General features: G+C 65.6%; 53 protein-coding genes (1 of these 53 cut by a window edge). 28 read left to right on the top strand and 25 right to left on the bottom strand.

All coding sequences use genetic code 11. The features are described 5' to 3' along the window. Nucleotides 1–578: the 3' portion of an MvdC/MvdD family ATP grasp protein gene (locus G467_RS17645; RefSeq protein ID WP_022970238.1), read on the top strand. The gene continues 559 nt to the left of window position 1, outside the view; only the last 578 of its 1,137 coding nucleotides appear in the window; its start codon lies beyond the left edge, outside the window; the stop codon is at nucleotides 576–578. Between the two features lie 19 nt (nucleotides 579–597). Here the strand turns inward: G467_RS17645 and G467_RS0113300 are convergent, their stop codons facing one another. Genes G467_RS0113300 through G467_RS0113275 form a run of 6 tightly spaced genes read right to left on the bottom strand, consistent with a single transcriptional unit; the run spans nucleotide 598 to nucleotide 7,865 of the window. Beyond that, entirely contained in the window at nucleotides 598–1,989 is a 1,392-nt protein-coding gene (locus tag G467_RS0113300) for a sensor histidine kinase (RefSeq protein WP_022970237.1), read from the bottom strand. Continuing rightward, nucleotides 1,986–3,386 (bottom strand): sigma-54-dependent transcriptional regulator, encoded by a 1,401-nt coding sequence (locus tag G467_RS0113295; protein WP_022970236.1) that lies wholly within the window; start codon nucleotides 3,384–3,386, stop codon nucleotides 1,986–1,988. Before G467_RS0113295 ends, G467_RS0113300 begins: the two co-directional genes overlap by 4 nt. A 31-nt stretch (nucleotides 3,387–3,417) precedes the next feature. Then, entirely contained in the window at nucleotides 3,418–4,620 is a 1,203-nt protein-coding gene (locus G467_RS0113290) for an ABC transporter permease (protein WP_026802688.1), read from the bottom strand. Continuing rightward, nucleotides 4,620–5,903, bottom strand: coding sequence for an ABC transporter permease (locus G467_RS0113285; RefSeq protein WP_022970234.1), 1,284 nt, complete (start codon nucleotides 5,901–5,903; stop codon nucleotides 4,620–4,622). Before G467_RS0113285 ends, G467_RS0113290 begins: the two co-directional genes overlap by 1 nt. A gap of 10 nt (nucleotides 5,904–5,913) precedes the next feature. Then, entirely contained in the window at nucleotides 5,914–6,576 is a 663-nt protein-coding gene (locus G467_RS0113280; protein WP_022970233.1) for an ABC transporter ATP-binding protein, read from the bottom strand. A 41-nt stretch (nucleotides 6,577–6,617) separates the two neighbouring features. Next, entirely contained in the window at nucleotides 6,618–7,865 is a 1,248-nt protein-coding gene (locus G467_RS0113275) for an efflux RND transporter periplasmic adaptor subunit (RefSeq protein WP_022970232.1), read from the bottom strand. A gap of 283 nt (nucleotides 7,866–8,148) precedes the next feature. Between G467_RS0113275 and G467_RS0113270 the strand changes: the two genes are divergently transcribed. Next, on the top strand, nucleotides 8,149–8,802 hold the full coding sequence (locus G467_RS0113270) for a DsbA family oxidoreductase (RefSeq protein WP_022970231.1): 654 nt from the start codon (nucleotides 8,149–8,151) through the stop codon (nucleotides 8,800–8,802). A 13-nt stretch (nucleotides 8,803–8,815) separates the two neighbouring features. Here G467_RS0113270 and G467_RS0113265 read toward each other — a convergent pair whose 3' ends face one another. Then, nucleotides 8,816–9,685: an alpha/beta fold hydrolase gene (locus G467_RS0113265; RefSeq protein WP_022970230.1), complete on the bottom strand. Its 870-nt coding sequence runs from the start codon at nucleotides 9,683–9,685 to the stop codon at nucleotides 8,816–8,818. Between the two features lie 253 nt (nucleotides 9,686–9,938). Between G467_RS0113265 and G467_RS0113260 the strand changes: the two genes are divergently transcribed. Both G467_RS0113260 and G467_RS0113255 read left to right on the top strand, forming a co-directional pair. Continuing rightward, nucleotides 9,939–10,247: a carboxypeptidase-like regulatory domain-containing protein gene (locus tag G467_RS0113260; RefSeq protein ID WP_022970229.1), complete on the top strand. Its 309-nt coding sequence runs from the start codon at nucleotides 9,939–9,941 to the stop codon at nucleotides 10,245–10,247. Between the two features lie 91 nt (nucleotides 10,248–10,338). After that, the gene (locus tag G467_RS0113255) at nucleotides 10,339–10,782 is read left to right on the top strand and encodes a hypothetical protein (protein ID WP_022970228.1); all 444 of its coding nucleotides are present in this window, start codon (nucleotides 10,339–10,341) and stop codon (nucleotides 10,780–10,782) included. Between the two features lie 22 nt (nucleotides 10,783–10,804). Here the strand turns inward: G467_RS0113255 and G467_RS0113250 are convergent, their stop codons facing one another. Next, nucleotides 10,805–11,881 (bottom strand): OmpA family protein, encoded by a 1,077-nt coding sequence (locus tag G467_RS0113250; protein WP_022970227.1) that lies wholly within the window; start codon nucleotides 11,879–11,881, stop codon nucleotides 10,805–10,807. A gap of 126 nt (nucleotides 11,882–12,007) precedes the next feature. Then, the gene (bla, locus tag G467_RS0113245) at nucleotides 12,008–12,901 is read right to left on the bottom strand and encodes a subclass B3 metallo-beta-lactamase (RefSeq protein WP_022970226.1); all 894 of its coding nucleotides are present in this window, start codon (nucleotides 12,899–12,901) and stop codon (nucleotides 12,008–12,010) included. A 128-nt stretch (nucleotides 12,902–13,029) separates the two neighbouring features. Here bla and G467_RS0113240 point away from each other — a divergent pair, with 128 nt between their 5' ends. Beyond that, nucleotides 13,030–14,073, top strand: coding sequence for a class I SAM-dependent methyltransferase (locus G467_RS0113240; protein ID WP_022970225.1), 1,044 nt, complete (start codon nucleotides 13,030–13,032; stop codon nucleotides 14,071–14,073). Beyond that, nucleotides 14,070–14,774, top strand: coding sequence for a pseudouridine synthase (locus tag G467_RS0113235; protein ID WP_022970224.1), 705 nt, complete (start codon nucleotides 14,070–14,072; stop codon nucleotides 14,772–14,774). Before G467_RS0113240 ends, G467_RS0113235 begins: the two co-directional genes overlap by 4 nt. A gap of 24 nt (nucleotides 14,775–14,798) precedes the next feature. Here the strand turns inward: G467_RS0113235 and G467_RS0113230 are convergent, their stop codons facing one another. The 3 genes from G467_RS0113230 to G467_RS0113220 are packed head-to-tail and all read right to left on the bottom strand — an operon-like array spanning nucleotide 14,799 to nucleotide 16,774. Then, nucleotides 14,799–15,281 (bottom strand): YajQ family cyclic di-GMP-binding protein, encoded by a 483-nt coding sequence (locus G467_RS0113230; RefSeq protein ID WP_022970223.1) that lies wholly within the window; start codon nucleotides 15,279–15,281, stop codon nucleotides 14,799–14,801. A gap of 58 nt (nucleotides 15,282–15,339) precedes the next feature. Next, a complete protein-coding gene (locus G467_RS0113225; protein ID WP_022970222.1) occupies nucleotides 15,340–16,182 on the bottom strand; it encodes a PhzF family phenazine biosynthesis protein in 843 nt (280 codons plus the stop codon). Then, nucleotides 16,175–16,774 carry a short chain dehydrogenase gene (locus G467_RS0113220; RefSeq protein ID WP_022970221.1) on the bottom strand — a complete coding sequence of 200 codons (600 nt, stop codon included), beginning with the start codon at nucleotides 16,772–16,774 and terminating at the stop codon, nucleotides 16,175–16,177. Before G467_RS0113220 ends, G467_RS0113225 begins: the two co-directional genes overlap by 8 nt. A 106-nt stretch (nucleotides 16,775–16,880) precedes the next feature. Here G467_RS0113220 and G467_RS0113215 point away from each other — a divergent pair, with 106 nt between their 5' ends. Next, nucleotides 16,881–17,801, top strand: a complete 921-nt coding sequence (locus G467_RS0113215; RefSeq protein WP_022970220.1) for a LysR family transcriptional regulator — start codon at nucleotides 16,881–16,883, stop codon at nucleotides 17,799–17,801. A 64-nt stretch (nucleotides 17,802–17,865) separates the two neighbouring features. Beyond that, a complete protein-coding gene (locus G467_RS0113210; protein WP_022970219.1) occupies nucleotides 17,866–18,324 on the top strand; it encodes a GNAT family N-acetyltransferase in 459 nt (152 codons plus the stop codon). 33 nt (nucleotides 18,325–18,357) lie between these two features. Here G467_RS0113210 and G467_RS0113205 read toward each other — a convergent pair whose 3' ends face one another. The 4 genes from G467_RS0113205 to G467_RS18195 form a co-directional block, all read right to left on the bottom strand. Next, complete coding sequence (locus G467_RS0113205; protein ID WP_022970218.1) at nucleotides 18,358–18,990, bottom strand: CDGSH iron-sulfur domain-containing protein; 633 nt, start codon at nucleotides 18,988–18,990, stop codon at nucleotides 18,358–18,360. Nucleotides 18,991–19,036: 46 nt separating this feature from the next. Then, on the bottom strand, nucleotides 19,037–19,363 hold the full coding sequence (locus G467_RS16865) for an EF-hand domain-containing protein (protein WP_022970217.1): 327 nt from the start codon (nucleotides 19,361–19,363) through the stop codon (nucleotides 19,037–19,039). Between the two features lie 137 nt (nucleotides 19,364–19,500). Continuing rightward, nucleotides 19,501–20,571: a DNA polymerase IV gene (gene dinB / locus G467_RS0113195; protein ID WP_483756897.1), complete on the bottom strand. Its 1,071-nt coding sequence runs from the start codon at nucleotides 20,569–20,571 to the stop codon at nucleotides 19,501–19,503. A gap of 14 nt (nucleotides 20,572–20,585) precedes the next feature. Then, on the bottom strand, nucleotides 20,586–21,065 hold the full coding sequence (locus G467_RS18195; RefSeq protein ID WP_022970215.1) for a DUF6265 family protein: 480 nt from the start codon (nucleotides 21,063–21,065) through the stop codon (nucleotides 20,586–20,588). A 117-nt stretch (nucleotides 21,066–21,182) separates the two neighbouring features. Between G467_RS18195 and G467_RS0113185 the strand changes: the two genes are divergently transcribed. Continuing rightward, a complete protein-coding gene (locus G467_RS0113185; RefSeq protein ID WP_022970214.1) occupies nucleotides 21,183–21,971 on the top strand; it encodes a VOC family protein in 789 nt (262 codons plus the stop codon). Further along, nucleotides 21,971–22,705: a sterol desaturase family protein gene (locus G467_RS0113180; protein WP_022970213.1), complete on the top strand. Its 735-nt coding sequence runs from the start codon at nucleotides 21,971–21,973 to the stop codon at nucleotides 22,703–22,705. The genes G467_RS0113185 and G467_RS0113180 overlap by 1 nt, the downstream gene beginning before the upstream one ends. A gap of 30 nt (nucleotides 22,706–22,735) precedes the next feature. On the opposite strand, the gene G467_RS0113175 is transcribed toward G467_RS0113180, so the two are convergent. Both G467_RS0113175 and G467_RS0113170 read right to left on the bottom strand, forming a co-directional pair. Beyond that, nucleotides 22,736–23,737, bottom strand: a complete 1,002-nt coding sequence (locus G467_RS0113175) for a GlxA family transcriptional regulator (RefSeq protein WP_022970212.1) — start codon at nucleotides 23,735–23,737, stop codon at nucleotides 22,736–22,738. Nucleotides 23,738–23,751: 14 nt separating this feature from the next. Further along, nucleotides 23,752–24,168, bottom strand: a complete 417-nt coding sequence (locus tag G467_RS0113170; protein ID WP_022970211.1) for a hypothetical protein — start codon at nucleotides 24,166–24,168, stop codon at nucleotides 23,752–23,754. A 192-nt stretch (nucleotides 24,169–24,360) separates the two neighbouring features. Between G467_RS0113170 and G467_RS0113165 the strand changes: the two genes are divergently transcribed. Further along, a complete protein-coding gene (locus G467_RS0113165; RefSeq protein WP_022970210.1) occupies nucleotides 24,361–25,146 on the top strand; it encodes an NRDE family protein in 786 nt (261 codons plus the stop codon). A 34-nt stretch (nucleotides 25,147–25,180) separates the two neighbouring features. After that, nucleotides 25,181–26,059, top strand: a complete 879-nt coding sequence (locus G467_RS0113160) for a DMT family transporter (RefSeq protein WP_022970209.1) — start codon at nucleotides 25,181–25,183, stop codon at nucleotides 26,057–26,059. A gap of 13 nt (nucleotides 26,060–26,072) precedes the next feature. Here G467_RS0113160 and G467_RS16855 read toward each other — a convergent pair whose 3' ends face one another. Continuing rightward, a complete protein-coding gene (locus G467_RS16855; protein ID WP_022970208.1) occupies nucleotides 26,073–27,560 on the bottom strand; it encodes an ArnT family glycosyltransferase in 1,488 nt (495 codons plus the stop codon). Nucleotides 27,561–27,712: 152 nt separating this feature from the next. Further along, entirely contained in the window at nucleotides 27,713–28,321 is a 609-nt protein-coding gene (locus G467_RS0113150; RefSeq protein ID WP_026802683.1) for an OmpW/AlkL family protein, read from the bottom strand. Between the two features lie 215 nt (nucleotides 28,322–28,536). Here G467_RS0113150 and G467_RS0113145 point away from each other — a divergent pair, with 215 nt between their 5' ends. Next, nucleotides 28,537–29,319 (top strand): DUF2884 family protein, encoded by a 783-nt coding sequence (locus tag G467_RS0113145; RefSeq protein WP_022970206.1) that lies wholly within the window; start codon nucleotides 28,537–28,539, stop codon nucleotides 29,317–29,319. Nucleotides 29,320–29,386: 67 nt separating this feature from the next. On the opposite strand, the gene G467_RS0113140 is transcribed toward G467_RS0113145, so the two are convergent. Further along, on the bottom strand, nucleotides 29,387–32,971 hold the full coding sequence (locus G467_RS0113140) for an ABC transporter permease/M1 family aminopeptidase (protein WP_022970205.1): 3,585 nt from the start codon (nucleotides 32,969–32,971) through the stop codon (nucleotides 29,387–29,389). A gap of 12 nt (nucleotides 32,972–32,983) precedes the next feature. After that, a complete protein-coding gene (locus tag G467_RS0113135; RefSeq protein ID WP_022970204.1) occupies nucleotides 32,984–33,877 on the bottom strand; it encodes an ABC transporter ATP-binding protein in 894 nt (297 codons plus the stop codon). On the opposite strand from G467_RS0113135, the gene aceF reads away from it, so the two are divergent. From aceF to G467_RS16840, 9 genes are all read left to right on the top strand, one after another. Beyond that, the gene (gene aceF / locus G467_RS16850) at nucleotides 33,830–35,374 is read left to right on the top strand and encodes a dihydrolipoyllysine-residue acetyltransferase (protein WP_245559081.1); all 1,545 of its coding nucleotides are present in this window, start codon (nucleotides 33,830–33,832) and stop codon (nucleotides 35,372–35,374) included. The two genes, G467_RS0113135 and aceF, sit on opposite strands and share 48 nt — an antisense overlap. 9 nt (nucleotides 35,375–35,383) lie before the next feature. Beyond that, nucleotides 35,384–37,165 (top strand): dihydrolipoyl dehydrogenase, encoded by a 1,782-nt coding sequence (gene lpdA / locus G467_RS0113125; RefSeq protein ID WP_022970202.1) that lies wholly within the window; start codon nucleotides 35,384–35,386, stop codon nucleotides 37,163–37,165. A 20-nt stretch (nucleotides 37,166–37,185) separates the two neighbouring features. Beyond that, complete coding sequence (locus G467_RS0113120) at nucleotides 37,186–38,139, top strand: sodium:calcium antiporter (RefSeq protein WP_022970201.1); 954 nt, start codon at nucleotides 37,186–37,188, stop codon at nucleotides 38,137–38,139. Between the two features lies 1 nt (nucleotide 38,140). Beyond that, nucleotides 38,141–39,346 carry a Na+/H+ antiporter NhaA gene (nhaA, locus tag G467_RS0113115; protein ID WP_022970200.1) on the top strand — a complete coding sequence of 402 codons (1,206 nt, stop codon included), beginning with the start codon at nucleotides 38,141–38,143 and terminating at the stop codon, nucleotides 39,344–39,346. After that, a complete protein-coding gene (locus G467_RS0113110) occupies nucleotides 39,343–40,188 on the top strand; it encodes an SDR family oxidoreductase (protein ID WP_022970199.1) in 846 nt (281 codons plus the stop codon). The genes nhaA and G467_RS0113110 overlap by 4 nt, the downstream gene beginning before the upstream one ends. A gap of 267 nt (nucleotides 40,189–40,455) precedes the next feature. Then, on the top strand, nucleotides 40,456–42,558 hold the full coding sequence (locus G467_RS16845) for a DUF1302 domain-containing protein (protein WP_033397914.1): 2,103 nt from the start codon (nucleotides 40,456–40,458) through the stop codon (nucleotides 42,556–42,558). Nucleotides 42,559–42,578: 20 nt separating this feature from the next. Then, nucleotides 42,579–43,943 carry a DUF1329 domain-containing protein gene (locus G467_RS0113100; protein ID WP_022970197.1) on the top strand — a complete coding sequence of 455 codons (1,365 nt, stop codon included), beginning with the start codon at nucleotides 42,579–42,581 and terminating at the stop codon, nucleotides 43,941–43,943. 81 nt (nucleotides 43,944–44,024) lie between these two features. Next, nucleotides 44,025–45,182: a WD40/YVTN/BNR-like repeat-containing protein gene (locus G467_RS0113095; protein ID WP_022970196.1), complete on the top strand. Its 1,158-nt coding sequence runs from the start codon at nucleotides 44,025–44,027 to the stop codon at nucleotides 45,180–45,182. 10 nt (nucleotides 45,183–45,192) lie between these two features. Continuing rightward, the gene (locus G467_RS16840; RefSeq protein WP_022970195.1) at nucleotides 45,193–47,745 is read left to right on the top strand and encodes an efflux RND transporter permease subunit; all 2,553 of its coding nucleotides are present in this window, start codon (nucleotides 45,193–45,195) and stop codon (nucleotides 47,743–47,745) included. 80 nt (nucleotides 47,746–47,825) lie between these two features. On the opposite strand, the gene G467_RS16835 is transcribed toward G467_RS16840, so the two are convergent. The 3 genes from G467_RS16835 to G467_RS0113075 are packed head-to-tail and all read right to left on the bottom strand — an operon-like array spanning nucleotide 47,826 to nucleotide 50,118. Beyond that, the gene (locus tag G467_RS16835) at nucleotides 47,826–48,737 is read right to left on the bottom strand and encodes a DMT family transporter (protein ID WP_022970194.1); all 912 of its coding nucleotides are present in this window, start codon (nucleotides 48,735–48,737) and stop codon (nucleotides 47,826–47,828) included. Beyond that, the gene (locus G467_RS0113080; RefSeq protein WP_022970193.1) at nucleotides 48,727–49,191 is read right to left on the bottom strand and encodes an Mpo1 family 2-hydroxy fatty acid dioxygenase; all 465 of its coding nucleotides are present in this window, start codon (nucleotides 49,189–49,191) and stop codon (nucleotides 48,727–48,729) included. Before G467_RS0113080 ends, G467_RS16835 begins: the two co-directional genes overlap by 11 nt. 30 nt (nucleotides 49,192–49,221) lie before the next feature. Beyond that, complete coding sequence (locus tag G467_RS0113075) at nucleotides 49,222–50,118, bottom strand: phosphoribosylaminoimidazolesuccinocarboxamide synthase (RefSeq protein ID WP_022970192.1); 897 nt, start codon at nucleotides 50,116–50,118, stop codon at nucleotides 49,222–49,224. Between the two features lie 76 nt (nucleotides 50,119–50,194). On the opposite strand from G467_RS0113075, the gene G467_RS0113070 reads away from it, so the two are divergent. From G467_RS0113070 to G467_RS0113045, 6 genes are all read left to right on the top strand, one after another. Next, the gene (locus G467_RS0113070; protein WP_022970191.1) at nucleotides 50,195–50,506 is read left to right on the top strand and encodes a c-type cytochrome; all 312 of its coding nucleotides are present in this window, start codon (nucleotides 50,195–50,197) and stop codon (nucleotides 50,504–50,506) included. Further along, on the top strand, nucleotides 50,503–50,859 hold the full coding sequence (locus G467_RS0113065; RefSeq protein ID WP_022970190.1) for a J domain-containing protein: 357 nt from the start codon (nucleotides 50,503–50,505) through the stop codon (nucleotides 50,857–50,859). The genes G467_RS0113070 and G467_RS0113065 overlap by 4 nt, the downstream gene beginning before the upstream one ends. A 3-nt stretch (nucleotides 50,860–50,862) precedes the next feature. Beyond that, on the top strand, nucleotides 50,863–51,537 hold the full coding sequence (gene rpe, locus G467_RS0113060) for a ribulose-phosphate 3-epimerase (protein ID WP_022970189.1): 675 nt from the start codon (nucleotides 50,863–50,865) through the stop codon (nucleotides 51,535–51,537). A gap of 40 nt (nucleotides 51,538–51,577) precedes the next feature. Beyond that, complete coding sequence (gene rraA / locus G467_RS0113055; protein WP_022970188.1) at nucleotides 51,578–52,057, top strand: ribonuclease E activity regulator RraA; 480 nt, start codon at nucleotides 51,578–51,580, stop codon at nucleotides 52,055–52,057. Between the two features lie 189 nt (nucleotides 52,058–52,246). Beyond that, nucleotides 52,247–53,737: an anthranilate synthase component I gene (gene trpE, locus G467_RS0113050; RefSeq protein WP_022970187.1), complete on the top strand. Its 1,491-nt coding sequence runs from the start codon at nucleotides 52,247–52,249 to the stop codon at nucleotides 53,735–53,737. Nucleotides 53,738–54,237: 500 nt separating this feature from the next. Next, a partial coding sequence (locus G467_RS0113045; RefSeq protein WP_022970186.1) for a beta strand repeat-containing protein occupies nucleotides 54,238–55,960 on the top strand: 1,723 nt, incomplete at its 3' end.

Genomic DNA, 55,960 nt, shown 5'->3' with positions numbered 1-55,960 from the left:
AAGTGCATGCGACCTTCACCTCGGTGCTGACCGAAGACCTGTTGCGCAACGATGCGTCGCTATCGAACGCGCCAGGTATCTACCAGGAATTCCTCGACAAGGCTTACGAGCTGCGCATCACCGTGATCGGCCGCTCGGTGTTCGCCGCGCGCCTGGATTCGCAGAAGGACGGCTTCTACCTGACCGACTGGCGTGCCAACCAGCTCGACAACGAGATCCAGTGCGACGTTTACGCCCTGCCGCCCGAGATCGAGGCCAAGTGCCTCGCGCTCATGACGCGGCTGGGCCTGGTGTTCGGCTGCATCGACATCGTGGTGACGCCGGCGGGCGAGTACGTCTTCCTGGAAGTCAACGAGATGGGCCAGTTCATCTGGCTCGAGGACATGAATCCGGGCTTGCCCCTGCTGGACTGCTTCGTGAAGTTCCTGATCAGTCGCGATCCGGGCTATCGCTACGATGCCGCGAGTCCGATTTGCGATTTCTCCGGGTTCAAGACCTGGATGGACGCCCAGGCCGATTTCGAACCCGATCCCGCACGGCACATCCTGATTCCCCGCTCATTCGAAATGCGCGAGTAATGCAGGTCGGGGCCGCAGCTCAGGCCGTGCTGCCCGGAAACCAGATATCGAAACGGGTTTCGCCCTGGCCGGTCGCGGCCAGGCGATACGAAAACCCATGCCGGTTGAGTACTTCGCGCACGAACAGCAGGCCGATGCCCTGGCCACCTTTTTTTGTGGTGAAGAACGGCGTGAAAATCTGCCCGGCGGGCAGTTCGCCGAGGCGGTCACCGGAATCGATCAGTGACAGCCGCACGCGCGTGTCTTCCCGTGCGAGCTCCAGATGCACGTGGCCGGTCGTTGCGCCCGTGTCGCGCATCGTCTCGTCCACGGCTTCGATCGCGTTCTTGATGATGTTGAGCAAGGCCTGCTCCATAAGATTGCGGTCCAGGGACAGCGCCGGGATCGCATCGCAGCGGATCCAGTCGAGGGCGATGCCGCGGCTGCGGCAGGGCTCGCGGTACAGACGCAGGATGTCCTCTGTCATCGCGCGTACGTCGACCGGGCGCGGGTCGGCGGCGGGCATCTTCACCACACGCGTGAAGCGTTCAATGAATTCGCCGAGGCTGGTATTGCGTCGTTTGACCGCCTCGATCGCGGTGCTGAAATCGGCGCCGTCCGCGGCCGTCAGCTGCGGCTGGTAGAACAGCAGCGAGTCGAGCACCGACCCTGTCGCCGCCACCGTGTTGTTGACCTCGTGGGCGAGCACGCGCACGAGTTTTTCGTAGGTGGCTTTCTCCGAGCTTTCCAGTTCCTCGGTGAATTCCTCGATCAGCAGGAAATGCCGGGCGAAGCCGCGGTCGAAGAAATGGCTGCGCAGGCCGCGATAGCGGCGACCGTTGGCGTCGACGAGCAGGCGGCTGTCGTTGAGGGCGAGGGCGTCGAGCTGCGCGAGCAGGTCGAGGCTGCGTTCGCGACCGGCAGCATCGAGTTCATCGGCGAAGCGCGCCTTGGCCTGCTGCCAGTCGGCCAGGGTCTTGCCCTCAGGTTCAACGAGACCGAGCAGGCGGCTTGCGCTGGCATTGATCAGGCTGATGCGACCGTCGAAATCGAAGGCGATCACGGCGCTCGGCGTCGCTTCGAGCAGGCGATCGAGGAAGCCGCGTTGTTCGCCGAGCTTGAGGCGCTCCTGGTACAAGGCATCGAGCATGCCGTTGAACAGGCTGACGATGCCGGCGAGTTCGTCGTTCGGCGCCTGTTGCAGGCGGGCAGCGTAATTCTGGTCCTGCAGCAGTTCGTGGAAGCGGCGCGCGTAATCGAGCGGTTGCAGGGCCCGGCGCAGCAGGGCGACGCCGACGAGCAGGCTGGCGACCAGGAAAACCTCCGCGACCACCACCACCAGCGGCTGCTCGCGATACAGCCACAGCGTCAGCCCGAAAAACGCCAGATGCAGCCCGACCAGATACGCCGTAAGGCGATCACGCAAGCTCACGCGGCGTCTCCGGGATCGCCGACGCCGGTCAATCCGTATTTCTCCAGGCGTCGATACAGCGCCGCGCGGCTCAGGCCCAGGGCTTTGGCGACGCGCGAGATATTGCCTTGATGCTGCTGCAGCATCTGTTCGATCAGGTGCCGCTCGACCTGTTCCAGCGTCATGCCATCGACGCGCAGGCCCGGACGCGTTGGATCGGAATCGCCACGCTCGGCCTGCAGGAAGTCGGCCTGGTCGAGCACGCGTTTGCCGACCAGCAGCATCGTGCGTTCCAGTACCTGCCGCAGCTGTCGGATATTGCCCGGCCACGGTTGCGCGCACAGCCATTCCATCGCGGCTGGAGACAGAGACACCGCGTCCAAGCCGTAGTCCGCACCGAGATCGGCAAGCAATTGCGTGGCGATCAGCGGGATATCACTGCGGCGATCGCGCAGGGCCGGCAGGCGCAGGGTGATCAGGTTCAGGCGGTAATACAGGTCTTCGCGGAATTCCCCGCCCGCGACCAGTTCGGCGAGCTCGCGGTTGGTCGCCGAGACGATGCGCACATCGGCCTGCTCGGCGGTGCTGGCGCCCACCGGGCGGTAGCTCTGATCCTGCAGCACGCGCAGCAGCTTGACCTGGTCGGCGCGGTTGAGCTCGCCGATTTCGTCCAGAAACAGGGTGCTGCCGAACGCGCTCGCGACATGGCCCTTGCGGTCCGTGCGTGCATCGGTGAACGCGCCTTTGACATGACCGAACATCTCGCTCTCGAACAGCGAGGACGTGATCGCGCCCATGTTGATCTTCACCGCCGGTTTGCCCGCGCGCGGGCTGTTGCGGTGGATGGCATCGGCGATGAGTTCCTTGCCGGTGCCGCTCTCGCCCAGGATCAGTACCGGCGCGCGCGTCTTGGCCACGCGCGCGACGGTCGACAGCACCTTGAGCAGGTCCGGGTGCTCGCCGACGATGCCGCTGAAGTCGAACTCGCTGTCGAGCGCATGCCGGTCCAGCCGCATCGGCGAGCGCGGCACCGCCAGCTCCAGCGTGGTGCGAATGAGTTCGACCAGCTGCGCGTTCTGCCAGGGCTTGGTGAAGAAATCCGCCGCACCGACCTTGACGCCGCGTACCGCCAGGGCGATGGAACCCCAGGCAGTCATCAGCAGCACGGGCAGGGCGGGGTAGTGTTCCTTGATCTCGGCGAGCAAGGCCAATCCCTCCTCGCCGCTGGTCTGCGCCGAGAAGTTCATGTCCTGCAGGACCAGGTCGACCGGCACCCTCGCCAGCGTCGCGAGCACCTGGCGCGGCTCGTCGCAGGTCAGTACCTCGAAGCCCGATTGCTTGAGCAACAGGGCCAGCGAGACCTGCACCGAGCTGTCGTCGTCGACGACCAGCACGCGCTGCTTGCGGGAATTTTCCATCGGGGTGTTGATGAGCGCCGCCTTGAACCGGTTATTCGTAGTGGAGGGCTTGCGTCGGACTCAGCCGGCTGGCCCGCCACGCAGGATAGAGAGCGCAGAGTACCGACACCAGCGCCATGATCGCCATCGACACCCCGGCGGCGACGAAGAACAGCGGCCAGCTGAGGTTTTCCCCAAGCACGCCGGTGATCGGCAACTGCACCAGCAGGACCAGACCGACCAGCATCGCCAGCGTGGTCAGCAACAACTGTTCGGCGATGATCTGCCGGTAGATGTCGCCGGCGGTCGCGCCGATCGCGCGGCGCAGGCCGATTTCGGGAATGCGCTGGGTGGTGTTCTGCCAGAGCACGCCGAACAGGCCGAACGCGACCATGAGCAGCAGGAACCCGGCGATCACCGAAAACACGATCAGCGGCACCACCGTGTCGTGCAGCCGCGAACGTCGCAGATCGCTCAGCGGCGAGATGCGGTAGGACCAGTCGTTGCGCACCAGCTTGAGCTGATTGCTCAGGGTCGACTCGAAGACGCGCTCGGTACCCGGTTTGACCTTCAACAGGATCGTGGTGACACCGCGCTTGCTCGTCTGCGTCGAGAAGCGGGCGATGAGGAAGTTCGTCGGCACCATGTATTCGCCATGGTTGCGCAGATCCTCGACGACGCCGGCCACGGTGTACTGCTGGCGGTCCTTGCTGCCTTGCTCGCCGTCGCTGAGGATCTGCCCGATCGCGCTCTTGCCGGGGAACAGGGCCTCGGCGAGACGACGGTTGATCACCACCGGCTCGCGCGCCGCGCCTTCATCGGCACTCGAGAACCAGCGACCTTCGGTCAGGGGCATGTCCATGACGGCGAAGAACTCGTCGCTGACCGTCATCAGGTCGCTGTCGGCCTCGCGGCCGCCCTCGGGCAGCGAGTAGGTGGTTCGCCAGGTGGAGTGTTCGTAGGGCGAGGAGTTGGCGAAGGCGACCTGCTGGACCTGCGGCAGCGCTTCGAGACTGCGCTTGAATTTGTCATAGGTCAGTGCGTCGTTCTTCATGCCCTCGTCGTTGGGTTGCTCCATCTGCACGGACCAGACATCGGTGTAGTCGAAACCGATCGGCAGGTGATAGAGCTGGTAGTAGCGGCACGCCGCGGCGGCGATCGCGAAAACGACGACGAAGGTCAGTCCGATTTCCAGGCTGAGCATGAGGTTTCTGGACTTGCGCTTCCAGATCGGTTTCAGGAATTGACGAAACATCAGGCGGCTCCCTTGAGGGCTTGCACGGGATGGAGGCGGGACATCTTCCAGGCGGGAATCACGCCCGAGAGCAGGCCGAATACGATGGTGATGATCAGGCCGTAGAAGAACACCGCGAGATTGATGTCCACCTTCAGGTAGGGAATCAGGCCCGAGTTCTCCAGCCACACGAGCACGCCCTTGGCGAGCATCAGACCGAGCAGGCCGCCGACCAGGCACAGCAGCACGTTTTCGATGACGAACTGGATCACCAGCGTGCCGCTCGACGCGCCGAAAGCCTTGCGCACGCCGATCTCGGTGCTGCGCTCCATGATGCGGCCGGTATTGAGGTTGACCAGGTTCAGGGCCGGCAAGAGCATGAACAACAGCATCAGCACGCCGATGCCGGTGAGCAGATAGGCCGCGCCGGAATCCGCCGAACGTTCGTTGCCGAGCAGGCCGCGCGCGAAGAAGTCGAGCTTGGTATCCGCCCACATGAAGGCCTGGCTCCAGTCGTCCGGTCCCTCGAGGCTGATCTGCGCGGCATGATTCCAGGCGGCGGGCTGGTCGAACTTGATCGTCTTGGCGATCTGCGCGACTTCCTCCTGGATGCGCGGAATGTCCGCCGGGCTCTTGGCCAGCAGCAAGGCGACGAACTCGCCCGACATCTGACTGCGGTATTCGGTGGACGGGTCCGTGGTGATCGGTGCCCAGATGTCGGCGTAGGCGTTGACGTGCATCGCGTCTTCGACGACACCGATGATTTCGAACTGCTGACCGCCGATGTTGAGCTTCTGGCCGACCGCGCGAACGCCGGGAAATAACTTGCCCGCCGTGGTCCGGTTCAGCACGGCGACGAAGCGGCCGAGCGTGTCGTCTTCCGCCGAGGGCAGGCGGCCGTCGAGCACAGTGAAGTCGAGGATCTTCCAATAGCCGGCATCGGTGCGACGCAGCTGCAGTTCCGTGACGCGATCGTCCTGATAGACCGACACGGTGCGCGGACCGGACGCGGCGGCGACCAGTTGCGGCGTCTTCATCGGGCGCAGGTATTGTTCGATGACCTTGTAGCCGAGCGGGCTCGTGCGGCTGCCCTGGCCGTCCTTGGTCAGCGAGACCAGGGTGGTGACCTGCACGAAGCGATCGCTTTTGCCTTCGACGCCGGTCGGGAAAAACGCGTTCTGCAGCAGGGCCGTGACCACCAGCAGCACCATCAGCGTGATCGTGATGCACAGCAGGTTGATCGCGGTGAACAGCTTGCGCCGGGTATAGACCTTGTACGCGGTCAGCAGATAATTCTTGAACATGGGTTCTTCCTCAGGCGACCAGCTGGCCGTCGAACACGCGGATGATCTGGCTGCCGCGCTTGGCCTCGCGCTCGTCGTGGGTGACCATGACCACGGTGGTGCCTTCCTGGTTGAGCTTGACCAGGTGGTCCATGACTTCTGCGCCCATCTGGCTGTCGAGATTGCCGGTCGGTTCGTCGGCGAGCAGGACCTGCGGCTTGCCGACCATCGCGCGCGCGATCGCCACGCGCTGCTGCTGACCGCCGGAAAGCTGGTTGGGGTAGTGCTCCATGCGCGCGCCGAGGCCGACCTTTTCCAGGGCTTCCTTGGCGAGGCGACGACGTTCGGCCGCGGGCACCGAGCGATACAGCAGCGGCAATTCGACGTTGTCGATGACGTGCAGGTCGTTGATGAGGTGGAAGCTCTGGAAAATGAAACCGAAGGTACGGTTGCGCAGCTGGGCCACGTCCTTGTCGCGATAGGACTTCACTTCCTTGCCGTCGACGCTGATCGCGCCGGTGCCGGGCTGGTCGAGCAGGCCGATGAGGTTGAGCAAGGTGCTCTTGCCGCAGCCGCTCGGACCCATGATGGAAAGGAACTCGCCCTTCTTCACGTGCAGGTTGATGTCTTTCAGCGCGAGCGTCTCGACCTTGTCCGTCTGGTAGGTCTTGCTGATGTTTTGCAGTCTGATCATGGCGTCGCTCTCAGTGTCGGAGGAGGGAGGGAAAGGCGGGATTAACGGGAGACGCGGAAAGCGTCGAGGTGTTTGAATCGGCTGACGTCGGACACGATGAGGCGGTCGCCGGCCTTGGCGCCGGCGAGGATCTCGACGGCACGGCCGTCGCCGAGTCCGACATCGAGTTGTTTCTTGCGCGCCATGTCGCCGTCGAGGACGAAGATGTCCTGGCGACCACGGCCGTTGAAGGCCGGGCCGGTGTCGGCCACCAGCGTGTTGGCTTTCTGTTCGGTGACGATGTTGACGTCCACGCGCAGCTTGTTGCGCAGAAGGGAATAGTTCGGCTTGTCGAGCGTGACCAGCAGGGTCACGGTGCCGTTCTGGATTTCCGGCAGGATCGTCTGCACGCGACCGGCGAGCGTCTGCCCGCTGTAGCCCACGCGTACCGCCTGACCGGGTTCGAGATAGCGCGCGTAGAAATCCGAGGCCGTCGCTTCGACGCGGTAGTTGTGCAGCTCGGAGACTTTCGCGACGAGCTGGCCGCTGCCGACGCTGGCACCTTCGTCGGCGAGCACCCAGGTCAGCATGCCGGCGAACGGGGCGCGTACCTTGGTCTGCGCCTGCAGATGGCGTTGCTGTTCGAGCTCCTTGAGCAGGATGGACTTCTGCAGTTCGGCGCCCTGGATATTGGTCTGCGTGGCCTGGCGCGCATCGGCGACCGATTCGCGGTGCTGGCGCAGTTCGATCTCGGTGCGTTTGACCACGAGCTCGGCGGCATTGAGGTCGGCCGCGGACGACGCGCCGATCTTCTCCAGGCGCTGGTAGCGACCGAGGCGGACCTTCGCGCTTTCCAGGTCCAGGCGCAGGAGCTCGATCTCGCTGGTCAGCTGTTTCTGTTTCTGGCGCATCTCCAGCGTCAATACCTGCACGCGGATTTCCTGCTGCGCGATCTGTTCCTCGAGATTGTCGATCGCCAGCTGGACCGTGTGGTCGTCCAGTTCCAGCAGCAGCTCGCCGGCGGCGACTTCCTGTCCGGCTTTGACATGCACGCGGGCGACGCGGGTCTGGATCGGGCTCGGCACCTGCTCTTCATGCACCGGGATGACGACGCCGGAGGCATTGATCGTGTTGGCGATACTGCCGGTGTGCACCTCGGCGACGCGGATGTCGGACAGGTCGATGCTCGGGCTGAGCATGCGGTTGATGCCCCAGGCCAGAACGATCAGGGCCAGCAACGCCGCGCCGGCGAGCGCGAATTTCATGCGCTGCCGCTGCTGCAGGGTCTGTGCGCTGATCGGTTGGTCCATGGGCTGTGCTTCGGTGCGGGGATGCACAGACAAGAGCAAGGGTTGTGCCAAGCGTCCCCGCGCGCGAAAGCCGCCTTGCAATCAGTGGCTTACGCGTTTTCTGGGTGAGTTCGTTGCGCGTTGGGCTGGTCGGTCACGAACAAGGGTGTTCGATATCGAACACCGACCGGCAAGTCTAAGACCGGCGCTTGCCACGCCCCCAGGCTCTTGAAACCGCTCCCGGCCGACCGCATTGACGAGAGGCAGACGCCATCGTCGCCACGACGCCTTCCGAGACTCCCCCATGTCCGTGCCGCTCAAGATCGATTTTGTTTCCGACGTCTCCTGCCCCTGGTGCATCGTCGGCCTCAAGTCCCTGGAACAGGCATTGCTCCGGATCGGCGACGCGGTGACGGTGGATCTGCACTTCCAGCCTTTCGAGCTCAATCCGCAGATGCCGGCCGAAGGCCAGGACATCGATGAGCATCTCGCAAAGAAGTACGGCTCCACGCCCGAGCAGCGCGAGCAGGCCCGCCAGGCCCTGCACGCGCGCGGCGCGGCATTGGGCTTCGAGTTCGGACTCGACAAGCGTCGGCGCATCTACAACACCTTCGACGCGCATCGCCTGCTGCACTGGGCCGGCGAACAGGGCGACGGCCGGCAGCGGGCGCTCAAGCATGCGCTGTTCCGCGCGTACTTCACCGACGGCGACAATCCCGGCGCACACGAGGTTCTCGTGCGGCTGGCCGCCGAGGTGGGTCTGGATGCCGAGCGTGCGCGCGCCATCCTGGCGACCGACGAATACGCCGACGCCGTGCGCGAAGACGAAACCTTCTACGCCAGCCAGGGCATCCGTGCCGTGCCGGCCGTCATCATCAATCAGCGACACCTGATTTCCGGCGGTCAGCCGGTCGAGGTGTTCGAGCGCGCGCTGCGCGAGATCGCTGGTCTGGCCTGAACGCACGCGTCCGCTATCGCCCGACGAAGGCCCGATACGCTGCGAGCACGGCCTCGGGCGCTTCGACCTGCGGGTAGTGGCCGGTGCGCGGCAGCAGGCTGATGTCGGGCGCGGCGATGAGTTCGCGATAACGCTGCGTCATGTGCTCGCCGGAAATCGGATCGGCTGCACCGACCACCAGCTTCATCGGCACTGCACTGCGTTCGAGCGCGCCGACCCAGCGGGCGCGATGCGCACGACGTTCGTCCATGTAGCCGATCAGTCGCGCCATCGCGAGCAACCCGTCCTGCGCGCGCAGCAGGTCCCAGAACGTGTCGATGTGTTCGTCGTCGGGCGGGGTGTCCTCTCCGAATATGCGGCGCAGGTTGTCGGCGAAGCGACGCTTGCTGGTCAGGCGTGCGACCAGTCCGCCGATCGGCGATTTCAGCAGGCGCTGGATCAACACCGGTCGATGCGTTTCCGGAAACAGGCCGCCGTTGAGAAAGCAGATCGAGTCCAGCCGCGCCCGGTTCTCGAGGTGGCGCGCCAGCAATTCCTGCGCGACGGTGTCGCCGTAGTCGTGCGCGAGGACATGGCAATGCGCCACGCCGAGCCGGTTCAGCAAGGCCTGGCAAAGATCAGCCTGATCGAAGATCGAATAGTCGTACCGGCGCGGCTTGTCGGAGAGACCGAAGCCGATGAGGTCGGGCGCGATCACGTAAAAATTCCGACACAAATCCTGCCAAAGCGCCTGCCAATCCCAGGATGCGGTGGGGAATCCGTGGATCAGCAGCAGCGGCGGAGCCAGAACATCGCCACCGATGCAATGAAAAATGCGATGGCGTTCTCGGTATGAGAAGTAATCGCCGCTAGCACGCCATTGCTGAATGGAAATTGTATTCATCGTGCGCCTATGACTTTCAGCACTTCGTGATTTACCGGCCGGCTATTCACCATGGCGACCTGCAAACGGCCGGCAACAACGCGCCGACCACATCAGGAAAATCGAGCATGTTGCATGCCGATCGCTCTTCGGCGATCGACCGCGACTGCTCGGCAACGCTTGCAGCCGACGCGCCGATTCCGGTGCATTCCGGCGGGGAACGGGCCGCAGCCCAATCATGCCACCACCATCATTGAAACCGAGGAAGTACACCATGAGCATCAACAAGAACTTCAAGCGCATCGTCCTGGCCCTGGCGCTGGGTATGGCCTTCGTCGGCGCCGCCAACGCGCAGCGCACCGTCGGCAATGTGATCGGCACGGCCACCGCCGGCGAGACCGTCGTCGCCAAGAATCTCAACGACGGTTCGCAGCGCGAAGTCGCGGTCAAGGCCGACGGCAAGTTCCGTCTCGCCTCGCTGCAGCCGGGCGACTACGCGATCGTCGTCAAGCACGCCGACGGCACCGAGAGCGCGCCGCGCACGACCTCGGTCCGCGCCGGCCAGACCATCCGCCTGCAGTAATTCGCCGGCCCGGTCTACCGAAATGCGGTGCGAATTGCGCACCGCATTTTTTTTGCGCGATGATTCCCCGTCCCCCGTGCCGGAGCCTGTCATGAATCGTCCGCGTTCTTCCTTCGCCACCGCGCTTTTCGCACTCTCGCTTTGCGCGATCGGCCCCGCGCAAGCGAGCAGCGATCTCGAATGCCATCTGCAGTACCGGCTCAGTGGCTGGTCGCTGATTTACAAGCACACCACCGGTACCGGTACGGTGAGCTGCAGCAACGGGCAGTCGATGTCGGTGCGCATCACCGCCAAGGCTCTCGGGCTGACCGCCGGCAAATGGCGCATCGACAACGGCAAGGGCCGCTTCGGCGGCGTGCACAGCATCAATGATGTGCTCGGCAGCTATGCCCAGGCCAGCGCAAACGCTGGCGCGGTGAAATCAGCCGAAGCCCAGGTACTGAGCAAGGGCAATGTGCAGCTTTCGCTGTCGGGCAAGGGCGAAGGCGTGAACGTCGGCGTCGACATCGGCGCATTCACCATCAAGCGCCGCTGATCCATCGCCGCGGCGGCGTCGGTCAGGGCGTCTTGACCAGCTCCACGCGGCGATTCTTCGCGCGACCGTCTTCGCTGCCGTTGTCGGCGACCGGCTTGTCCGGGCCGAAGCCGCGTGTGGTCAGGCGTGCGCCGTCAATGCCCTTGCCCACGAGGGCGGTGCGCACGGCGGCCGCACGCTCGCCCGAGAGCACGCGGTTGCGTTCGGCGGTGCCGGTGCTGTCGGTATGCCCTTCGATGGACAGCTTGAGCGCCGGATCGCCTTCGAGCAGTTTGCGGATCTCGTCGATGACCGCCGCGCTGTCGGGACGCAGCGTCGCCTTGTCCGTATCGAAGTTGATGTAGAGCGCGACATGACCGGAAGCGTCGATCGCCTTCTTCATCGCGCTCGCATCCAGGAACGCGAGCTTGCTCGCCATCGCCTGCCGCTCGAGCACGGCGACCTGACCGTGCAGCGGAATCGCACCGGTGCTGACCTGGATCCAGTATTCCTTGCCGCCCTGGCGAATCAGATAGGTGTGGTTCTCGCAGCCGTCGCTCGCGCAGGTGCCGTCGTAGTGTTTGTCGACGAGATCGCGGCCGCCGAAGGCATCGGTGACTTCGCCGGTGTATTGCGTGCGGCTGATCTCGACGCCACCGAGGGCGGCGATCGCATCGGCATAGTTGCGCTGGAATTCGATGTCGGAATAGACACGCTGCTCGGCATTGGTGAGCTGGAAGCGGTCGACGAAGACCTTGCCTTCCACCGCGACGATCTTGTTGCCGGCGATCATGTGTTCGCGATCAAAGCTGCGGTTGCGATCCTTGTCGTCGAGCGTGCTGACCAGGCCTTCGGGCGCCTTGAAGAACGGGAACGGCGGCAAGGCCGCCGTGCTCTCGGGCACGCTGGCGGGATCGAATTCGCTGCTGGCGGTCGCCGCCGCGTCGGGCGCGGGCGTCGTGCTTGCGTCGGCCGGTGGCGTCGGAGCCGGGGTGTCCTGCGTGCCTGCCGACGGAGCCGGTGACTCGGTCGTCGCGGCGGGCGTTTCGGCCGGTCGGCTGCAGGCGGCGAGCATCAGCAGGGCGACAGCGGGAACCAGGACTAGGGAACGGACGCGCATGATCGATCTCCAGGGAAGGACGGCCGAAGCGGTGGCTCGCCCGGGATAACGCAGAAACCCGGGAAGTCCGACGTCCGTCTTGTATGCCAAAGCCCGGCGAGCGGCAAGCGCAGGCGCCGGGGCGTCCTAGCGGTCGGCCGGCGCCTGAGCCCGTTCTTCGGCGATGCGCTTGCCCAGGCGCGCTTCGGCGTCGTCGGCATAGGCACGACAGGCGTTCGGGTCGATCAGGGCGTTCTTCTTGCCGCGTCGGTCACGGGCCTGCTGCTTATCGAACAGATTGGAAAGACCCGGATGCGCGGAGATCAGCACGTCGCAAGGCAGGGCGCGCACGGTCGCGATGCTGCGGCGGAATTGCGCGATGCGCGCGCCGCCATCGGCGGTGTAACGGAAGCCCGGCGCCGATACCGGCGTGAGGCTGTCGGCGTACACCAGATTGCGGCAGACCTTGCCTTCGCAACTGCGCCAGGTCCAGGTGTCGCCGCCGCTGGTGTGGCCGGGCGTGTAGTGCGCGGTGATCCGGAGCTCGCCGAGCGCCAGCACCTCGCCGTCGCGCAGTTCGCGCACCTTCGCCACCGGCGGAAAGCGCATCGCGTCGCCATACCCGTGCTGCGGATCGGCATCGTCGGCGGTGCCCGCCCGCAGCGTGGCTGCGCCGAGCACGCTGGCCGCGACCTGGGCGCCGCTCAGCCGCTGCAGTGCGGCGATGCCGCCGGCATGATCGTAGTGCGCGTGCGAATTGACGATCCACTTCACGTCTTCGACGCGAAAGCCGAGCGTGCGGATATTCGCCGCGATGCGTTCGGCCGACTGCGGCAAGGCGCCGTCGATGAGGACATGGCCCTGCTTGCCGACGATGAGCACCGAACTCAGGCCGTCGACGCCGACGTAATAGCTGTTGCCGATCAGTCGGAACGGCGCGTGCGGCTGGTTCCATTCGGCGCAGTTGTCGCACTCGATCGGCGTGGTGTCGGCGTGGACGGCGGGCGTGGCGAGAGCGAGAACCAGGGCGAAAGGCAGCATGGGCGAGGACAGGTCGGAGGGCGGGTCGGACCTCGATTGTCGCGCAAGTCGCCCGCGGACGGGATGCGCCAGGGTGTAAAATCGCGCACTGGTGATGACGCAGGAGTTCGGCTTTGGCAGGCGCAGACATGGCCGGTGGCCCCGCCGAGGCCGCGCTCGACACCTTGTTGCTGCCCGTGCACGCAGGCCAGCTGGTCTGGCCGGCACAGGGACGCGTGCGATTTCTGCGTGCGCGCGCCGGCGCGGATTGGCGCGACCTGCCGACGGCGCAGTTGAGCTGCGAGCAAAGTTTCAAGCCGCAGGCCGACGCGCTCGAACGCGAGGGTCGCCATCTGCCAGCGGACGACGCGGCGACCTATGCGCTGGTGCTGCTGCTGCCGCCGCGCCAGCGCGACGAAGCACGTGCGCTGTTCGCCCGGGCGCTCGACAGTGCGATGCCCGGCGGCGTGGTCGTGGCCAGCCAGGCCAACAACGAAGGCGCGCGCTCGGGCGAAGCCGATCTCGAGCGACTCGCCGGACAGGTGTACAGCGAATCGAAGAACAAATGCCGCGTGTACTGGGCGGTCGCCGATGCCGCGCGCGTCGACGCCGAGCTGCTCGCGCACTGGCGCACGCTCGATGCCCCCCGGCCGATCGCCGACGGCCGCTATCTGAGCCGCCCGGGCGTGTTCGCCTGGGATCGCATCGACGCTGCCTCGCAACTGCTCGCCGAACATCTGCCTGACGATCTGGCCGGCCACGGCGCCGACCTTGGCGCGGGCTACGGCTATCTCGCCACGCAGGTGCTCGCACGCAACACCGGCGTGACGGCGCTGGATCTGTACGAAGCCGAAGCGCGCGCGCTCGCGCTGGCACGCACGAACCTTGCGCAGGACGTTGGCCGCGTGGCCGTCGATTTTCTCTGGCATGACGTGACGCGCGGTCTGCCGCGCACCTACGATTTCATCGTCAGCAATCCGCCCTTCCACGTCGATCGTGGCGATCGCCCGCAGCTGGGCCAGGCATTCATCGCCGCCGCGGCGGCTGCGCTGCGACCGGGCGGGCGTTTGTGGCTGGTCGCCAACCGACACCTACCTTACGAAACGACTCTCGGTCAGGGCTTCGGGCGCGTGCGGACGGTCGTGCAGGCCGAGGGATTCAAGGTCATCGAAGCAATCAAGGCGGGCGCATGAAACTGGTGAAGCTGTTGGCCAACCTCGGGTATGGCAGCCGCAAGGACGTCACGATGATGCTGCGCAACGACTGGGTCACGCGCCGCGACGGCCGCGTGCTCGGCCCCGACGACAGCGCCGAACACGCCGACATCCTCGTCGACGACGAGCCGCTCGATCCCGCCCAGGGCATGCTGCTGATGCTGCACAAGCCAGTGGGCTACACCTGTTCGACCAAGGATCCGGGGCGCGTGGTCTACGACCTGCTGCCGCCGCGTTTCCGTCTTCGCAATCCGGTGCTGTCGTCGGTGGGTCGGCTCGACCGCGACACATCGGGCCTGTTGCTGATGACCGACGACGGCGCGCTGCTGCACCGGATCACCTCGCCGAAAGCCGCCTTGCCGAAAGTCTACGAAGCCACGCTCGCCAATGACCTGCGTGGCGACGAGGGGCCGATTTTTGCGAGCGGCACGCTGATGCTGGACTCGGAGACCGAGCCGCTCGCGCCCGGCGTGCTGGAAGTGATGGATGCGCGACGCGCGCGCATCACCCTGATCGAGGGCCGCTATCACCAGGTCCGGCGGATGTTCGCCGCGGTGGGCAACCATGTGCTGACGCTGCAGCGTCTGTCGATTGGCGGGCTCACGCTCGGAGACACGCCGTCGGGCAAGTGGCGCTTGCTGACGCCTGGAGAAGTCGCGGATTATTTCGGCGCGAAATAGGCCGGCAAGCAACCTAGGCCACTCTCAGTCGCGGAAATTCTCGAACTGCAGCGGCAGTTCCCATTCGGTTTTTTTCAGCAGGGCCATCACGTCCTGCAGGTCGTCGCGCTTCTTGCCGCTGATGCGCAGCTTTTCGCCGTTGATCTGTGCCTCGACCTTGAGCTTGGCTTCCTTGATCGCAGCGATGATCTTCTTGGCGATCTTCTGCTCTATGCCCTGCTTGATGGTGATCTTCTGACGCGCGCCGGCGAGGTTGATTTCCGGTTCGCCGACGTCGAGGCAGCGCACGTCGATGCCGCGGGTGATCAGGCGTGCGCGCAGGATGTCGAGCATCTGGTTGAGCTGGAAATCGCTCGGCGCGCGCTGGGTGACCACGAACTTGTCGAGTTCGAAGCTCGCATCCGTGCCCTTGAAATCAAAACGATTGCCGAGTTCGCGGTTGGCGGTATCCACGGCATTGGTCAGTTCGTGGGTGTTGACCTCGGAGACGACATCGAAGGAAGGCATGGTCTGGGCGGCGGCGTGAGGGAGGTGCGCATCTTACTCGCCGCGACCGACCGGGACATCATTCGGCGCGGATTTTGCCGCCGACCCAGATGGCTTCGATGTCGCGGCCACGGCGTTCCACGCGCACTTCCAGCAGGCTCGGCGAAGGCGCCGGCATCGCATCGCCTTGTGCGATCCAGCCGCGGTCGCCGGGCAGGGCGTCGCGCAGGGCCAGCCAGGCCGCCAGACCGGCGGCGCCCATGCCCGTCGCGGATTCTTCGTCGATGCCGTAATGCGGCGCGAACATGCGCGTGCGTGCGAACTGGGCGGGCGTATCGGTGTCGGCGGTGCGCACGTACAAACCGATGAGCTCGTGCTGGTCGCTGAGGACGGTGATCGCGGCGAGATCGGGCACGATCGCGCGCAGCGCCGCGGCATCGCGCACGGCGATGTGCAGGAAGCGATTGCCCAGATCCACGATCGCCGCGTCCTCGGCGTCGATGCGATCGGGCGTCAGTCCCAGCAAGGCAGCCAAGGCCTCGGCGGAAAAGCGCTCGCCTGCCACCGTCGGCGAAGGCAGACGCAGGAACACCTGCCCGTCGCGGATGCGCACCGTACGCGGGCCGTCGATGCTTTCTTTGACGTAGTCGCCCTCGGGCAAGTCGCCCCGGCGGTGCAGCAGGCCGAACGCCGCGACGGTCGCGTGTCCGCAATGGGCGATCTGCCGGGTCGGGGTATAGAACTCCACCCGTCGCGTCGCCGTCTGGCTGCGGCTGACGAACGCGGTTTCCGGCACGCCCAGGCGCGCGGCGAGGGCCTGGCGCGCCGCCGCGTCGAGGTCGTCGGCATCGAGCACGACGCCGGCCGGATTGCCGCCGGCGCCGTCGCGCGCGAACGCGTGAATGAGGTGCGTCTCAGACATACGCATAGACCTTGCCGGTGTCCGCCCCTTCGATGCTACGGCTGAAACCGAGCGCGGCGCGCGCCGCCGGTACCGGCTCGAAGCCGCGGAACCATTCGCCGAAGCTCGCAACCGATTCCGACAGCAGGCCCGGACTCACGGCATTGATGCGCAGGGCGCGCGGCAATTCCAGCGCGGCGCCGACGACGAAGCCTTCGAGCGCGCGATTGACGAGCGTCGCGGTCACGCCGGTCAGGATCGGTTCCTGGCTCAGGATGCCGGTGGTCAGCGTGATCGAACCGCCGTCGTTGAGATGCGGCACGCCGAGCAGCGCCAGGTTCACCTGGCCCATCAGCTTGTCCTGCAGGCTCAGCGCCCATTGCTCGTCGGTAAGTTCGAGCAGGGGAGCGAAGGCGAGTTTGCCGGCGGCCGACGCGATGGCATCGACGCGGCCGAGCTTGTTCAGTGCGGCCTGGACGCTGGCCTTGTCGCGCAGGTCCAGGCGCAGATCGCCGTGGCTGCGGCCGGCGCGGACGATGTCGTGGCGGGCGCCGAGTTCGTCGACGACGGCACGGCCCAGGGTGCCTTCGGCACCGATCAGCAGGATCTTCATGGGGAACTCCATTGGCTTGTCAAAGCGACCAGTGGTCGCGGTGGAGACAGGCTAGACCCTCGCAAAGCCTTGATAATCGGCCTGGAAGGGGAAACACTGTTCGCCAATGGAAACAATCCAGGCACGCTACGAGCAGGCCATCTGTTTCGCGACGGTCGCGGAATCGGGCAGTTTTACCCGCGCCGCCAGCGCGCTGGAGCGCTCCAAGGCACATGTGAGCAAGCAGGTCAGCGCGCTGGAAACGGCGCTCGGCGTGCAACTGCTGATGCGCACGACCCGTCGCCTGGTGCTCACCGAGGCCGGACGCACCTACCTCGAGTATTGCCGACAGCTGCGCGACACCTTGCTCGAAGGCGAACAGGCGGTGTCGGCCGTGCGCGAGGAGGTCAGCGGCACCTTGCGCATGACCGCGCCGACCTCGTTCGGCGATGCCTTCCTGCTCGAGATGCTGCTCGATTTCCAGACCCGGCATCCGAAACTGCGCATCGCGCTCGACCTGAGCATCGTGCGTCGCGACCTGGTCGGCGACGGCTACGATTTCGCGATCCGCACGCCGCGCAATCTCGAAGACCATCTGATTGCCAAGGCCCTGGGCCTGGTGCGCGATGTGCTGGTTGCCAGCCCCGATTTTCTCGCGCGGCAGGCGACACTCGCCACGCCGGCAGACCTGGCCGGCGTGCCCTGCCTGTTGAACACGCATTTCCGCGACGATGCCGACTGGCTGTTGCAACGCGACGGGCAAAGCCATGCCGTGCGTGTCGACGGCGCCTTTGCCGCCAATCATTTCGGCATGCTGCGCTCGGCGGCGATCGCCGGCGTCGGCATCGCGCGGCTACCGCGCTACATCGTCGCCGCGGCGCTGGCCGACGGGCGCCTGGTGCCGGTGCTGCCGGCCTACGAGATCGCGCCTTCGCCGGTGTATCTGGTCTATCCACAGCGCCGGCACATGCCGTACCGCAACCGCGTGTTCCGCGACTTCGTCGTCGCCTGGTTCGCCGATCCGGCGCGCGCGGCGCTGTTGTCCTGAGACCGGTGCGCGGCCAAGATCGCGTGTCCTGGGCTGTCAACGATTCCGTAGGGGAGGCCGACGCATGACCGACACCGTTTTCCGCCGCGCTCGCGACGAGGATCTCGCCGCGATTCTCGCCCTGCTCGCCGACGACGAGATCGCGCGCTCGCGCGCCGGCCACGTCGCCGAGGCGACGCCGGCGGTGCGCGCGGCTTTCGAGGAAATCCAGCGCGACCGCAACAACGAACTGCTGGTCGGCGAGCGCGCCGGCGAGGTCATCGCGACCTTGCAGCTGACCTTCATTCCAGGCCTGAGTCGCGGCGGCCTGCGCCGCGCCCTGATCGAGGCGGTGCGCGTGCGCTCGGATCTGCGCGGCCTGGGCATCGGCGAACAGCTGATGCAGGCGGCGATGGATCGTGCGCGCGAGCGTGGCTGCGGCGCGATCCAGCTCAGCACCGACCTGCGCCGCACCGCCGCGCATCGCTTCTATGCGCGCCTGGGTTTCGAGGCCACGCATGCAGGGATGAAACGCGCGCTCTAAGGCAGGACGTTTTCCTCGAACACCGGTCTTGCGTCAGTCGGCGACGAAGCCGACCTTGCGGTGGCTGCCGTCGCAGTACGGCTTGTTCTTCGAGTGGCCGCAGCGGCACAGGAAGACTTCGGTGACGCGGTTGAGCGTATGCCCGGTGCCGCTGACGATTTCCAGATTGCCGGTGACCTTCAGCGAGCCGTTGTGCTGCGGTTCGATCGTCAGCGGGCCGTCGCGCGCCGCCAGGGGTTCAGAGGCCTGCACGGCGACTTCGCCGGTCGCGTGGAAGCCGACCTCGGCATGACTGCCGTCGCACCAGGGCTTTCGTTTCGACGCGCCGCAACGACATAGCGTCGCGCGCAGGCCGTCGTCAGTGCCCGCGATGGTCAGTGGTGCGTTGAAGGCGAGCGGGCCGTTTTCGCGCAGGCGCACGGTGTTGACCACCGGCGCGGCTTCTTGTCGACCATCGGCGAACTCATAGGTGATCGCGCCCGACGGGCAGCTCATCGCGATATGCACGACCGCCTCGGGCGGCGCCGCGTCGGGATGAATCCACTCGCCATCGACATTGGGCACGAAGACATCGGGCCGGCCGAGCACGCAGTGTCGCGAATGGATGCAGCGGGTGCCGTCGAAATGGATGCTGATCTGTTTACCGCGTACGGTTTCCGTCGCCATGACCGCCTCCGGGAAGTCCGGAGGCGATCATGCGCCGGCGCGCGATTCAACGCCAGTTGGCGAGTTCGGCCTGGGTGATGTAGCCGTCGTGGTTACGGTCGACCAGCTTGAATTCCGCCTCGAGTGCATGGCCGCGCGGTACTTCGCGGCGCGAGATGCGGTTGTCGTCGTTGCGGTCGAGATCGGCGACGGTCACGCGGTAATCGGCGGCGTTCGGCAAGTCGGCCGGCTGGCCCCAGTGCACGGTCAGTGGACCGGTGCTGACTTCGAACTGCGCGGTCTGGTTCGGATTGGCGATGCCCTGCTGGGCGAAAGCCATTGGCGAAGCGGTGGCAACCAGCAGAGCGAAGATGAGTCGGGTCGAGGTGGTCATGAGGAGGACTCCGGGTGGGGGTGGAAGGACCATCGCGCGAACGCGGGGAACCTGGCGTGAATGCGGCGGGTTCATCGGTGCGCATTCACGTGCAGGCAGGCAAGGGCAAGGACAGGTGAAAGGGTCGCAGGTTCCTCTTAGGCCGACGAAAACAGCTGAGACTGCGGCGGCAGTTCGTCGGCATCGCGGAAATTGCCCAGTCCGACGCCGACCAGACGATAGCGCGTGCGCGAGGGCAGCTCCACGCGTTCGAGCAGGGACAGCGATTGCGATAGCAGTTCGTCCAGGGACGCGGGCGGTTGCGGCGGCGTGTGGCTGCGCGTGAGCAGACGAAAGTCCGCCGTCTTGAGCTTGAGGATGACGGTGCGGCCGATCCGTTCGGGATCCTTGATCGCGGCGCTCCAGACTTTTTCCACCAGGCGCCGGATCGTCGGCACCGTTTCGCCGAGCAGTACATCGTTGGCGAAGGTGTCTTCGGCGGAAATCTGCAGGGTCGGGCGCTCGCTGACCACGGCGTGTTCGTCGATGCCCTGCGCGAGCTCGTGCAAACGCCGTCCCCAACGTCCGAACCGGCGTTCGAGTTCGGCCGGATCGAAATGTCGCAGCTGTCCGACGGTGGCCAGGCCGAGGTCGAGCAGTTTCCCTTCCATGACCTTGCCCACGCCGGGCAAGCGGCCGACGGGCAAGGGCGTGAGGAAGGCTTCGACCTCGTGCGGGCGGATGACGAACTGACCGTCGGGCTTGCGCCAGTCGGACGCGATCTTGGCCAGGAACTTGTTCGGCGCGATGCCGGCCGATGCGGTGAGCTGGGTCTCGCCACGGATCGCGTCGCGGATGGTTTTCGCGACGGCGGTGGCGCTGGGCAGGCCGAGCTTATTTTCGGTGACGTCGAGATAGGCCTCGTCCAGCGACAGCGGCTCGATGAGATCGGTGTGGCGCGAGAAAATTTCCCGCACCTGCCGGGACACGGCGCGATAGCGCGGAAAATCCGGCGGCACGAAAATCGCGCGCGGGCACAGGCGTTCGGCGCGCACCGCCGGCATCGCCGAGCGCACGCCGTACTTGCGCGCTTCATACGAGGCCGCGCACACGACGGATCGCGCGCCGCGCCAGGCCACGACCACCGGCTTGCCGCGCAAGCGAGGATCGTCGCGCTGTTCGACGGACGCGTAGAACGCATCCATATCGATGTGGACGATCTTGCGCAGGGTCGGCGACGCGTTCAATCGGCAGGGCAGGCCGTGTAGTCGAAACCGATGCGCTGTTCGCCGTCCCGGCCGGGCCCGGCGATTTCCGCGTGCAGTCCGGTGTCGTCGCGCCAGTAGCTGACGCGCTGCGGGAAGTCGTGCGCGAGATTGCGGAAGTCCACACGCTGGCCGTGGCTGTCCGCCTGCGCGAATTCGGTCGGTGGCGCACCGCCGGGTTGCGCGATGAACACCCAGCCGGTGCCGCGCGGTTCGATACGCGTGTACTCGAAATCGGTCAGTTTGTCGCCGCGCGTGCTCGCGCCGAGGCCGAGCAGCACACCGCCGCGCAAGAGCCAGTGCTCTTCGATGCGCGTCTGGCCCGCCGGGCTGCACCAGTCGCCGACGAGCCAGCTCAGGTCCGGGCGCGCCGGGTCGGTGTCCGCCGCGCGACACGGCGCCACGAGCAGCAGCATCGCCAGACAGGCCGGCCTGATCAGAGTTTCGGTCGTGGGCATGGGCGTGCTCCGGACGAGGAACGGCGATTGTCCCTCGATTCGCGACCGTGCGCGCGACCCTCTGGCCGCGCGCGAACGCTGGGCGTAGGCTGGACGTCCCGCAGGGAGGACCGCGCGATGACCCGCACCTATACGCCGCCCGTCGGTACCCCGGGCTGGTTCGAACTCGCCACCACCGATCAGGACGGCGCCCGCCGTTTCTATGCCGGACTGTTCGGCTGGACACCTGAAGAAACGCCTTTGCCCGACGGCAGCTCCTATACCGTGTTCAAGCACGGCGGCCGCGATGTCGCCGCCTGCTACACGATGATGGCCGATCAGCGTGCGCAGGGCGTGCCGGTGCACTGGGGTGTGTATTTCCGTGTCGAGGATTGCGATGCCGCCGTCGCCAGCGTGCTCGCGGCCGGCGGCAAACTGCTCGCCGAACCTTTTGAAGTCATGGGTCTGCTGCGCATGGCCGTGGTCAGCGATCCCGAGGGCGCGGTGTTCTGTCTGTCGCAGCCGCGCACGCATCCGGGGGTCGGCGTGTTCCGCGATCCGGACGCGATGCTCTGGGTCGAACTGTCGACGCGCGACATCCGGCGTGCGGAATCCTTCTACGGCACGATCTTCCCCTGGACCTTCAGCGACCATGATGGCGCGCCCGAGGTGTACCGGGTCTTTTCCGTGGCCGGCGAGGGCTATGGCGGCCTGTTGCAGATGGACGAGCAGTGGGCAGGCATTCCGACGCATTGGTCGGTGTATGTGCATGCCACCGACATCGACGCCAAGGTCGCACAGGCGCTGGCGCTCGGCGGCAGCATCGTCGTGCCGGTGTTCCGCGCCCCGGGCGTGGGCCGCATCGCCCTGCTGGCCGATCCATCCGGCGGCAAGTTCTATCTCATCGAACCGACCGAGATGGGCTGATGGCCGACCTGGGTTCTGCGATGACCTCGCCACGCATTCCCGACACGGTGCGTCGCTTTCGCGACGAATACCGCGAGCGCGATATTCCGCGCGGCTATCGCGGCAGCACGCATCTGCTGTTCACGTTCGGTGTCGGCGGCGCGGTGCTGCTGTTGTGCCTGGCGCAGCTGCACGCGGTGCAGGCATTGGAATGGCTGACCGTGCCGCTGGCCCTGGTCTACGCCAATCTCGCCGAATACCTCGGTCACCGGTTCCCGATGCATCGGCCGTTTCGCGGGTTGGGCCTGGTGTACAAGCGCCATTCGGGGCAGCACCATCGATTTTTCACCGACGAGGCGATGCTCATCGACAATCGTCGCGATCTGCGCGCGGTGTTGTTCCCGCCCTTGCTGGTGATCTTCTTTTTCGGCCTGTTCGGCGTGCCGGTGTGGTTCGTGCTGGCCTGGCTGCTGTCGGCGAACGTGGCCTGGCTGTTCATCGCCTCGGGCCTGGCGTATTTCCTCAACTACGAAGTACTTCACCTGGCTTATCACCTGCCCGAAGACCATTGGCTGGCACGGCAGGGTTTGGTGCGCCGTCTGCGCTGGCTGCATCGCCTGCACCACGACCATGCGCTGATGGCGCATGCGAATTTCAACATCACCTATCCGGTCTGCGACTGGCTGTTCGGCACCCTGCGCCGGAGCACGCACAGCGATCACCGGCACGCACCGCTGTTGCGCGACGCCGACTAGACCGACGCGGCCCGCGCGCCCGATCGCGGATCAGTGCGGGCGCAGACGGTAACGTTCGCGATAGTCGCCCGGCGTCATCGCGGTCGCGCGTTTGAACAATTTGCGGAAGCTCGCGCTGTCGTTGTAGCCGCAGCGTTCGACGATCTCGTCGAAACTCAGATGCGTGGTCTCCAGCAAGGCCTTGGCACGCTCTACGCGCAAATGCTGGATATGCTCGAGCGGGCTAACGCCGTGGTGCGCGCGGAAATGCCGCAGCAGGCTGCGCTCGCTGGTGCCGCAGTGTTCGGCGAGGCGGCCGACGCTGATTTCACGATGCAGTTCGTGCATCAGGAAGTGTTCGGCTTTCTCCGACAGGGAATTGCGCGGCCGTTCCATCAGGGCCTGGGCCACATACGGCGCCTGGCTCTGCCGTTCCGGGTCGATCAGCAGCATGCGCGCGGTCTGTTGTGCGAGTTCCTCACCGCCGGCCTTGCCGATCAGTCTCAGCATGAAGGCCTGCAAGGCGCTCGAACCACCCGCGGTCATGACGCCGCCGTCCTCGACGACCATGGCATCGGCTTCGAGGGTCACGGCCGGATAGCGGTGGCGGAAGGCCGGCGCGAGCCACCAGCTGCAGGTCGCACGATGTCCGTCGAGCAGGCCCGATTCGGCCAGCAGCAGGCTGCCGCTGCAGGTGCCGGCGATCGCGACGCCGCGCAGATGCATCGCGCGGATCAGCTCCATCTCCGGCTGCATGCGCTGGATGCGATCGACGAGGTCGTGCACGCTCGAGTGCATGACGCCGGGAATCAGCAGCACGTCGATGTCCTCGGGCGGCGCAGCCAGGCCGGAAATGTTGAGACCGGTCGAGGTCGAAATCTGCGATTGCCCGCGTGCGCCGAACACGATGCTCTCCAGGCGCAGGCCGCCGACCGGGTGACGGATCTGCGCGAGGGCGGCAGCCACACTCAGGGCATCGCTGGACGAGGCGATCGAGGACATCATGCAGCCCTCGATCGCGAGGATGCCGAGACGGAAACGTTGTTCAATCATGGGTGGCTCATCGCTCAGTCGTGGATGTAGACGGCGCCGCTGCTCGCGGTGAGCAGGTCGATCACCGACTGAGGCAGGCTGATGCCGTCGGAGGCGGCGTCATCGCAGGCGCGCAGCGCGACATGCTCAGACGCACCGGCAGGCAGCACGGTCGTCGACGGTGCGAGCAGTTCCGGGCGGCCATCGGCGCCGGTGACCAGCAGCCACAGGCCATTCGGGACGGGGGCGCCGACCGGGCAGCTTTCGGCATTGATCTCGACATCGCGGCCGTCGGCGGGCAGCAGCTGCCAGCGGTGGTTGCTCTGGTTGAGTTCGGCGGTGTACTGGCCGCCGGCGACGAGGTCGGCATCGGCGGGGGATTCGGACTGGGCGCCGGCGCTGGCTGACATCGCGAGGGCGGCGAAGGCGATCATGTTCAGGGGGATACGCATGGCACTGACTCCGTGGGCTGGGTCGGTCGACCCGGGGTAGGCACAGCTTCCGCCGTTGCGAATCCGCCATAGAGCGGCGGATTAGACATCATACGGGCGAAAACGGTCACCCGCGCGCTTCGCCTCGCGGCCGGACATAGGCCATTCTTTGGCTTGAAGACGCCCGTCCCGGGAGGTCCTGGAGCTGTCTGGATGTGCCTGATCGCGCTCGCCTGGCGTTGCCACCCGCGTTTCGACGCCGTGCTGGTCACCAACCGCGACGAATTTCACGGCCGGGCGACCGCGCCCGCGCAGCGCCATGCGGGCGTGCCGCCGATCTTCGGCGGACAGGATCTGGAGAAAGGCGGCAGCTGGCTGCTGGCTTCGACCGAGGGTCGCTTCGCCGCCGTCACCAATGTGCGTGTCGGCGGTGCGCCGGAAGACGCGCCGCGGTCGCGCGGCGCCCTGGTCGATGATTTCGTGCGTTCGTCGCTGCCGGTGTCGGACTATCTCGATGCGCTGGCGCCGATCGCCAGCGAGTTCGGCCGCTTCAACGTGCTGCTCTGCGCCGAGGGCGAGCTGCACTACGCCGGCAACCATCCGGCGTTTCGTCGCCAGGCGCTCGCGCCGGGCCTGCATGTCGTTTCCAATGGCGATCTCGATGCGCCTTGGCCGAAGACGCAGCGCCTGCGTGCGGCGCTCGCGCCTTGGCTCGCAGATGCCGATTCGCTCGCGGCCGAACCGCAGTTCACGGCGCTGTGGACGGCCTTGGCCGATCGCGATCGAGCCGCCGATGCCGAGTTGCCCGACACGGGCGTGGGCCTGGCGCTGGAGCGCCTGCTGTCGTCGCCTTTCATTGTCGGCGAGGCCTACGGCACGCGCGCGAGCAGTCTGCTGCTGGTGTCGCGCGGTCAGGCGCGGCTGCTGGAACGGCGCTTCGGTGCACACGGCGCCGCGCTGGGCGACAGCGATCTGCGTTTCGCCTGGCCCGATCGTTAGTCGGAGACGGTGCCGGCACCGGCATAATCACGCCATGGAAAAAAGCCGCAATCTCTGGGCGATCGGCGCGATGCTGCTCGCGGTCGCCTTGTTCGCCCTCATGGACACGGGGCTGAAGCTGCTGTCGCCGCACTACCCGGCGGTGCAGGTCGCGGCCCTGCGTGCGCTGTCGTCGCTGCCGCTGGTCTGCGCCTACGTCGCCTGGCGTGGCGCCTTCGGCACGCTGCTGAAAATCCGCTGGCCCTTGCATCTGCTGCGCGGCGTGCTCGGCATCGGCATGCTCGCCTGCTTCGCCTACGGGCTGCGGCATCTGCCGCTGGCCGAGGCGTATTCGATCTTTTTCGTCGCGCCGATGCTGATCACCGCCTTGTCGGTGCCCCTGCTCAAGGAGCGCGTCGATGGCGCACGCTGGCTGGCGATTTTCGTCGGTCTGGGCGGTGTGCTCGTCGTCCTGCGGCCCACGGGCGCGGGCCTGCTTACGCTCGGAGGCTTGGCGGTGATCGCCGCTGCCGCGTGTTACGCGCTGTCGTCGGTCATGGTCGGCATCATCAGTCGCACCGATTCGATCGAGAGCATGGTGTTCTGGCTGATGGTCATGGTCGCGCTCGGCGCCGGTGCGGTGGCGGCGCCGAACTGGGTGACGGTGCGGTTCGAACATGCGTGGATCCTGATCGGCATCGCGATCACCGGGTTCATCGGTCAGATCGCGATCACCGAAGCCTTCAAGCGCGGCGAAGCGTCCGCGATCGCGCCGTTCGAATACAGCGCGCTGGCCTGGGGCATGGGCCTGGACTGGCTGCTATGGCAGACCTTGCCCGACGGCTACACGCTGCTGGGTGCCGCGATCATCATCGCCAGCGGCATCTATCTGTTGCGTCGCGAGCGCGTGCACGTCGAGTGCGAACACCCCTGACGCCAGTCCCGGCCTATTTGCCCGGAAAATCTCCGCGTAGGGTGTAGACCACGCGATCGCGTTCGTTGTTGCCCTTGGGATGCGGCAAATGGCCGAGCAGGACCGGCTCGCGGCCGCCGGCGCGCGCGGCGTTGAGGAAGTGCTGTTCGACTTCGGTCTTCATGATGAAGATGCGGCCGGTTTCCTGTTCGGTCATTTCATCGGCGACAGTCGCGTCGTAGTCCGAGTCGGAAATCGGATGCGGCATCGGCTTGAACGACAGACGTTCGACTTCGGTGCGGAAATACAGGTTCAGGCCGTTGCGCGTCATGTCCTCGACGAACAGGATTTCCGACGGCGGTCCCGGCAACAGCGGACGCAGGCGTTCGGTGAACTGGCGCGCGTCCTTGTCATTGACCCAGGCATACGCGAAGCCGGCCTTGAGGGCGACCAGCAACGCCAGCCACACGCCCAACCCGATCCGGCCCCAGCGCGGAATGGTCATCTCGCGCAGCGCGCCGGCCATCAGCAGGCACAGCGGCGCGAACAGCGGCAGCACGTACAGCGGCAGGCGCGAGCGCGCGAGGCAGAAGATCACCAGCGGAATCACGAACCAGAACCACAGGAACCGCGTGCTCTCGGGCAGTTGTTTCCAGCCGGCGAAGGTTCCGCCCCAGCGCCGGTGGATCACTGCCGCCAGCCAGGGCAGCACGCCCAGCGTCAGCGTCGGCAGATAGGCGATCAGCGGGCCATACCATTGCGGGAAACGGCGCAGCTTGTCGGTCGCGATACGCGCGTAGACCTCGTGACCGAGGAAATAGTCGAGCAGGCCCGGATGCCGGCGAATCACCACCCCATACCAGCCCAGGCCCACGAGCGCGAAACCCAGCAAGCCCAGCGGCCGCAACAGTGGCACGTCGGCGCGGCGATGGCTGAGATGGAAGGCCGTGATGGCGAGCAGGGGCAACAGTCCCGGCGGACCCTTGGTCAGGAAGGCGAGGCCGAAGCCGACCCACATCGCGTCGATCCACCAGCGCGAGCCGCCGCCGAAACGTGCCTGCACGTAACAGAGCACCGCCAGCGTCTCCATCGCCGCCAGCACCGAATCGGTGTTGACTGTGTTTGCGGCGAGCATGGGAATCGGGCAGGTCGCGTAGATCAGCGCGGGCAGCCAGGGTTTCTCGGGCACGAAGCGCTTGCCCAGGCCGTAGATCAGTCCGACGCTGAGCACGAAGGCGAGCGCGATCGGCAAACGCACCGCCCATTCGTTGTGGCCGAAGGTCGCGACGCTGGCCGCGATCGTCCAGTAGGTCAGCGGCGGCTTGGTGAAATGCAGCGCTTCGCTGTTGCGACGTAGGGAAATGAAATCGCCGGTGTGCAGCATCTGCAGGGCGACATTGGTATAGCGGCCCTCGTCGGGTTCGAGCAGACCGCGACTGCCCTGGAACGCCAGGCCCAGCAGCAGGGCCAGGGCGAGGAGGGCGGCGAGCGGGTGACGGCGGATCAGAACGATCGGTGACAAAGCGCGGGCTCGCTAGCAGGCGGGTGGCGGCGCCTAGGATACGTGCTGACGGTGAAGGCGGCCAAACACGTCGCGACGATCCGGCCCCGAAACGAAAGCGGGGAGCGCATCGCTGCGCTCCCCGCGGGCCATCCACTGTCCAGGTTGAGGGCTTAGAACTTGAAGCCCGCGCTGATGCCGTACACCAGCGGGTCGACATTGGCGGTGCCGACGGCGGCGCCGTTGACGGTCACGTCGGAGTCGAAGTCGAGCTTGCGCACGCTGCCGCGGATGAACACGTTGTCGGTCACTGCGACATCGGCGCCGAGCACATAGGTCAGGCCGTTGGCATTGCTCGCGCGCACCTGGGTGCCGGCAAGCGCGCCAACGCCTTCTTCACCCGAGACATTGACCCAGCCGTAGCCGATACCGACATAGGGGCTGAATTTCTCCGCGGGCATGAAGTGGTAGTTGACCGTCAGCGTGGTCGGGCGGTGCTCGACATTGGCCACGGTGCCAAGGCCGGCAATGCCGACCTCGTGCTTGAACTTGGTCAGACCCGTCCAGACGTCGGCCGACCAGTTGTCGTCGAAGTTGTAGCCGAGCGACCCGGTAAAGCCCCAGTCATCGCTGACATTGGCTTCGGCGCCGGCGAGCTGGCCGTTGTTGGATTTCGGATTTACGTTTTCATAACCCACGGTGGCCTTGAAGCCTTCGGCATGGGCATTGGTGGCCGCCAGGGCGGCGAGCAGGGCAAGAGAGATCAAAGGTGTACGGGGCATGGGGGTGTCTCCGCAGTGACAAAAGGAATGCCGGACATCCGGCGAAACGAAGGGTCGCAGCACGCGAATGAATCGGTTGTGAGCTGGGCGTGCGCAGTTCGTGAACTTTGCCCGCCCGTTCACGAACCATGACCATAGTCATACCGCCGAAAGACACGCGTGCATGCCGCGCGATTGTGTGAAAGTCGCGTCAACCTTCGACGCGGAGTGCGAGCATGAAACGGTCTGCCCTGGTTTTGTCCCTGCTGCTGGCCACTGGCGCCGTGCAGGCGCATGACGACGACAACGGCCACCATGTCAGCTGCAACGTCGATTCCAAGTACGCGCTTGACACCTATCGCAATGCCTTCGTGCTGACCCAGGAAGACGGCAAGCCCGCGCGCATCAGCTTCGGTGGCGGCAAGCTGTTTATCGATGGCCGCGAAGCCCCGCTCACCCCTGCCGACCAGCAGCGCATGCGCGAGTTCGAAGGCGAACTGCGGCAGCTGCTGCCGGAAATGCAGAAGATCACCATCGAAGCCATCGATATCGCGTTCACCGCTTTGACCGAAGTCGCGCGCGGCCTGTCGAGCAATCCCGACAAGTCGGTCGCCAAACTCAAGCGGTCGCAGGCGCTGGCGCTGCGCGAACTCAATTCGCAGCCGTCCTGGATGTTCGGCCGCGACGCCGACGACGATGCGGTCGCGGCGATCATCGATCCGATCGTGTCCGATTTTGTGCCCGAGATTACCGGCAGCGCCGTGACCATGGCGATGAAGGCGGTGTTCGCGGGCGAGGAAGAGCGTCAGGCCATGGAAGCGCGCATGCAGAAGATGGGCGATGCCCTGGACAGCAAGATCGATGCGCGCGCGAAAGCGCTGGAGCCGCAGGCCGAAGCCATGTGCGGCCGCCTGCGCCGCATGGACGCGATCGACAACGCCCTGGACTACCGCTTGCCGAGCGGCAAACCCATCGAGCTGCTGCACGTTGATGTGAAAGAAACGACGAACGCACCTTGAGTAACGGCGGCAACGCCGATTTTCCCCAGCCCTCCTCTCCCCGGGAGGGCTTTTTTTTGCGCGTGGATCAAAGAGAGATGCGCTTGCGATTGTCCGACGACGCGCGGTCGATGAGCTTGTTGTAGGGGTCGAAACCGGCTTCGTAGGGCTGGCCAGCAACAACGAGCTTGAGGACCTGGGCGCCTTCCGTGATGTGGTGGCGTTGCAGATAGAGCACGCGTTCGTCGCGCTCCTTGCCCGAGGGGCCGCGGGCGAAGACGCCGACGTCGACCCAGTCGTCGAGCTTGCCCGCCGTCTCTTTGCCCTTGCCGTCGGCATAGCGCTTGGCTGCGTGCAGGCGCAGGGTGACTTCGTAGCGCCCATCGGGGAGTTTCTTCGCAGTCGCTTCCTCGACGCGGTTGTCGTAGAAGCTGATCTTCTCGAACAAGTCGGTGATCAGCTGCTGCTGGTCCGGTCGCGCCTCGGCGCGCAGGTAGCCCAGCAGCTCGCGCGAGGTCGTGAATGGCGCGTGCTGGAAGGCCTTGTCGGCGAGGAATTTCTTCAGCGCGCGATTCACGGCTTCTTCGCCGAGTTCCTCGCGCAGGCGATAGAACACCAGCGAGCCTTTCTGGTAGTGGATGTACTGCTGGTTCTCGACGCGGAACAGCGGCTGCTCCTCGATGAGCTCGCCACCGCGGCCGGACAGGTACCGGTCCAGCTCGTACTTGAGGAAGCGGCGCATCTGGCTGCGACCGTATTCCTTCTCCATGACCATCAGGGCCGAGTACTGCGCCAGGGATTCCGACATCACCGTCGCGCCCTGCACGTTCGCGCCGATCACCTGGTGCGCCCACCACTGGTGCGCGACCTCGTGTGCAGTGACGTAGAACACGTAGTCGACGGAGTCATTGTCGCGAAGGTCGGCGATGAAGCCGATTGATTCGGAGAACGGGATCGTGTTGGCGAAGCTCTGCGCGAAGCTGTTGTAGCCCGGAAACTCGATGATGCGCACCTGCTTGTGCTGGTAGGGCGTGAAATTGGCCTGGTAGTACGCCAGGGACTTTTTCACGCCGGCGATCATGCGATCGACGTTGTAGGCATGCTTGGGATCGTAGTAGATCTCGATCGGAATGCCCTCGTAGCTGTCCTTTTTGACCGCCCAGCGCGCCGACAGGTAGGCGTAGAACGCCAGCATCGGCCGGTCCATCGCGTAGTCGAAGCAGTGCCGGCCTGCGCGCGTGTATTCCTTCTTCAGATAGCCGGGTGCCAACGCGATCTGGTCGGGGGCCGTGCAGATCGTGGTCCTGAAATCGATCCAGTCGGCATCGTCGCCGATATAGGTGTTGGCGCGCGCGGCCTCGTCCTCGAGCTTGGGCATGCGCGGCAGTTCGCCCAGCTTGCGCTTGCGCCGTTCGTTGCGGTCCTGGATCTGTGCGCCTTCGCTGTAGCCGAACGCGGGCAGCACGCCGGAGTTGAAGAAGCTGCCGTTCTCGACGATCTGCGTGGGCGCGGTGTCGTTGCCGAAACCCTCGCGGCCGAAGCCCAGATCGAAATGCAGATCGCGCTTTTCCCCCGGCTGCATCGGCCGGTCGAGCCGGTAGATGCGATAGCCCAGCTCCTTGTCGTCCGAGATCAGCTTGGCGCCGCCGAAATCGAGCGCGTGCACGCGGATTTCCGGCAGCAGGGCGATGTGGAAGTCCGTGATCGGGGTCGGATGCGGATTGCTGAGCGTATAAGTGCCGCGGATGCGCAGGCTCTGCTGCTCCGGGCGCAGGTCGACGTCGGTGGCGACGGCGACGATGCGCGGCTGCGGCAGGTCCTTGTACTTGCGGTAGTCGGTTTCGTAGCGCTGCTGCGCATCCAGCGCGACATCACCCGGGGTGTAGGTATTGAGGACGTTGGTGTTCCAGAAGATGTAGCCGCCCACGGTCGCGAATGCCGCGAAGCACAGCGCCAGCGCGAGGCCGCTGCCGCCGCGCAGGCGTTCGCGCGCGAGCGTCCAGCGCGCGCGTCGTTCCGGCGCCACGCCACGCACCCAGAACGCCGATGCCAGCAACAGCAGCACCAGCAAGCCCAAGCCCCAGTAGCCCTGGAACCACAGGCGCGCGCGCAGGAAATGGCCATAGCCGTTCATGTCCGAATACGGCGCGCCCGGTGCCGATCCGTAGTTATAGAGGTTGTGGTCGAAGTCCCAGATGCTGAGCACGCTTTGCAGCACCAGGTAGCCGATCAGCACCGCGTAACCGATGAACTTGTTGTTGGTGAACACCTGCAATACCAGCGCCAGGCCGCCCATGAGCACGAACGGAATCGCGTCGATCAGCAGGGTCTTGGCATACAGCGCCGGTTCGAGGTTCGTATAGCCCTTGCCGAGCTGGATGAGCATCGACACCACGCCGCCCATTGCCTGGAACACCACGACGACGGCAAGCAGGGCGGTGAACTTCGCCGCTAGCGGCAGCCAGTTCGGTACGGGCATGGCGTCGGTGACTTCGCCGAGTTTCGCGCCGCGTTCCTTGAACACGAGTTCGCCGGCGTAGAACATCACGATGATGATCAGCATGAAGCTGTAAGCGCCGGTCAGGGTCTGCAGCATCAGCGAGGTGACCGGGTAAACCTGGGTGCCGTACAGCGATTGCATGACCGAGGTGCTGGCCAGGAAGTTGGCCAGACCGATGACCAGCATCACCAGGAACGGGATGCCGCGCAGCACGCCCTTCGTATCGAAGGCGACCTGGCGCAGGAACTGCACCGCGAGCGAGCGGCCGGTGAACGTCGGCACGGAGCGCGGCAGGGAAACGTGGCGGTAGGCCGGGGTGATCTCCGGTTCGGCCGCCGGCAGTTTTGCCTTGCCGAATCGCCGCTTGCCGGTGCCGGTGCGCTCGGGTTTGAACAGACGATAGGCGAGGGTGGCCGCGGCGCTCGCGATCGCCAGCCATAGCACGCGGTTCGCGAGCAGGTAGCCCAGGATTTGCGGCAGCTGGGTGTTTCGTTCTTCGGCCGACCAGTAGCGGATCATGCGACCGAACGCGCGCATGCCCATCGGGTCGGCGAGCGTGGCGATCCAGACGTTGTCCAGATCCTGCATCAGGCGGCCGGTGATGCCGTTGAGCACGAAGTAGGCGATGACGCCGATGTAGACCGCGAGCAGGCTGCGCGTGGTGACCGCGAGCAAGGCCAGGAAGGCGCCGGTGATGAACAGGTTCGGCAGAACGAGCACCACGAAACTCCACGCATACGGCCACAGCGAATGCGGACCGAGGCGTTCCGGGTCGATCCAGGGCATGTGCGCGGCGAGCATCAGGCCGGCGGCGAAAAACACGTAGACGATCAGGCTCGCGGCCAGCGCGGCGGAGAAGCGGCCCGCGAGGAAGTCGCGCTTGCGCATCGGGCTGGAGAAAAACAGGTCGGCCGTGCCGATCTCGAAATCGCGCAGCAACGCATTGGCGATGAAGATGCCGATGACCAGCAGGCCGAGGATCGTCGAAATGCCCATGAACTGGGCGACGACCGTCGGCGCGTTGCGGTCGACATTGCCGATCGCGCTGCCCAGGGTTACGGCGTCGGTGCTCGCCACGGCGAACGCCATCAGGCCCCAGAGCAGGGCGAGCAGCCACAGGACGGGCGAACGCAGCTGCTCGCGCAGTTCGAAGCGGAAGAATTCAAGGATCATGGTCGCGCTCCGTCAGGCCGCACGCGCGTGCTGACGCAGGCGCTGGAAGTAGACGTCTTCCAGATCCGGCGCGATGCGCTCGAAACCTTCTTCCGGGGAGCTTTCGCTGAAAATATGGATGACCGGCTGGCCGCCGACCAGGCGTGTCGACAGCACGGTGTACCGCGCTTCGTAGTCGGGCAGGGCGGCTTTGCTGACCTGCTTGCGCCAGACCTGTTCCTTGAGTGCGTCGATCGCCGCGGTGGGCTCGCCGGTGAGCAGGACCTGGCCCTTGTTCATGATCGCCATGCGCGGGCACAGATCGGTGACGTCCTCGACGATGTGCGTGGACAGGATCACCGCCACGTTCTCGCCGATCTCGGCGAGCAGGTTGAGGAAGCGGTTGCGTTCTTCCGGATCCAGGCCCGCCGTCGGCTCATCGACGATGACCAGGCGTGGATTGCCGAGCAGGGCCTGGGCGATGCCGAAACGCTGGCGCATGCCGCCGGAGAACGTGCCGAGTTTGCGTTTGCGCGCGTCCCACAGGTTGACCTGCTGCAGCAGGCCGTCGACGACTTCCCGGCGGTGGCGGCGCTGGGTCAGGCCCTTGAGCACCGCGAAGTGTTCGAGCAGATCCTCGGCGCTGACTTTCGGATACACGCCAAAATCCTGCGGCAGGTAGCCCAGTTGGCGCCGCACCGCTTCCTTGTCCCGCAGCACGTCGATCTTGCTGCCGTCGGCGGCGTCGAACTCCACCGTGCCGGCATCGGCCTCCTGCAAGGTCGCCAGCGTGCGCATCAGCGAGGACTTGCCCGCGCCATTGGGTCCGAGCAGACCGAACATGCCGCGCGGGATGTCCAGGTTCACGTTATCCAGGGCGTGCACGCCATTGGAGTAGGTCTTGCTGAGGGCTCGGATGGTAAGCACGCGGACTCCGGGGTCGGGGCTGTGAACGGAAGGTCGGAGTCTAGGGCCAGATACGCCACAGGAGGAGTCCGGCCCGCATTCCATGCGGCGGCGAAGGGCGACGGGGCCGCGCGTCATTTGGCCGCGACCGCGTCTCGGGCCACAATAGCCGCCTCACGCAAGGCAGGAAGCGGGATTCCCATGGCAGAGCTCAAAGAAGCGCGCGTACCCGATATCGGCGGCAGCAAGGACGTGCCGGTCATCGAGTTGCTGGTGAAGGTCGGCGATGTGGTCAAGAAGGACCAAGGCCTGGTCACGCTCGAATCGGACAAGGCGACCATGGAAGTGCCGGCGCCGTTCGCCGGCGTCGTGCGCGAGCTCAAGCTCAAGATCGGCGATGAAGTCGGCGAAGGCGCGCTGGTCGCGATCATCGAGGCGTCCGAGGTGACGGCCTCTGCCGCTCCGGCGCCGGCGACACCTGTCGCGGCCGCCCCCGAACCGGCCAAGCCGGTCGCGGCGCCACCGGTGGTCGCTGCTGCGGCACCGGTCGCCGCCGCGCCGACGGCCACGCGCAGTCCGCCGGTCGCGTTCGATGCCGAAGCGCTGCTGCCCGACAAGGTGCCTTATGCGAGCCCGGCCGTGCGCGTGTTCGCGCGCGAACTCGGCGTCGACCTTGCGCGCGTCACCGGCAGCGAACGCGGTGGTCGCATCAGCAAGGAAGACGTGCAGGGCTTCGTCAAGAATGCCCTTGCTGGCGGCGCGGTCGCCGCGGGTGGTGGTGGCGGTGGTGGCTTGAACCTGCTGCCCTGGCCGCAGGTCGATTTCGCGAAGTTCGGCGCGATCGAAGCGCAGCCGCTGTCGCGCATCAAGAAGATTTCCGGCGCCAACCTCGCGCGCAACTGGGCGATGATTCCGCACGTCACGCAATTCGACGAGGCCGACATCACCGAGATGGAAGCGTTCCGCAAGAAGCTCGGCGAAGAACAGAAAGACGTGAAGGTCACGCCGCTGGTGTTCCTGATCAAGGCCGTGGTCGCGGCCCTGAAGAAGTATCCGCAGTTCAACGCCTCGCTCGACGGCGACAACCTCGTGCTCAAGAAGTATTTCCACATCGGCATCGCGGTGGACACGCCCGATGGCCTGGTGGTGCCGGTGCTGCGCGATTGCGAGACCAAAGGGTTGCTGGAGCTGTCGGCGGAACTGGCGGCGATCAGCGCCAAGGCGCGCGACAAAAAGCTCGGCCCGGCCGACATGCAGGGCGGTTGCTTCTCGATCTCCTCGCTCGGCGGCATCGGTGGAACGGCGTTCACGCCGATCATCAACGCGCCGGAAGTGGCGATCCTGGGCGTGTCGAAATCGCAGACGCGACCGGTCTGGAGCGGCAGCGAGTTCGCGCCGCGCCTGATGCTGCCGCTGTCGCTGAGTTACGACCATCGCGTCATCGACGGCGCGGCCGCGGCGCGGTTCACCGCCTATCTGGCACAGGTGCTGGGCGATCTGCGCCGGCTGCTGGTCTAAGGACGCACGATGACGACGATCGAGATCAAGGTGCCCGACATCGGCGGCATGAAAGCCGTGCCGGTGATCGAACTGCTGGTCAAACCGGGCGAGACGATCCGCAAGGATCAGGGTCTGGTCACGCTGGAATCGGACAAGGCGACGATGGAAGTGCCGTCGACCGCGGCCGGCGTGCTGAAAGAACTGAAAGTGAAAATCGGCGACGAAGTGTCGGAAGGACAGGTCATCGCGATCCTGGAATCGGCCGACGCCGCCGCATCTCCTCCCTCTCCCCCAGGGAGAGGGACCGAGGGTGAGGGCGCGTCCATTGCGAAATCTCCGGCCAGTGGGACGCCCTCACCCCCAGCCCCTCTCCCGAGGGGAGAGGGAAGTCGGAAGGCCGACATCGAATGTCAGCTCGTCGTGCTCGGCGCCGGTCCCGGTGGTTACACGGCGGCGTTCCGCGCGGCCGACCTGGGTCTGGATGTCGTGCTCATCGAGCGTTATGCGCAGCTCGGCGGTGTCTGCCTCAACGTGGGCTGCATTCCGTCGAAGGCCCTGCTGCATGCGGCCGAAGTCATCGAAGAAGCCAAACACGCGGCCGACTACGGCGTGAGTTTCGGCGCGGCGAAGATCGACCTCGACAAACTGCGCGCGCACAAGGACAAGGTCGTCGGCCAGCTTACCGGCGGACTCGCCGGCATGGCCAAGGCACGCAAGGTACGCACGGTCACCGGCAAGGGCCAGTTCGTGTCGGCCAATGAAATCGAAATCGAAACGGCCGAAGGAAAAAAGCTCCTGCGCTTCGGGCAATGCATCATCGCCGCCGGCTCGCAGCCGGTGAAATTGCCCGGCTTCCCCTGGGACGATGCGCGGGTGATGGATTCGACCGACGCCCTGTTGCTGGCCGACATTCCCAAGCAGCTGCTGGTCGTCGGCGGCGGCATCATCGGTCTGGAAATGGCCTGCGTGTACTCTGCGCTCGGCAGCACGGTGACCGTGGTCGAATTCATGCCGCAGCTCATGCCGGGTACCGACCCGGACCTGGTCAAACCGCTGGCTGACCTGTTGAAAAAGCGCGGCGTCGCCGTGCACCTGGCGACCAAGGTCGCCAAGGTCGAGGCGAAGAAAGATGCCCTGCACGCGAGCTTCGAAGGCGACAAGGCGCCGGCGAACACGAAATACGACCGCGTCCTGGTCTCGGTTGGCCGCTCGCCGAACGGCGGCAAGATCGGCGCGGAAAACGCCGGCGTGCAGGTCAGCGATCGCGGGTTCATCGCGGTCGACCGGCAGATGCGCACGAACGTGCCGCACATCTTCGCGATCGGCGATCTCATCGGTCAGCCGATGCTCGCGCACAAGGCCACGCACGAGGGCAAGCTCGCCGCGGAAGTCGCCGCCGGCGAAAAACGCGAGTGGGTCGCACGCGTAATTCCCTCCGTCGCCTATACCAATCCCGAAGTGGCCTGGGTCGGCGTCACCGAAACCGAAGCCAAGGCCAAAGGCCTGGCCGTGGGCGTCGCGAAGTTCCCGTGGGCGGCCTCCGGCCGCGCGATCGGCCTGGGTCGCACCGAAGGCTTCACCAAGCTGATCTTCGACGAGGCCAGCCACCGCATCATCGGCGGCGGCATCGTCGGCGTGCATGCCGGCGATCTGATCACCGAGGTCGCGCTCGCGATCGAGATGGGCTGCGAGGCGGGCGACATCGGCCACACGATCCATCCGCATCCCACGCTCAGCGAGTCGGTGGGCATGGCGGCGGAAGTTTTCGAAGGCAGCATCACGGACCTGTATATTCCCAAGAAGAAATAAACCGCGAAGGGGTCGCCCGCATGTTGAGCACCGTCGGATGGTTCGTGCTGGGTCTGGTGCTGCTGTTGTTCGGCGGCGATTCCCTCGCCAAGGGCGCCTCCGGTCTGGCGCAGCGACTGGGCTGGTCGCCGTTCAAGGCCGGCCTCCTGTTGCTGGCCTTCGTGACCTCGGTGCCCGAACTCGCGGTCAATGCCTATGCGGTCAGCCACGGGCAGACCGATCTGGCGCTGGGCAATGCGGTCGGCAGCAATATCGTCAACATCGGCCTGACCCTCGCGATCGCTGCGCTCGCCGCGCCGTTATTCATCCACATGCGTGTGCTTGCCGGACAGATCGTGTTCCTGCTGGTGGCCACGGTCGCCGTGCTGCTGTTCTCGCTCGACGGCGCGATCGCACGTTGGGAGGGCGGCGTGCTGCTGGCCGGGTTCGTCGGCCTGCTCGTGCACTATTTCGCGCGCGGCGCGGCCGAGGGCAGCGAGGTGCAGGCCGAACTCGCCGACTACGCGCAGACGCGCACGGGACTGACGCAGAACCTCATCCGGGTCGTCCTCGCGGGCGTCGTCCTGTTCTTCGGCGGGCGGTTCGTCGTCGAAAGCGCGCCGGCGCTCGGCCTGGCGCTCGGTTTCGGTTCCCTGCTCACCGGTTTGACCGTGGTCGCCATCGGCACGGCCTTGCCGGAAGTGGTGACGGCGGTTATGGCCGCGCGGCAGGGTCACGCGAATGTCGTCGCCGGTCAGGTGCTCGGCGCGAGCCTGTTCAATCTGCTGTTCGTCGTCGGCGGCATGGCGCTGTGGCAGCCGGTGGCGATTCCCGCGTCGTTCGTGGCGCTGGAATTGCCCGCCGCGATGGCCTTCGTGCTCGCCCTGTATCCGATCATGGGCGGCGATCTGCGTATCAGCCGACGCGAGGGCGGCATCCTGATCGTGCTGTTCGGTCTGTGGGTCGGCTTCGAACTGCTGCTGGCCTGGCGATGACATGCCCGACCTGACCGCGCCGGTGCAGCGCGCCCGGCAGGCCCTGCTGGAATTCCTGCGTCTGGAATCGGCCGGCGGCATCGTGCTGGTGCTTGCGGCGGTGCTGGCGCTGATCGCGGCGAACTCGCCGCTCGCCGCGTCCTATCACGCGCTGTTCGATCTGCCCGTGCAGTTGCGTGTGGGCGCGTTGGATCTGCACAAGCCCTTGCTGCTCTGGATCAACGACGGGCTGATGGCGATCTTTTTCCTGCTCGTGGGCCTGGAGCTCAAGCGCGAAATTCTCGAAGGGCAGTTCGCCGATCGCCGCCAGATCACCTTGCCGGTCGCCTGTGCGCTCGGCGGCATGCTCGTGCCGATGGCGGTGTATGCGCTGATCAACCACGGCGATGCCGGCGCGATGCGCGGCGTGGCGATTCCGGCCGCGACCGATATCGCGTTTGCGCTCGGCGTGCTGTCCCTGCTCGGGTCGCGCGTGCCGGTCGCGCTGAAACTGTTGCTGACCGCGATCGCCGTGGCCGACGATCTCGGCGCGATCCTGATCATCGCGATCTTCTACACCGAGCAACTTTCGCTCGCCGCCCTGGCGATCGTCGGCCTGGCCCTGTTCGCGCTGGTCGCGATCAATCGCCGGGGCGTGACGCGCCTGGCGCCGTATCTGCTGATCGGTGCGGTGCTGTGGGTCGCGCTGCTCAAATCCGGCGTGCATGCCACGCTCGCGGGCGTGGCCCTGGGCATGACGATTCCCTTGGCCTCGGCGCGCGACGCGGCGGTGCGTCCGCTGGAGACGCTGGAACATGCCCTGCATCCGTGGATCGCCTACGGCATCCTGCCGTTGTTCGCGTTCGCCAATGCCGGCGTGCCCCTGGCGGGCCTGAGTCTGGGCAGTCTCGCCGAACCGGTGCCGCTGGGTATCGCGCTGGGTCTGGTCGTCGGCAAGCAGGTCGGCATCTTCGGCACGGCCGTCGCGCTGATCGGTTTGGGTCTGGCCAAGCGCCCTGCCGAGGTGAGCTGGTCGATGCTGTACGGCATGTCGATCCTCTGCGGCATCGGTTTCACGATGAGTCTGTTCATCGGTTCGCTGGCCTTTGAGGCCGGGCAGGCCGATCTGCTCGTTCTCAATCGGGTCGGCATCCTGTCGGGATCGCTGCTGGCGGCAGTGCTGGGTTATGCGTGGCTGTGGAAATCCTTGCCGTCGGACCCGTCATGAGTCGCGTGCTCGTCTTCGGTCTCACCGGGCAGGTGGGGCAGGCCCTGCGTGTGGGATTGCTGGCGCGCGGCGTGCCGGTCGTTGCGGTCTCGCGCCGGACGCGCGCCGACGAACCGGGACTGGACTGGCAACAGGCGGACCTGCCGTCCACGCCGATTCTGTCCGCCGACCTCGACACGATCCTCAGCCTCGGTCCGCTGGATGCGTTCGCGGAATGGTTCCAGCGTGTGGCTCCCGCACACACCGGGCCCTTGCGTGTGGTCGCGCTCGGTTCCACGAGCCGGCACTTCAAGCACGACTCGCCCGATCCGGCCGAACGCGATGTCGCCGAACGCTTGGCGCTCGCAGAAGACAGACTGTTCAAGACGGCCGCGCTCACCGGCGCCGCCGTGACGGTCCTGCGTCCGACCCTGATCTATGGCCTGGGTCAGGACCGCAGTCTTTCCGTGCTGATCGCCTTTGGCCGGCGCTGGGGCGTCGTGCCCCTGCCGCGCTCGGGCCTGGGGCATCGGCAACCGGTGCACGCGGCCGATATCGCCGAGGCCGTGCTGCGCTGCCTGGACACGCCGGCCAGCGCCGGGTACGCCTATGACTTGCCGGGCGGCGAAGTGCTGCGGTTCGACGAGATGGTGCGTCGCGCTTTGGTCCGGCAAGTGCCCGGCTGCCGGATATGGCGGTTGCCCGCGCCGGTGTTCGCGGTCCTGATCCGTCTGGCGGCGGTGACGGGGCGTCTGCCGATGAGCGGCGCCGGCTTCCTGGCCCGACTCGGGCGCGACCAGATCGCCGACCGGCACCCCGTCGAACAGGCGCTGGGCCTGCATTTACGGTCGTTCGATCCCTGAATTCTGCGCTGGACGCGGGTCGGGTCGATGTCTGGAAGCGGCTTGCTGCAACGCAGCATGGAAAAGAATTTTGTTTTCCGTACGCCGGAGCATTGCTTCTTGGCATAACGGACTTTTAAGATGGGGTTAGAGTAGAGCGTCAAAACCCGGGGAGTTTTCGATGCATCCAGCCTGCTCGGCTGACCATCATTCCAATTGCTGTCCATCGCCCCGGATGGCACAGCTCCATGTCGCCCAGAACGTTTGCCCTGATGAGGATCTGAAGCAATGAAATCCCAACAACCTCTGCGCGGGCTGCTCGCCCGTGCTCCCTTGGCTGCAGCCGTCGCCGTTGCCCTGCTCACCGCCCCGGCCGCGCAGGCCTTCGAGTTCGGGAAGGGTGAACTGACCGGCAGCCTCGACACCACCGTCTCCTACGGCATCTCGGTCCGCACCGAAGCGCCGAACGACGGCCTCATCGGCAAGTCCTACTTCGATCCGGCGCTCTGCTCGCAGAACTTCCCGCTGGCCGCGATTCCGCCCGGCAACCTGGGTCGTTGCGCGTCGACCGGCGGCGTGCCGGGTTCGGCCGCGCAGATCGCCGCCCGCGGCCGCTTCTCGGCCAACCGCGACGACGGCGACGTGAAGTGGGACGAGGGCGACGCGTTCTCGAACGCCTTCAAGGTCACCTCCGAGCTGAGCCTGAAATACCGCGACTGGGGTGCGTTCACCCGCGCGACCTACTTCTATGACGTCGACAACACCGACCGCACGGACCTGACCAAGGCCGCGCAGGAGAAGGTAGGCAAGGACTTCCGTCTGCTCGACGCGTTCATCTATCACGACTTCACCATCGGCGATCACAAGGGCAGCTTCCGCATCGGCCGCCAGGTCGTGAGCTGGGGCGAGAGCACCTTCATCCAGAACGGCATCAACGTCATCAACCCGATCGACGTGTCCAAGCTGCGCGTTGCCGGTTCGGAACTGAAGGAAGCCTTCCAGCCGATCGACATGCTGTGGGGCTCTTTCAGCTTCACCGAGAACCTGTCGGTCGAAGCCCTGTACATGCTCGAGTTCGAAGAAGTCGAAATCGATCCGTCGGGCACCTACTTCAGCTCGAACGACTTCGCGTCGCCGGGCGGTACCTACGTGATGCTGGGCTTCGGCACCACGCCGCAGCCGGTCTTCAATCCCGAGCTGTATAGCGCCACCTGCCAGACCGGCCCCGGCGGCGTCGTCAACAGCGACCGTTATGCGCAGCTCGTTGCGATGTACACGGCCAATCCGGCTCTGATCCCGGCGCCGTTCCCCAAGGTGGCTGCTGCCGCCTCGGCCGCGGCCGCGCAGATCATCACCATCGGTTGCGGCAACGCCGTCGCCCGTGGCCCGAACCGCAATGCGCCGGACACCGGCCAGTACGGCATCGCCCTGCACTGGTTCGCCGAGAACTGGGGCAACACCGACTTCGCGTTCTACTTCCTGAACTACCACAGCCGCCTGCCGCTGCTGTCGGGCACCGCCACGAGCATCACCCCGGCGCAGCTGGGTGCGGGTCGTTCGCCGGCGGCGTACGCGAATTACTACGTCGAGTTCCCTGAAGACATCCAGATGTACGGCATCAGCTGGAACACCACGCTCCCGGGCGGTGTCGCCTGGCAGGGTGAAATCAGCCACCGTCCGAACATGCCGCTGCAGGTCGACGACGTCGAATTGCTGTTCGCCGCGCTGACCCCGGTCAACCAGATCCTGGCGCTGAACCCGGCCACGCCGCCGGCGCTGTATTTCGGCAGCCAGCTCGGCAACTTCACGTCCGGTCAGACCGTGCGTGGCTGGCGCCGTCACAAGGTCTCGCAGCTGCAGATGACCTTCACCAAGGCCTTCGGCCAGGCGCTGGGTTCCGACCAGATCGCCCTCGTGGGTGAAGTCGGCGCGACCGAAGTGTGGGATCTGCCGCCGCAAAGCGAACTGCGTTACGAAGGTGAAGGCACCGATACCGGTGGTGGCTGCGATGTCTCCGGCGTCGCCGCCGCGGGTCCGGCCGGCTTCCTCCAGTTCTCCTGCCTGCGCAACCCGCAGAAGCTGACCGGTGGTTTCCCGACGCAGTTCTCGTGGGGCTATCGCGTGGCGGCCAAGGCCGACTACAACAGCGTCTTCGGTACCCCGGTCACGCTGTCGCCACGCGTCGCGTTCAATCATGACGTCAACGGCATCACCCCGGGCCCGGGCGGCAACTTCCTCGAGGGTCGCAAATCGGGCACTCTGGGTGTCGAGGCCAACTATCTGAACAAGCTCGTGTTCGACATCAGCTACACCAGCTTCTTCGGTGGCAAGCCGTACAACCAGATCGCCGACCGCGATTTCGCTTCTTTCACCGTCAAGTATTCGTTCTGAGCCATTAGGGAGGGCAGACGATGAAATTGATCAAGAAAACTGCGCTGGCGACACTCGCCAGCGCCGCAGTGCTGACGGCAGGTATCGCTTCGGCGAACACCACCGCCGAGAAGGCCGGCCAGCTCGGCGGCCGTCTCACCCCGATGGGTTCGGAAAAGGCCGGCAATGCCGCCGGCACGATCCCGGCCTGGGAAGGCGGCATCACGCGTCCGCCGGCGGGTTACAAGATCGGCCAGTCGCACATCGATCCCTACGCCTCGGACAAGGTTCTGTTCCAGGTGACACCGGCGAACTTCGGCCAGTACGCCGATCGTTTGTCGGAAGGCCAGAAGGCGATGTTCGGTCGTTACAAGTCCTTCCGCATGGACGTGTATCCGAGCCGTCGCAGTGCTTCGTTCCCGCAGCGCACCTACGACTTCACCAAGAAGAACGCGACCTCCTGCAAGCTCATCGCCGATGGCGAAGGCATCCAGGGTTGCGCCGAGGGCTTCCCGTTCCCGATCCCGAACAATGCCTACGAGGCGATCTGGAACCACAAGCTGAAGTACAAGGGCCTGTCGGTGCGCAGCTACTCCAACCAGGCGGCGCCGACCGCCGGTGGTGCGTACACGCTGGTGCGCCTGCAGGAAGAAATCCTGGGTCTGTACTACAAGCCCGGCAACACGTCCGAGTCGATCAACAACGCACTGCTGTACTTCAAGCAGGACGTCCTGGCTCCGGCGCGTCTGGCCGGCGGCGTGCTGCTGGTCCATGAAACCTTGAACGCCAAGGCGCAGCCGCGTCAGGCCTGGGTGTACAACCCCGGTCAGCGTCGCGTGCGTCGCGCCCCGAACGTCGCTTACGACAATCCGGGTACCGCGTCCGACGGCCTGCGCACCAACGACATGACCGACATGTTCAACGGCGCGATGGATCGCTTCAGCTGGACGCTGGTGGGCAAGAAGGAAATGCTCATCCCGTACAACGACTACAAAGCCGATGCGAGCAGCACCAAGGTCAGCGATCTGGTTCGCCCGGGTCACATCAACCCCGACTACATCCGTTACGAGCTGCATCGCGTGTGGGTCGTCGAAGCCAAGCTCAAGGCCGGCCAGCGTCACATCAACAGCCGTCGCACGTTCTATCTGGACGAAGACAGCTGGCAGATCGTGATGGTCGACCACTACGACGGCCAGGGTAAGTTGTGGCGTTACTCGGAAGCGCTTCCGATCAACTACTACGAAGTGCCGACGCTGTGGACCACGCTGGAAACCCATTACGACCTGAAGTCGGGTCGTTACATCTCCGGCCTCCTGGACAACCAGGACAAGCCGCGTGATTTCAGCTTCCAGAGCACTCCCGCCGACTACTCGCCACAAAACCTGCGCGATAGCGGCGTTCGTTAATCAAGCCACACCAGCCGCGCCCTTCCTGGGCGCGGCTGCTTTCCGGGCCCCGTGCGTGCCGTGGCCCCCCGGGAGAAATCTATGCCCCCGCTTCACCCTCGCAGCACGCGCCTCGCTGGCGCCTTGCTGGTAGCCCTGACCCTTCCCCTTTTTGCGCAGACGCCCGCCGCCGATCCGGCCGCGGCCGAGGCTGCGCCTGCCGATGCTGCGGCGACGCCCGCGCCGGCGATCGCCAAGAACGACCCGGCGATTCTCGACGCCGAGATTGAGCCGCGCGCGAGCCGCGCGCTGCTGCTGGACATCACGCGCACGAGTTCGGGCCTGTTCGCCGTCGGAGAGCGCGGTCACGCGCTGACCTCCGGCGATGACGGCAAGACCTGGACACAACTCAAGGTGCCGACGCGTTCGGCATTGACCGCAATCGCCAGTGCCGACGGCCAGCTCTGGGCCGGCGGCCACGACGGCGTGATCGTGCACTCGGCCGACGGTGGCCAGACCTGGCAGCGGCAACGCGTCGCGCCGTGGTCGGCCGATGACCAGGATCCGACGCACGGCGTGCCGGTACTCGATCTGATGTTCACCGACGCCAGCAACGGCATTGCTGTCGGCGCCTACAGCCTGCTGCTGGTCACGCACGATGCCGGCGTCACCTGGACGCCGCAGAAAGTGTCGCTGGGCAGTGCAGCGCCCGCGGCGGCGGCCAAGCCCCAGGGCGACGACTGGACCTTTAGCAGCGACCAGCTTGCACTCAGCGACGAGGCCGATCCGCATTTCAACGCGATCGCGCGCACCGATTCCGGTGCGATGGTCATCGTCGGCGAGCGCGGCACCTTCCTGCGTTCCACCGATGGGGGCGCGACCTGGAGCAAAGGTCGCTTCCCGTATCAAGGCTCGATGTTCGGCGTAATGTCCTGGCCCGGCGGCGGCGACCACATCCTGGTGTTCGGCCTGCGCGGCAACGCCTACGAATCCGACGATCTGGGCAACACCTGGCGCAAGGTCGAAACCGGCGGCAAGGCCTCCCTGCTCGGCGGCCAGCCGCTCGCCAACGGCGGCGCGGTGCTCGTCGGCGCGAACGGCCTGGTGTTGACGCGCAAGGACGGCAACTCGCCGTTCGTCGCGGCGACCTTCGCCAACAAGCTCGGGGAAATCCCCGTGCTGGCCGGCGTGCAAGCGGCCGAGAGCGGTCAATACGTTCTGATCGGCGACAAGGGTGCCGATCTCTACCTTCCGAAGTGATGGAGTCACCATGAGCGCTTTCAGTCGCTTCGCAGAAAAAATCGTCTTCGGCGCGCGCCCGGTCGTGCTGGTGGTGTTCGCGGCCATCACCGTGCTGATGGCCATCATGGCCTATCAGCTCAAGGTCGATGCCGGCTTCAAGAAGCAGATTCCGCTGCAGCACGAATACATGCAGACGTTCCTGGACTACGAACAGGACTTCGGCGGTGCCAACCGCGTCTTGGTCGCGGTCATGGCCAAAGACGGCAACATGTTCGACCAGCAGTTCATGGGCACGCTCGAGCACGTCACCAACGACGTGATCAACCTCGATGCGACCGACGATGCGCGCGTGCGCTCGCTGTTCACGCCGAACGTGCGTTTCATCGAGGTCGTCGAGGACGGTCTCGCGGGCGGCAACGTGATTCCGCAGGACTTCTCGCCCAACACCGCCGGCTTCGTCGCCGCGCCCGAACAGTTCGAAACGATCCGCGGCAACATCGTCAAGGCCAACATCGTCGGCCGTTTCGTCGCCAAGGACTATTCCGGCGCGATGATCTGGGCCGACCTGATTCCCGAGAACGCCGGCGTCAAGCCGTTGAACTACCAGGACATCGGCCACCAGCTCGAGGCGATCCGCACGAAGTACGAAACCGACCCGGCCTCGTGCCGCGCCGCCGAGCAGGGCAAGCCCGTGCCTGGCGCCAAGGGCGTCTGCGTGCACATCATCGGTTTCGCCAAGATGGTCGGCGACATCACCGATGGCGCGCTGTCGGTGGTCAAGTTCTTCGCGATCACCATCGCCTTCACCTGGTTGCTGCTGTTCCTGTATTCCTCGTCGGTGAAGCTGGCCAGCCTGACCGTGCTGTCGGCGCTGATTTCGGTGACCTGGATGCTTGGCGCGCTCAAGCTCATGGGCTTCGGCATTGATCCGATGAACATGCTCACGCCCTTCCTCATATTCGCGATCGCAGTCAGTCACGGCGAGCAGATGATCAACCGCTTCCGCGGCGAGATCTTCTTCGGCGGGTTGGAAGAGGGCAGCGTGGAAGAGCTGCGCCTGCGCGCCAAAGATGCGCTGCCGCCGCTCGAAGCCGCACGCCTGTCGTTCCGCATGCTGCTCGTTCCCGGTACGGTGGCCCTGCTGGCCGGCTGCATCGGTTTCGGTGCGATCTGGTTCATTCCGATCCAGATGATCAAGGAACTCGCGATCACCGCCACGATCGGCGTCGCGATCACGATCCTCACCGACCTGATCCTGCTGCCGGTGCTGTTGAGCTACACCAAGCTGCGCAATCTCGACCGCAAGCGCGAATTCCGCCTGCGCCAGCTGACCCAGTTCGACAAGATCTGGCTGGCCCTGGCCAAGCTCAGCCGGCCGTCGGCCGCGATGGGCGTGATCGTGGTCGGCCTGGTGGTCTGGTTCTTCGCCTGGCAGTACGGCAACCGCGTGATGGTCGGCGATGCCCAGAAGGGCGTGGCCGAACTGAAAGCCGACGCGCGCTACAACATCGACGCTGGCGTCATCAGCAGCAAGTTCTCGTTGGGCGTGGATATCCTCAGCGTGATCGCCGAAGCCGCCCCGGGCGCCTGCACGAGCAGCTATCCGGCGATGGAGACGATCGATCGTTTCGCCTGGCACATGCAGAACGTGCAGGGCGTGGAACAGGTGATGACGCTGCCGCTCGCGGCCAAGATCGTCAACGCCGGCTGGAACGACGGTTCGGTGCGCTGGCGCGTGCTGCCTCGCGATCCGGACACGCTGCGTCAAGCCACGCAGAGCTTCGAGACCGACTCGGGTCTGCTCAATGCCGACTGCAGTGCGATTCCGGTGACGATCTTCACCTCCGATCACCAGGCCACGACGATCGACCGCGTGGTCGCGGCGGCGAAGAAATTCCGTGTCGAGAACCAGGCCTTCGTGCCCGGCAACTTGCAGAAGCAGCTCGCCGCCAAGGCCGCTGCGGATCCGAGCTTCCACAGCGACCAGGTCAACCTGCGTCTGGCGACCGGCAACGTCGGCGTAATGGCGGCGATCAACGACACCGTGCGTGAGAAGGAACACTTCATTCTCTATCTGCTGTACGGCGCGGTGTTCGTGATGTGCCTGATCAGTTTCCGCAGTCCGCGCGCAGCCCTGTGCATCCTGCTGCCGTTGGTGCTGGTCACGGAGCTGGGCCATTCGCTGATGGTGCAACTCGGCATCGGCATGAAGATCAACACGCTGTGCGTGGTCGCGCTCGGCGTGGGCATTGGTGTCGACTACGGCATCTATATCTTCGCGCGCATGCGCGAGGCGATGAACTCGGGCAAGACGCTGAGCGAGTCGTACTTCATCGCGCTCAAGACGACCGGCATCGCGATCTTCTACACGGCGTTCACGCTGGCTGCCGGTGTGGCGATGTGGATGTTCTCCGACCTGAAGTTCCAGGCGGACATGGGCATCATGCTGACCTTCATGTTCATCGTGAACATGATCGCCGCGATCATCTTCCTGCCAGCACTGTGCCGCTGGCTGCTGCGTCCGGGCGAGAAAGACGTCTGGAAGCCGCACGTCGAACTCGACGGACAAGAGCAGGTCTGACCGGCTCAACGCATGAGAGAAAACGGGCTTCGGCCCGTTTTCTTTTTCCTCGGGTGTTCGCGGCTACGTCGGCGAGACGACTACAGTTCGCTGGCCGGTGGCGGCTGGCGGGATTTGGCGAGATTGCGCAGACCGATCACGAGCACGCCGCCCAGGACCATCGCGCCGCCCAACCATAGACGCGGGCCGACCCGGTCGTCCATGACGACGATGCCGAGCACGGTCGCAATGAGCGGCGTCGCGAGCAGATACGGCGTGACCTGGGCGACCGGATGACGCTGCATGAGCACGTAGTAGATGCCGTGTCCGACCAGCGAGGCGACGAGGGCGGCGTAGGCGACGCCGAACCACGCGACCCCACTGGCATGTCGCGCGATCTCAAGGCCGCCGGGTTCGGCGAGCGCACTCCACGCGAGCAGCGGACCCACGCCGATCAACGCCGCCCAACCTTGCTGGCTGACCGGCCCCATGCCCTTGAGTCCGCGTAGCAGGACCGTGCCCAGGCCCAGGAACAAAGCCGAAACCAGCATCAGGCTCAGCGCCGCCGGGTTTTGCAGGACGGTCGGATCGAAGCCCAGCACCAGGACGCCCGCGAAACTTAGTGCGATCGCTGCGCCCGTGCGCCAGTGGAAGCGCTCACCCAGCAGCCACCAGGCCAGCAGAGTCGCCATCGGCACGTAGCTTTGCATGACGATCGCCGGCGATGCGATCGTCGTCGACAGCTTCAGCGACCAGAAACTCAAACCGAAATGCAGCACGCCATTGCAAAGCGCGACCGCGATCAGGCGCGGCCATTGCCCCGCCGGCGGACGCTCGAGAAATCCGACCAGCGCGATCGCAAGCACGCCCAGACGCAGCGCCGTGAACAACAGCGGCGGCAGCTCGGCGAGCGCGAGCTTGGAGGTAAGGAAATTCCCTGCCCAGGCGACGCAGATCAGTCCGACCAGCAACAGATCCCGACCGCCGAGCCCCGCGCGGTGATCAGCGGCCAATGCCGATCCGGCGGTAGAGCTTGTCCAGCGTCCACATCGGGCCGATCAGCAGATAGACCAGATCGGTGAAGAAGCTCGGTCGCTTGCCTTCGATCTTGTGGCCGATGAATTGTCCGATCCAGGCCACGATGAACACGCTGATACCCAATTGCAGCAGCAGGCGCAGACCGTAGTGGTCCATGATCCAGCGATTGAGGAAGCCGATCGCCACAAAACACAGCAGCGAACCGATCGCGAGATTCTTCGACAGCTGCCAGTAGTAGGAGAAGGCGGCGAACATCGCCAGGCCGCACCAGGTGCCGGGATTGAAATAGCTCGTCGGCACCGGAATGCACCACAGCAAGGCGGTCACCGACCACAGGATCGCCGGCACGCAGATCAGGTGGATCCACTGATTGGACGCGTTCTGGTGATCGCTGGCGTACTGGTCGAGCAGGGAATCGGCGCTGCGCATGGTGCGTTGCTCCTCGGGTCGGTGCAGAGATCAGTCGATGCGGATGTCGGCGAGGCGCAGCAGCGCCTCGGCGTACTTCGCGCGCGTGGCGGCGATGACGTCGGAAGGAACGCTCGGTCCGGGCGCGGTCTTGTTCCAGTCCAGCGTTTCCAGATAGTCGCGCACATACTGTTTGTCGTAGCTGGGTGGGCTGATGCCGACCGCATATGAATCCGCCGGCCAGAAGCGCGAGGAGTCGGGCGTCAGCATCTCGTCCATGACGTGCAGCACGCCGTTCTCGTCGAGACCGAATTCGAGTTTGGTATCGGCGATGAGGATGCCGCGACCGGCGGCATAGCGCGCCGCGAAATCGTAGATTTTCAGCGTGGCGGCGCGTACCTGTTCGGCAAGGTCGCCGCCAATCTGCGCGACGATCGCATCGAAGCTCACGTTTTCGTCGTGATCGCCGACCGCTGCCTTGGTCGAGGGTGTGAAAATCGGCGTCGGCAACTGCTCGGCCTGGCGCAGGCCGGCGGGCAGGGCGATGCCGCAGATCTCGCCGGTCTTCTGGTAGTCCTTCCAGCCGCTGCCGATGATGTAGCCGCGCGCGATCGCTTCGACCGGCACGGGCTTGAGTTTCTTGGTCACCACACTGCGCTGCGTGTACAGCGCCGCGTCGGTGCCGGCGGGCAACACGCTCGCGACCGGTTCGTGCGTGAGGTGGTTCGGGATCAGGTGCGCGGTCTTGGCGAACCAGAAATTCGAGATCTGGCACAGCATCTCGCCCTTGCCCGGAATCGGATCGGGCAGCACGACGTCGAAGGCCGACAGGCGGTCGCTCGCGACCATCAACAGACGCTGATCGGGCAGGCCGTAAACATCGCGAACCTTGCCGCGATGGAGCAGGGGCAGACCAGGCAGGTTCGAAGTGTGCAGGGTGGTGGTCACGGGCGATCCGGAGGCATTGCGTCAGGCCGCCATTGTAACCGGCCGTCCCCGCGGGGCGGCTGGTAGAATCGCAGCCATGCATCGTTTCCTGGTCGCGGCCGCATTGCTGATACTGCCCACGGCGGCCCTGGCTGCGGCGCCCGCGCGGCCGGCGAAACTGGGCCAGTGCGTCGCCTGCCATGGTGAGGACGGCCGCAGCCGCATCGCGGGCACGCCGCATCTGGCGGGGCAGGACGAAACCTATCTGGTCAACGCGCTCACGGCCTATCGCCAGGGCCGTCGGCAGGCCGTACCGATGAACACGATCGCCAACACCCTGCAGCCGCGCGATATCGCCGCGCTGGCGCGCTGGTACGCGCAGCAGCGCGCACCGGGATCCCGGCCATGACGCCCTGGCGCGGCAAGGCGATCGGATTTCTGTTGGGGCTGCTGACCCGGCGCGTACAGTTCATGGTGCTGGGCCTGATCGTCGGCCATCTGTTCGACCTGGGTCTGTTTCGCGCGCGCGCGGACAATCCGCCGCCGCCCGCGTCGCCACCGGTCGACCCGTACGCGGTCCTGGGCTTGCTGCCCTCGGCCAGCGACGAGGAGGTCGAGCAGGCCTTCCGCCGCCACATTTCCGAATACCATCCCGATCGCGTGGCCAATGCCGCGCGGGAGATCCGCGATCTCGCTGAAACGCGTGCCCGCGAGATCAACGCCGCCTACGAAACCATCCAGCAGCAACGACGCAAAGGCTGAGCCATGTCGAAGTGCCTGATCGCCCCGTCCATTCTTTCCGCGAACTTCGCCCGACTCGGCGAGGAAGTCGACAATGTGCTCAAGGCCGGTGCTGATTGGGTGCACTTCGACGTGATGGACAATCATTACGTGCCTAACCTCACCATCGGTCCGCTGGTCTGCGAGGCGCTGCGCAAGCACGGCGTGACGGCACCGATCGACGTGCACCTGATGGTGAAGCCGGTCGATCGCATCGTTCCCGATTTCGTCAAGGCCGGCGCGTCGCTGATCAGTTTCCATCCCGAGGCGAGCGAGCATGTGCACCGCACGATCCAGCTGATCAAGGCGCAGGGGTGCAAAGCTGGTCTGGTGTTCAATCCGGCGACGCCGCTCACGCATCTCGAGCATGTGCTCGACGAGCTCGACCTGGTGCTGATCATGTCGGTCAATCCCGGCTTCGGCGGGCAAAGCTTCATTCCTTCGGCGCTCGACAAGTTGCGCGCGGTGCGCCGCATGATCGACGCCAGCGGCCGCGACATCCGCCTGGAGATCGACGGCGGCGTGAAAGCCGACAACATCGCGCAAATCGCCGCCGCGGGCGCCGACACTTTCGTTGCCGGCTCGGCGATCTTCAACGCGCCCGACTATGCCGACGTGATTCGGCGCATGCGCGCCGCCGTCGCCACCGCAACCCCGTAGGAGCCAGCTCGCTGGCGACCACCCCGCCCAAGGAACGGCCATGACCCCGCGCACCACCGATCTTTGCGACGACCACGGCGATCTCGCGCGCGTCGTCGAAGAACAGTTCCATGATTTCGGCGGCAACGTCGCCTTCCACGGCAAGGTCAGCACGCTGCTCGCGTTCGAGGACAACTCCAAGGTGCGGGAAGCCCTGATGGAGGCCGGCGATGGCCGCGTGCTCGTGGTCGACGCCGGTGGTTCCCTGCGGCGCGCGATGCTGGGCGACCAACTGGCCGAGATGGCGGTCAAGAACGGCTGGTCGGGTCTGGTGATTTTTGGCAGCGTGCGTGACAGTGCGGCCATCGCGGCGCTGCCCTTGGGCGTGAAGGCCATCGGCACCTCTCCGCGCAAGACCGAGAAGCTCGGCCAGGGCCTGCGCAACGTCGTGGTACGCCTCGGCGGCACCGATATCCACCCCGGCGATTGGCTGTACGCCGACGAAGACGGCATCGTCGTCAGCGCCAGCCCGCTGACCTGACGCGTTCCCAACCTGGACCGATGTTGTTAAAGTCCGGCCATGATCCCGACGCCCACACGCGCCATCGCCGCACGCCGCCGCACCTGGCGAGGATGGCGTTGATCTGACGCGTCCCCTCCGTGGCGAGGTGGATGGCTTTGAACCGGCGGCGCCGTCCGCTGCCTCCCGCACCTCGCTACGGACATACCCGTGATTTCAGCCGAAGAATTCCGACAGCTCGCCGCCGCCGGCCACAACCGTATTCCGGTCGTGCGCGAAGTTCTGTCCGACCTCGACACGCCGCTGTCGGTCTATCTCAAGCTGGCCGATGGCCCGCACACCTATCTGTTCGAGTCCGTCGAAGGCGGCGAGACCTGGGGTCGTTATTCGATCATCGGTCTGCCGGCCCAGCGCATCTATTCCTTCCGCGGTCACACGCTGGAAGTGCGCGAGCACGGCGAGATCACCGAGACGCGCGAACTCGCCGACCCGCTCGCCGAGGTCGATCGCCTGCGTGAGAGTTTTGTCGTGCCGCGCATTCCCGGCCTGCCGGCCTTCACCGGCGGTCTGGTCGGCTACTTCGGTTTCGAGACGATCGGCTGGATCGAACCGCGCCTGGACGGACCGATGCCCGACGGCTCGGAAAAACCCGACCAGCTCGGCACGCCCGATGCCTTGCTGATGTTGTCCGAAGAAGTAGCCGTCTTCGACAATCTCAAAGGTCGCCTCTACCTGGTGGTGCATGCCGATCCGGGCGTGCCGCAGGCGTATTCCAAAGCCGTTCGCCGCCTCGACGAGCTGGTGTATCGCCTGCGCCATTCCGGCCGCAGCTATCCCGATGTGCTCGATCCGTCCCTGCTCAAGGAAGAGGATTTCGTTTCCGGCTTCACGCGCGAGGGATTCATCGCCGCGGTCGAGACGGCAAAAGAGTACATCCGCGCCGGCGACGTATTCCAGGTGGTGCTCAGCCAGCGCATGTCGGTACCGTTCCGCGCGCGTCCGGTCGATGTGTATCGCGCCTTGCGTGCGTTGAATCCCTCGCCTTACATGTACTTCCTCGATCTCGACGGCACCCAGGTGGTCGGCAGTTCGCCGGAGATCCTGGTGCGCCTGCAGGGCGGCGACGTCACCGTGCGTCCGATCGCCGGCACGCGTCCGCGCGGTGCGACGCAAGAGGAAGACATCGCGCTCGAAGCCGAACTGCTCGCCGATCCGAAGGAACGTGCCGAACATCTGATGCTTATCGACCTGGGCCGCAACGATGTCGGCCGCGTCGCCCAGGCCGGCAGCGTGCAGGTGCCGGACCGGTTCATCATCGAGCGCTATTCGCACGTCATGCACATCGTCAGCGAGGTGCAGGGCAAGCTGCAGGCGGGCATGAGCTTTGCCGACGTGATCAAGGCGACCTTTCCGGCCGGCACGGTCAGCGGGGCGCCGAAGATCCGCGCCCTGGAAGTCATTCGCGAACTCGAGCCGGTCAAACGCAACATCTATTCCGGCGCCGTCGGGTACCTGGGCTGGTGGGGCGACGCCGACACGGCCATCGCCATCCGCACGGCGGTCATCCAGGACGGCCGTCTTCACGTGCAGGCCGGCGCAGGCATCGTCTACGACTCCGATCCCGCGAAGGAATGGGACGAGACGATGAACAAGGGCAGGGCGCTTTTCCGCGCCGTCGCTCAGGCCGCGAGCGGGTTATAACCGGCGGTCCGGCGACCGGTGGTGCCTCGGCCGGAATGAGCGGTCGTGCTTTGGATCACATTTTCGGCGATCATATTGCGCAGTTTGTGACCAGGCGTTGGGGCCGGCCGCCGCGTGTTGCCATCACGCAGACCCTGCGGTTCGCCGCCAAGGCGAGTGTGAAGACGTTATGGCACGGCCATTGCATACGCCTAGGTCAGGTTTGCATCCAATCCGGTGATTCGCCTCGTAGTTGCGTGATGGGGCGCCCAGATCGGGTGAAAACTGTGACGCGCATCATATTTTTCTGATCGCTGGTTCGGAGGGGTCTCCGGATCGGTGCCAGAACATCGGCAGCATTTGATTTTTCGGCGAAGGCAGTCACTTTTTGCCACTTTTCGCCCGGATGCGGCCTTTGCCTAGCGTTTCCTTCTATTAGTTAAAACTAAAGCTGTTTCGGTTCGCGGCAGGCTTTTGGGCGGTTCTGTGCCCGGGACTTACCTGCCGATAAGGGGAATTGGATGCTGGGCAACAACGTCGGCCGTACGCCGGGTGCTTTGTCGCACCTGTGGATTGGCGCTTTTGGGGAGCGTGAAGAAGGGAAGGTTGCCAAGCGCAGCCCCTGGATCGCGAGCCTCTTCGGCTTGGCGTTGCTGCTGGGCAGCACGCTGGCAGTCGCCCAGACCTCCGTCACCAATACGGCGACCATTGCTGCCCCGGCCGGCATCACCGACCCGACCCCCGCCAACAACTCGGCGAGCGACACCGACACCGTCACCCCGTCCGCGAACCTCGCGGTCACCAAGACCGACGGCGTCGCCGCGGTCAACGCGGGCGGCACCACCACTTACACGATCGTCGTCACCAACAACGGTCCGTCCGACGTTACGGCGGCGACCATTGTCGATACGGCCCCGGCGGGCCTGACGATCGGTGCGTGGACCTGCGCGGTCACGACGGCGGGCACCGGCACGGTCACCACGGCCTGCGGTGCGGCGTCGGGCTCGGGCAACATCAACACCACCGCGACGCTGCGCAATGGTGGCGTGATCACCTATACCGTCGCGGCCACCGTCGCCGGTTCGGCCACGGGCAGTATCCCCAACACCGTGACCGTGGCGGTCCCGGCGGGCACCACCGATCCGACGCCTGGCAACAACAGCGCGACGGACACCAACACCGTCACGCCGGTCGCGAACCTTGCGATCACCAAGACCGATGGCGCGGCCTCGGTCAACGCGGGCGGCGCGACGAGTTACACCCTCGTTGTCACGAACAACGGTCCGTCTGACGTCACCGCCGCTACGATTGTCGATACCGCTCCGGCGGGTCTGACGATTGGCGCATGGACCTGCGCGGTCACGACCGCGGGTGTGGGTTCTGTGACTACGGCCTGTGGCGCAGCCTCGGGCTCGGGCAACATCAATACGACGGCAACGCTGCGCAACGGTGGTGTCGTTACTTATACGGTCGCGGCTACCGTTGCCGGTACGGCGACGGGCACGATCGCGAACACGGCGACCGTGACGGCTCCGGCCGGCACGACGGATCCGACGCCGGCCAACAACTCGGCGACCGACACCAACAACGTCACGCCTGTTGCTGATCTCTCGGTGACGAAGACCGACGGCGCGGCCTCGGTCAATGCCGGCGGCGCGACCAGTTACACGATTGTTGTCACGAACAACGGTCCGTCCGATGTCACGGCCGCTACGGTGGTTGATACGGCGCCCGCCGGACTGACGATTGGCGCGTGGACGTGCGCGGTCACGACCGCGGGCACGGGCTCCGTCACCACGGCCTGTGGCGCAGCCTCGGGCAGCGGCAACATCAATACGACGGCGACGCTGCGCAGCGGCGGCGTCATCACCTACACCGTTGCAGCCACTGTGGCTGGCACGGCCACGGGCACGATCGCGAACACGGTGACGGTCGCAGTCCCGGCCGGCACGACGGATCCGACGCCGGGTAACAACTCGGCGACCGACACCAACAACGTCACGCCCGTTGCCGATCTTTCGGTGACGAAGACGGACGGCGCGGCCTCGGTCAACGCCGGCGGTGCGACGAGCTACACGATTGTTGTCACGAACAATGGTCCGTCTGATGTCACGGCCGCCACGGTGGTTGATACGGCGCCGGCCGGTCTGACGATCGGTGCCTGGACCTGTGCGGTTACGACGGCGGGCACGGGCTCCGTCACCACGGCCTGCGGTGCAGCCTCGGGCAGCGGCAACATCAATA

The sequence above is a fragment of the Arenimonas oryziterrae DSM 21050 = YC6267 genome (assembly GCF_000420545.1).
GTDB classification, from domain to species: domain Bacteria; phylum Pseudomonadota; class Gammaproteobacteria; order Xanthomonadales; family Xanthomonadaceae; genus Arenimonas; species Arenimonas oryziterrae.
This window is presented reverse-complemented; position numbering and strand designations above follow the sequence as displayed.

Bases quoted from the DNA above. Each gene is read 5' to 3' on its own strand.
- lpdA (WP_022970202.1), top strand. From the start codon at position 35,384: ATGACGACGATCGAGATCAAGGTGCCCGACATCGGCGGCATGAAAGCC.
- G467_RS0113215 (WP_022970220.1), top strand. From the start codon at position 16,881: ATGGAAACAATCCAGGCACGCTACGAGCAGGCCATCTGTTTCGCGACG.
- G467_RS0113160 (WP_022970209.1), top strand. From the start codon at position 25,181: ATGGAAAAAAGCCGCAATCTCTGGGCGATCGGCGCGATGCTGCTCGCG.
- G467_RS0113205 (WP_022970218.1), bottom strand. From the start codon at position 18,990: ATGGCGACGGAAACCGTACGCGGTAAACAGATCAGCATCCATTTCGAC.
- G467_RS0113265 (WP_022970230.1), bottom strand. From the start codon at position 9,685: ATGAATACAATTTCCATTCAGCAATGGCGTGCTAGCGGCGATTACTTC.
- G467_RS0113240 (WP_022970225.1), top strand. From the start codon at position 13,030: ATGGCCGGTGGCCCCGCCGAGGCCGCGCTCGACACCTTGTTGCTGCCC.
- G467_RS0113270 (WP_022970231.1), top strand. From the start codon at position 8,149: ATGTCCGTGCCGCTCAAGATCGATTTTGTTTCCGACGTCTCCTGCCCC.
- G467_RS0113295 (WP_022970236.1), bottom strand. From the start codon at position 3,386: ATGGAAAATTCCCGCAAGCAGCGCGTGCTGGTCGTCGACGACGACAGC.
- bla (WP_022970226.1), bottom strand. From the start codon at position 12,901: ATGCTGCCTTTCGCCCTGGTTCTCGCTCTCGCCACGCCCGCCGTCCAC.
- G467_RS0113065 (WP_022970190.1), top strand. From the start codon at position 50,503: ATGACGCCCTGGCGCGGCAAGGCGATCGGATTTCTGTTGGGGCTGCTG.
- nhaA (WP_022970200.1), top strand. From the start codon at position 38,141: ATGCCCGACCTGACCGCGCCGGTGCAGCGCGCCCGGCAGGCCCTGCTG.
- G467_RS0113110 (WP_022970199.1), top strand. From the start codon at position 39,343: ATGAGTCGCGTGCTCGTCTTCGGTCTCACCGGGCAGGTGGGGCAGGCC.
- G467_RS0113250 (WP_022970227.1), bottom strand. From the start codon at position 11,881: ATGCGCGTCCGTTCCCTAGTCCTGGTTCCCGCTGTCGCCCTGCTGATG.
- G467_RS0113290 (WP_026802688.1), bottom strand. From the start codon at position 4,620: ATGTTTCGTCAATTCCTGAAACCGATCTGGAAGCGCAAGTCCAGAAAC.
- G467_RS0113280 (WP_022970233.1), bottom strand. From the start codon at position 6,576: ATGATCAGACTGCAAAACATCAGCAAGACCTACCAGACGGACAAGGTC.
- G467_RS0113180 (WP_022970213.1), top strand. From the start codon at position 21,971: ATGGCCGACCTGGGTTCTGCGATGACCTCGCCACGCATTCCCGACACG.
- G467_RS0113210 (WP_022970219.1), top strand. From the start codon at position 17,866: ATGACCGACACCGTTTTCCGCCGCGCTCGCGACGAGGATCTCGCCGCG.
- rpe (WP_022970189.1), top strand. From the start codon at position 50,863: ATGTCGAAGTGCCTGATCGCCCCGTCCATTCTTTCCGCGAACTTCGCC.
- G467_RS0113165 (WP_022970210.1), top strand. From the start codon at position 24,361: ATGTGCCTGATCGCGCTCGCCTGGCGTTGCCACCCGCGTTTCGACGCC.
- G467_RS0113095 (WP_022970196.1), top strand. From the start codon at position 44,025: ATGCCCCCGCTTCACCCTCGCAGCACGCGCCTCGCTGGCGCCTTGCTG.
- G467_RS0113145 (WP_022970206.1), top strand. From the start codon at position 28,537: ATGAAACGGTCTGCCCTGGTTTTGTCCCTGCTGCTGGCCACTGGCGCC.
- G467_RS0113255 (WP_022970228.1), top strand. From the start codon at position 10,339: ATGAATCGTCCGCGTTCTTCCTTCGCCACCGCGCTTTTCGCACTCTCG.
- G467_RS0113140 (WP_022970205.1), bottom strand. From the start codon at position 32,971: ATGATCCTTGAATTCTTCCGCTTCGAACTGCGCGAGCAGCTGCGTTCG.
- G467_RS16865 (WP_022970217.1), bottom strand. From the start codon at position 19,363: ATGACCACCTCGACCCGACTCATCTTCGCTCTGCTGGTTGCCACCGCT.
- G467_RS0113070 (WP_022970191.1), top strand. From the start codon at position 50,195: ATGCATCGTTTCCTGGTCGCGGCCGCATTGCTGATACTGCCCACGGCG.
- G467_RS0113285 (WP_022970234.1), bottom strand. From the start codon at position 5,903: ATGTTCAAGAATTATCTGCTGACCGCGTACAAGGTCTATACCCGGCGC.
- G467_RS0113100 (WP_022970197.1), top strand. From the start codon at position 42,579: ATGAAATTGATCAAGAAAACTGCGCTGGCGACACTCGCCAGCGCCGCA.
- rraA (WP_022970188.1), top strand. From the start codon at position 51,578: ATGACCCCGCGCACCACCGATCTTTGCGACGACCACGGCGATCTCGCG.
- G467_RS0113260 (WP_022970229.1), top strand. From the start codon at position 9,939: ATGAGCATCAACAAGAACTTCAAGCGCATCGTCCTGGCCCTGGCGCTG.
- G467_RS0113175 (WP_022970212.1), bottom strand. From the start codon at position 23,737: ATGATTGAACAACGTTTCCGTCTCGGCATCCTCGCGATCGAGGGCTGC.
- G467_RS0113080 (WP_022970193.1), bottom strand. From the start codon at position 49,191: ATGCGCAGCGCCGATTCCCTGCTCGACCAGTACGCCAGCGATCACCAG.
- G467_RS18195 (WP_022970215.1), bottom strand. From the start codon at position 21,065: ATGCCCACGACCGAAACTCTGATCAGGCCGGCCTGTCTGGCGATGCTG.
- G467_RS16845 (WP_033397914.1), top strand. From the start codon at position 40,456: ATGAAATCCCAACAACCTCTGCGCGGGCTGCTCGCCCGTGCTCCCTTG.
- G467_RS0113225 (WP_022970222.1), bottom strand. From the start codon at position 16,182: ATGTCTGAGACGCACCTCATTCACGCGTTCGCGCGCGACGGCGCCGGC.
- G467_RS0113150 (WP_026802683.1), bottom strand. From the start codon at position 28,321: ATGCCCCGTACACCTTTGATCTCTCTTGCCCTGCTCGCCGCCCTGGCG.
- G467_RS0113220 (WP_022970221.1), bottom strand. From the start codon at position 16,774: ATGAAGATCCTGCTGATCGGTGCCGAAGGCACCCTGGGCCGTGCCGTC.
- G467_RS0113185 (WP_022970214.1), top strand. From the start codon at position 21,183: ATGACCCGCACCTATACGCCGCCCGTCGGTACCCCGGGCTGGTTCGAA.
- G467_RS16840 (WP_022970195.1), top strand. From the start codon at position 45,193: ATGAGCGCTTTCAGTCGCTTCGCAGAAAAAATCGTCTTCGGCGCGCGC.
- G467_RS0113275 (WP_022970232.1), bottom strand. From the start codon at position 7,865: ATGGACCAACCGATCAGCGCACAGACCCTGCAGCAGCGGCAGCGCATG.
- G467_RS0113120 (WP_022970201.1), top strand. From the start codon at position 37,186: ATGTTGAGCACCGTCGGATGGTTCGTGCTGGGTCTGGTGCTGCTGTTG.
- G467_RS0113230 (WP_022970223.1), bottom strand. From the start codon at position 15,281: ATGCCTTCCTTCGATGTCGTCTCCGAGGTCAACACCCACGAACTGACC.
- G467_RS0113235 (WP_022970224.1), top strand. From the start codon at position 14,070: ATGAAACTGGTGAAGCTGTTGGCCAACCTCGGGTATGGCAGCCGCAAG.
- G467_RS0113170 (WP_022970211.1), bottom strand. From the start codon at position 24,168: ATGCGTATCCCCCTGAACATGATCGCCTTCGCCGCCCTCGCGATGTCA.